At 60.1% G+C, this 57,671-nt stretch carries 43 protein-coding genes, 1 tRNA gene and 1 other RNA gene (1 of these 45 running past the window's edge); 33 read left to right on the plus strand and 12 right to left on the minus strand.

The annotated features are described in order from the left end of the window. Positions 1-515: colicin-like bacteriocin tRNase domain-containing protein (locus ACJ8PE_RS21495; protein ID WP_442536866.1), on the minus strand; the 515-nt coding region annotated here is incomplete at its 3' end. Positions 516-1,289: 774 nt separating this feature from the next. After that, a complete protein-coding gene (locus ACJ8PE_RS21500; protein WP_197760390.1) occupies positions 1,290-1,628 on the minus strand; it encodes a colicin E1 family microcin immunity protein in 339 nt (112 codons plus the stop codon). A 396-nt stretch (positions 1,629-2,024) separates the two neighbouring features. Between ACJ8PE_RS21500 and ACJ8PE_RS21505 the strand changes: the two genes are divergently transcribed. Further along, the gene (locus ACJ8PE_RS21505) at positions 2,025-2,537 is read left to right on the plus strand and encodes an Mpo1 family 2-hydroxy fatty acid dioxygenase (RefSeq protein WP_197792971.1); all 513 of its coding nucleotides are present in this window, start codon (positions 2,025-2,027) and stop codon (positions 2,535-2,537) included. 65 nt (positions 2,538-2,602) lie between these two features. Here the strand turns inward: ACJ8PE_RS21505 and ACJ8PE_RS21510 are convergent, their stop codons facing one another. After that, complete coding sequence (locus ACJ8PE_RS21510; protein ID WP_162837995.1) at positions 2,603-2,773, minus strand: hypothetical protein; 171 nt, start codon at positions 2,771-2,773, stop codon at positions 2,603-2,605. A 384-nt stretch (positions 2,774-3,157) separates the two neighbouring features. Beyond that, positions 3,158-4,258, minus strand: a complete 1,101-nt coding sequence (locus tag ACJ8PE_RS21515) for an alkene reductase (protein ID WP_042783419.1) — start codon at positions 4,256-4,258, stop codon at positions 3,158-3,160. Between the two features lie 385 nt (positions 4,259-4,643). Between ACJ8PE_RS21515 and ACJ8PE_RS21520 the strand changes: the two genes are divergently transcribed. Continuing rightward, a complete protein-coding gene (locus ACJ8PE_RS21520) occupies positions 4,644-5,810 on the plus strand; it encodes an MFS transporter (RefSeq protein ID WP_033645072.1) in 1,167 nt (388 codons plus the stop codon). Between the two features lie 32 nt (positions 5,811-5,842). Here the strand turns inward: ACJ8PE_RS21520 and ACJ8PE_RS21525 are convergent, their stop codons facing one another. After that, positions 5,843-6,592, minus strand: coding sequence for an NAD-dependent epimerase/dehydratase family protein (locus ACJ8PE_RS21525; RefSeq protein ID WP_069100556.1), 750 nt, complete (start codon positions 6,590-6,592; stop codon positions 5,843-5,845). 660 nt (positions 6,593-7,252) lie between these two features. Here ACJ8PE_RS21525 and bglF point away from each other — a divergent pair. From bglF to ACJ8PE_RS21540, 3 genes are all read left to right on the plus strand, one after another. Then, positions 7,253-9,118: a PTS beta-glucoside transporter subunit IIABC gene (bglF, locus tag ACJ8PE_RS21530; protein WP_404769117.1), complete on the plus strand. Its 1,866-nt coding sequence runs from the start codon at positions 7,253-7,255 to the stop codon at positions 9,116-9,118. Positions 9,119-9,132: 14 nt separating this feature from the next. Further along, positions 9,133-10,536 carry a glycoside hydrolase family 1 protein gene (locus ACJ8PE_RS21535; RefSeq protein WP_197792969.1) on the plus strand — a complete coding sequence of 468 codons (1,404 nt, stop codon included), beginning with the start codon at positions 9,133-9,135 and terminating at the stop codon, positions 10,534-10,536. Between the two features lie 150 nt (positions 10,537-10,686). Beyond that, on the plus strand, positions 10,687-12,057 hold the full coding sequence (locus tag ACJ8PE_RS21540; protein WP_373275654.1) for a carbohydrate porin: 1,371 nt from the start codon (positions 10,687-10,689) through the stop codon (positions 12,055-12,057). Here the strand turns inward: ACJ8PE_RS21540 and ACJ8PE_RS21545 are convergent, their stop codons facing one another. Beyond that, positions 12,058-12,657, minus strand: a complete 600-nt coding sequence (locus ACJ8PE_RS21545; protein WP_033652280.1) for an HD domain-containing protein — start codon at positions 12,655-12,657, stop codon at positions 12,058-12,060. 97 nt (positions 12,658-12,754) lie between these two features. Between ACJ8PE_RS21545 and ACJ8PE_RS21550 the strand changes: the two genes are divergently transcribed. From ACJ8PE_RS21550 to dppF, 14 genes are all read left to right on the plus strand, one after another. Then, on the plus strand, positions 12,755-13,219 hold the full coding sequence (locus tag ACJ8PE_RS21550) for a MarR family winged helix-turn-helix transcriptional regulator (protein ID WP_197792968.1): 465 nt from the start codon (positions 12,755-12,757) through the stop codon (positions 13,217-13,219). A 162-nt stretch (positions 13,220-13,381) separates the two neighbouring features. Beyond that, complete coding sequence (locus tag ACJ8PE_RS21555; RefSeq protein ID WP_004934114.1) at positions 13,382-13,807, plus strand: organic hydroperoxide resistance protein; 426 nt, start codon at positions 13,382-13,384, stop codon at positions 13,805-13,807. A gap of 226 nt (positions 13,808-14,033) precedes the next feature. Then, a complete protein-coding gene (gene eptB / locus ACJ8PE_RS21560; protein WP_117188028.1) occupies positions 14,034-15,728 on the plus strand; it encodes a kdo(2)-lipid A phosphoethanolamine 7''-transferase in 1,695 nt (564 codons plus the stop codon). A gap of 119 nt (positions 15,729-15,847) precedes the next feature. Beyond that, positions 15,848-16,438, plus strand: coding sequence for a transcriptional regulator UhpA (gene uhpA, locus ACJ8PE_RS21565; protein WP_033645065.1), 591 nt, complete (start codon positions 15,848-15,850; stop codon positions 16,436-16,438). Continuing rightward, positions 16,435-17,979 (plus strand): signal transduction histidine-protein kinase/phosphatase UhpB, encoded by a 1,545-nt coding sequence (gene uhpB / locus ACJ8PE_RS21570; RefSeq protein WP_197792967.1) that lies wholly within the window; start codon positions 16,435-16,437, stop codon positions 17,977-17,979. Before uhpA ends, uhpB begins: the two co-directional genes overlap by 4 nt. A gap of 95 nt (positions 17,980-18,074) precedes the next feature. Further along, positions 18,075-19,406, plus strand: coding sequence for an MFS transporter (locus ACJ8PE_RS21575; protein ID WP_033645063.1), 1,332 nt, complete (start codon positions 18,075-18,077; stop codon positions 19,404-19,406). Positions 19,407-19,526: 120 nt separating this feature from the next. Then, positions 19,527-19,603: transfer RNA gene (locus tag ACJ8PE_RS21580), tRNA-Pro, on the plus strand. A gap of 35 nt (positions 19,604-19,638) precedes the next feature. Then, positions 19,639-19,767, plus strand: a non-coding RNA gene (locus ACJ8PE_RS21585) — RtT sRNA. Positions 19,768-20,193: 426 nt separating this feature from the next. Then, entirely contained in the window at positions 20,194-21,885 is a 1,692-nt protein-coding gene (locus ACJ8PE_RS21590) for a glycosyl hydrolase family 18 protein (protein ID WP_197792966.1), read from the plus strand. A gap of 601 nt (positions 21,886-22,486) precedes the next feature. Continuing rightward, positions 22,487-24,094, plus strand: coding sequence for a dipeptide ABC transporter periplasmic-binding protein DppA (dppA, locus tag ACJ8PE_RS21595; protein WP_042783430.1), 1,608 nt, complete (start codon positions 22,487-22,489; stop codon positions 24,092-24,094). A 168-nt stretch (positions 24,095-24,262) separates the two neighbouring features. After that, positions 24,263-25,282, plus strand: coding sequence for a dipeptide ABC transporter permease DppB (dppB, locus tag ACJ8PE_RS21600; RefSeq protein WP_033645060.1), 1,020 nt, complete (start codon positions 24,263-24,265; stop codon positions 25,280-25,282). Positions 25,283-25,293: 11 nt separating this feature from the next. Next, positions 25,294-26,196: a dipeptide ABC transporter permease DppC gene (gene dppC / locus ACJ8PE_RS21605; protein WP_033645059.1), complete on the plus strand. Its 903-nt coding sequence runs from the start codon at positions 25,294-25,296 to the stop codon at positions 26,194-26,196. Positions 26,197-26,211: 15 nt separating this feature from the next. Continuing rightward, positions 26,212-27,192 carry a dipeptide ABC transporter ATP-binding protein gene (gene dppD / locus ACJ8PE_RS21610; RefSeq protein WP_033645058.1) on the plus strand — a complete coding sequence of 327 codons (981 nt, stop codon included), beginning with the start codon at positions 26,212-26,214 and terminating at the stop codon, positions 27,190-27,192. After that, the gene (gene dppF, locus ACJ8PE_RS21615; RefSeq protein ID WP_015376237.1) at positions 27,189-28,178 is read left to right on the plus strand and encodes a dipeptide ABC transporter ATP-binding subunit DppF; all 990 of its coding nucleotides are present in this window, start codon (positions 27,189-27,191) and stop codon (positions 28,176-28,178) included. The genes dppD and dppF overlap by 4 nt, the downstream gene beginning before the upstream one ends. A 287-nt stretch (positions 28,179-28,465) precedes the next feature. Here dppF and bcsG read toward each other — a convergent pair whose 3' ends face one another. The 3 genes from bcsG to bcsE are packed head-to-tail and all read right to left on the minus strand — an operon-like array spanning position 28,466 to position 31,879. Then, positions 28,466-30,121 carry a cellulose biosynthesis protein BcsG gene (gene bcsG / locus ACJ8PE_RS21620; protein WP_197792965.1) on the minus strand — a complete coding sequence of 552 codons (1,656 nt, stop codon included), beginning with the start codon at positions 30,119-30,121 and terminating at the stop codon, positions 28,466-28,468. After that, positions 30,118-30,324: a cellulose biosynthesis protein BcsF gene (gene bcsF, locus ACJ8PE_RS21625; protein WP_033645228.1), complete on the minus strand. Its 207-nt coding sequence runs from the start codon at positions 30,322-30,324 to the stop codon at positions 30,118-30,120. The genes bcsG and bcsF overlap by 4 nt, the downstream gene beginning before the upstream one ends. Then, positions 30,311-31,879 (minus strand): cellulose biosynthesis protein BcsE, encoded by a 1,569-nt coding sequence (gene bcsE / locus ACJ8PE_RS21630; RefSeq protein ID WP_197760384.1) that lies wholly within the window; start codon positions 31,877-31,879, stop codon positions 30,311-30,313. Before bcsE ends, bcsF begins: the two co-directional genes overlap by 14 nt. 189 nt (positions 31,880-32,068) lie before the next feature. On the opposite strand from bcsE, the gene bcsR reads away from it, so the two are divergent. From bcsR to ACJ8PE_RS21675, 9 genes are all read left to right on the plus strand, one after another. Then, positions 32,069-32,260, plus strand: coding sequence for a cellulose biosynthesis protein BcsR (gene bcsR, locus ACJ8PE_RS21635; RefSeq protein WP_033645055.1), 192 nt, complete (start codon positions 32,069-32,071; stop codon positions 32,258-32,260). Positions 32,261-32,263: 3 nt separating this feature from the next. Next, positions 32,264-33,004, plus strand: a complete 741-nt coding sequence (gene bcsQ, locus ACJ8PE_RS21640) for a cellulose biosynthesis protein BcsQ (protein ID WP_033645054.1) — start codon at positions 32,264-32,266, stop codon at positions 33,002-33,004. Continuing rightward, the gene (gene bcsA / locus ACJ8PE_RS21645; protein ID WP_033645053.1) at positions 33,001-35,604 is read left to right on the plus strand and encodes a UDP-forming cellulose synthase catalytic subunit; all 2,604 of its coding nucleotides are present in this window, start codon (positions 33,001-33,003) and stop codon (positions 35,602-35,604) included. The genes bcsQ and bcsA overlap by 4 nt, the downstream gene beginning before the upstream one ends. Before the next feature lie 62 nt (positions 35,605-35,666). Continuing rightward, positions 35,667-37,955, plus strand: a complete 2,289-nt coding sequence (gene bcsB, locus ACJ8PE_RS21650) for a cellulose biosynthesis cyclic di-GMP-binding regulatory protein BcsB (RefSeq protein WP_197760383.1) — start codon at positions 35,667-35,669, stop codon at positions 37,953-37,955. 5 nt (positions 37,956-37,960) lie between these two features. After that, positions 37,961-39,073 carry a cellulose synthase complex periplasmic endoglucanase BcsZ gene (bcsZ, locus tag ACJ8PE_RS21655; RefSeq protein ID WP_080273430.1) on the plus strand — a complete coding sequence of 371 codons (1,113 nt, stop codon included), beginning with the start codon at positions 37,961-37,963 and terminating at the stop codon, positions 39,071-39,073. After that, positions 39,055-42,528: a cellulose synthase complex outer membrane protein BcsC gene (bcsC, locus tag ACJ8PE_RS21660; protein ID WP_197792964.1), complete on the plus strand. Its 3,474-nt coding sequence runs from the start codon at positions 39,055-39,057 to the stop codon at positions 42,526-42,528. Before bcsZ ends, bcsC begins: the two co-directional genes overlap by 19 nt. Positions 42,529-42,756: 228 nt before the next feature. Then, positions 42,757-44,763, plus strand: a complete 2,007-nt coding sequence (hmsP, locus tag ACJ8PE_RS21665) for a biofilm formation regulator HmsP (protein ID WP_042783438.1) — start codon at positions 42,757-42,759, stop codon at positions 44,761-44,763. Between the two features lie 273 nt (positions 44,764-45,036). Next, entirely contained in the window at positions 45,037-46,323 is a 1,287-nt protein-coding gene (locus ACJ8PE_RS21670) for a dicarboxylate/amino acid:cation symporter (protein ID WP_033645049.1), read from the plus strand. Positions 46,324-46,583: 260 nt separating this feature from the next. Next, entirely contained in the window at positions 46,584-48,089 is a 1,506-nt protein-coding gene (locus tag ACJ8PE_RS21675; protein WP_033645048.1) for a M16 family metallopeptidase, read from the plus strand. 25 nt (positions 48,090-48,114) lie between these two features. Here the strand turns inward: ACJ8PE_RS21675 and ppiC are convergent, their stop codons facing one another. Further along, a complete protein-coding gene (gene ppiC / locus ACJ8PE_RS21680) occupies positions 48,115-48,396 on the minus strand; it encodes a peptidylprolyl isomerase PpiC (protein ID WP_004934175.1) in 282 nt (93 codons plus the stop codon). A 109-nt stretch (positions 48,397-48,505) separates the two neighbouring features. On the opposite strand from ppiC, the gene rep reads away from it, so the two are divergent. Further along, positions 48,506-50,530 (plus strand): DNA helicase Rep, encoded by a 2,025-nt coding sequence (gene rep / locus ACJ8PE_RS21685; protein ID WP_033645047.1) that lies wholly within the window; start codon positions 48,506-48,508, stop codon positions 50,528-50,530. A gap of 32 nt (positions 50,531-50,562) precedes the next feature. Here the strand turns inward: rep and ppx are convergent, their stop codons facing one another. Both ppx and rhlB read right to left on the minus strand, forming a co-directional pair. Further along, positions 50,563-52,059 carry an exopolyphosphatase gene (gene ppx / locus ACJ8PE_RS21690; RefSeq protein WP_197792963.1) on the minus strand — a complete coding sequence of 499 codons (1,497 nt, stop codon included), beginning with the start codon at positions 52,057-52,059 and terminating at the stop codon, positions 50,563-50,565. Between the two features lie 5 nt (positions 52,060-52,064). Beyond that, entirely contained in the window at positions 52,065-53,351 is a 1,287-nt protein-coding gene (gene rhlB, locus ACJ8PE_RS21695) for an ATP-dependent RNA helicase RhlB (protein WP_197760379.1), read from the minus strand. 131 nt (positions 53,352-53,482) lie between these two features. On the opposite strand from rhlB, the gene trxA reads away from it, so the two are divergent. From trxA to wzzE, 4 genes are all read left to right on the plus strand, one after another. Then, a complete protein-coding gene (gene trxA, locus ACJ8PE_RS21700; protein ID WP_004934187.1) occupies positions 53,483-53,809 on the plus strand; it encodes a thioredoxin TrxA in 327 nt (108 codons plus the stop codon). 400 nt (positions 53,810-54,209) lie between these two features. Continuing rightward, positions 54,210-55,469 carry a transcription termination factor Rho gene (rho, locus tag ACJ8PE_RS21705; protein ID WP_004934188.1) on the plus strand — a complete coding sequence of 420 codons (1,260 nt, stop codon included), beginning with the start codon at positions 54,210-54,212 and terminating at the stop codon, positions 55,467-55,469. 296 nt (positions 55,470-55,765) lie between these two features. Then, complete coding sequence (wecA, locus tag ACJ8PE_RS21710) at positions 55,766-56,863, plus strand: UDP-N-acetylglucosamine--undecaprenyl-phosphate N-acetylglucosaminephosphotransferase (RefSeq protein ID WP_025160399.1); 1,098 nt, start codon at positions 55,766-55,768, stop codon at positions 56,861-56,863. 27 nt (positions 56,864-56,890) lie between these two features. Further along, positions 56,891-57,671: the 5' portion of an ECA polysaccharide chain length modulation protein gene (gene wzzE / locus ACJ8PE_RS21715; protein ID WP_117187655.1), read on the plus strand. Its footprint extends 272 nt past the window's final position; 781 of the gene's 1,053 nt are visible here — the first part of the coding sequence; it begins with the start codon at positions 56,891-56,893; its stop codon lies beyond the right edge, outside the window.

A 57,671-nucleotide genomic window follows, 5' to 3' on the forward strand; every position in this document is an offset into this window, starting at 1 on the left:
GGCGTCTGAGTGACCAAATCCGCAGGGAGTGTCGTCACAATATGTCGCACCATAGACATATCATCAGGAGCGATCTTGGTTGGCGTAATGCCTTCCACGACCAATCCCCACAGACTAGTTCGCCACAATGTGCCTACCGTGGGAATACCGAGCGTTTTCACTTTGGCTATCGATTTTGTGATAACCGATTGTACCTTTTGGGATTTCAGTAGGCTGAATCCCCATGCGCCATCGAACAGTGAAAGATTGAACTGTGCCCCCACCGCGACAGACGCTTGTGCTTCCGGAAACAGGCTTAGGTTAACATTGCCGCCACTGTTGGCGGGATCCCTGTCCCCACCATTGTTGCCACCACCAGTATGCCCGCCAGTGTCCTTATCCTTGCCTCCCCATGGGTTATTTTCTGAACTCCAGCCAGAGTGATCGGATGCATCCACACCCCCACCCAGCCCCGTCGGCCCACCATTCACCCCACCGCCAGGACCGCGGCTGTCTTTACCATCACCACCACTCATAACTCATCTCCTGTTGAAATTGCACACAAATACTGTATGCATATCCAGTTTTTAGCGAGAATTAAAGGAGTTTACAAGTCATTAACCCAGCTGGTTGTTGTGCTGTATATCAAACAAAACAGAGAGGAGGTTTGGGGTGAATGGGGTTTGAGGGCCAATGGAACGAAAACGTACGTCAAGTAGATAATTAATTGTTTAAGTTGAAATTTAATGCTCCCTACTCTCCCTTCAAAATATCCTCCGGGAGTATGACTGGTTGCAGAAGCTGGAGTGGGAACGGACGCGCAGCCGGGATTAACCCACATTTGTCAGTGTGACAGCTGTCGCAGGCGGCTGCTTTTTTGTGTCACGCTTGGTATAGACGAGAATAATTATCATTTGATTGGCGGGCTTGAGAGGATGGTTTAGCATCAAACACTATATAAACACAGTGTTTGTGTGCAAAATGACAGATATCAAAAAGGAGATTTTATGGAGCATAAATGGGAAGTTATCCAAACTGACCCCTTAAACCCTACAAGCAAAATCATTTGGGGGCATAATAGGGGGCATGGTTCAAAATCGAACTTGATAAAACTGAGTAAATTCAAATTGATTGGCTATCAAATGCGACTCCTGTGATCGCCAATCAATGTCTCCCAATCTCCTCTGTGATTGTCGGCTCCGGTAGGGGTAATTTGCTTCTTTCGCTTTGTGATAGCGCCGCTTGTGTGGGTAGAAGAAACGTTCATGAAGAAGGACTACGAGGCAGTAAGCCGTTGACGTAAAAACCGCTTACGCGGCCTTTTTATTTCTGAGGAATAGGGCAAGCAGATACAGGGCGCCCAGCGGCAGGGCCATGACATAACAGAATGCATAATACAGGATCAGCACGCCATTTTTGCCTATGGTATCGGCGAACAGTCCGCGGTGCCAAAATTCTTCACTCGTGAACTGCAGAGCGGCCGTTTCAATGCCTTTTTTAGCACAGGGATACAGTAAAAAGCTCAGGATGGAGAGGATCAACGAAAGTGCGATATTCACCATGTCCTGGAAAGAATGGATGTAATAAAGCGCGGTAAAAAAATACGCCGCTCCCCACACCTGACTTTTCCAATAATACGCTTTGGCCATTTGTGCCTCCCTGGACATGAGTTCCTTTCTGTTTCGTGCTTGGCGAAATGGAATACCGATGCCATTGCCCGCGTCGCGCGGTTTATCCAAGACGTCTGAGTATGCGCAGGGCTTCGGCAAAATGCCATATTACCGACTTATCTGGCAGGCGTATTTGGGTTCTGTCGCGAGCGGCCCCTTTCTCCAACACCGAACCCCCTCACTCCCGCTGGAAAAGAACTGCTTGATGGTCTGCCGCAGCCAACGGTGCACCGGATCGCAGTTCTGACGTGGGGGCGGCCTGCTGGATGAGATTGGCCAACCGGTATTGGTGATCCCGCGCTAAGCTATGGGTAAGGGCTGCCGCATGCGGCGGCGCGTGTTCGGCGACGAAGGCCGTACATACCGGAGGTCAACATGCGAAGTCTGGAAGATCAACTGGCCGCTTATGCCGCCTATCATCGCGATGCGCGCAATATCGCCACGCATTTTATCGGTATCCCCCTGATCGTCGTCAGCCTGCTGGTGTTGCTCTCCCGGCCGGCATGGGGCGGGGGATGGTTGCCGTTTTCGCCGGCCTGCGTGATGGTTATCGTTTCGGCCCTTTATTACCTGCGGTTGAATCTGCGCCTTGGCATTCTGATGCTGGCGTTGCTGCTGCTGTGCCTCGTGTTCGGCGCCTGGATGGCGTCGCTGTCGACGGCGGCGTGGCTGAGCGTCAGCATCGGCGGCTTCGTCATCGGCTGGCTGTTTCAGTTTGTCGGGCATTTCTGGGAGGGGCGAAAACCGGCGTTTATGGACGACGTGACGGGGCTTATCATCGGCCCGCTGTTCGTGCTGGCGGAAGCCTGCTTCCTGGCCGGCGGGCTGCGCGAACTGCAGCAGAACATCGAGATGCGCGCGGGCAAGGTGCGCAGCGGGAAGAGATGAAATAAGGAATGAATACGCTTTCTCTGCGAGGCCCCTTCTTAAAAAAGAGGCCTGAAGATGACGGGTTATGCGTATTGGATCAATTTCCAGGTAACCCCTTTACCGCCATAAGGAGGCATGATATTGCCTTTAGCGATTGGCGCTGTGGTTGAGGGTTTGCCAACCACTTCCCAAACGCCGCTTTCCGGGCATTTTTGCCCTGTAGTTGCTGTAGTACCGATAGGTGATTTAGACATAAGATCTTTCCTTAATCAACGCAGCGCCACAATAGCGCTGTTCGGAAAGATATTTACACGTTCGCATATATATTCAACCCTGCTCGGTAAATACGGGTTATGTGTTTAAATTTTGATTTAATATTGTGTTTTAAGTTTTCATTTTTCCTGGTTTCATTGTTTTTGTTTCAACTTATATTGTTTTTGTATGTTTTGTTTTTTTGTATTCTAATAAAAAATTGCAATGAAAATGTTTAATTTATTATTTTATATCTAAGGTTTTAGATTTATTTTTTATTTATCGTGCGGACACTGAAAATCTGGGTTATGTGCTTATTCAGAAGAGCGTTGTTTACCAAGCCAGCGAAGCCCCCCGCACTTGCAGGCTCGGGGGGCTGAACATATTTACCCGATCGTCGGGTAATCGGTGTAGCCTTCCCGGCTGCCGCCGAAGAATTTCTCTTTGATTGGCGCATTCAGCGCCAGCCCGTGTTGCAGGCGGTGAGGCAGATCCGGGTTGGCGATGAACGGGCGGCCGAAGCCGATCAGATCCGCCCAGCCTTTGGCCAGCGCTTCTTCAGCGCGTTCACGCGTATATTTGCCTGAGTAAATCAGCGTGCCGCGGAAAATCAGGCGCAGCGACTCTTTGAACGCCGCCGGCATCACCGGAGCGTCATCCCAGTCCGCTTCGGCGATGTGAATGTAAGCGGCGCCAATATCGTTCAGCACGCTGGCCGCCGCCAGATAGGTGGCTTCCGGGGTATCGTCCTGCGAGCCCATCAGGGTGGTCAGCGGCGCCAGACGCACGCCCAGTTTCTCTTTGCCGATGGCGTCCGCCACCGCCTGCGCCACTTCCCGTAGGAAACGCAGGCGATTTTGCAGTGAACCGCCGTATTCGTCGTCGCGCTGATTCTCCCGCGAGTCGATAAACTGATTGATCAGATAGCCATTCGCGCCGTGCAGCTCTACGCCGTCGAAACCGGCGGCAATGGCGTTGCGAGCCGCCTGGGCGTAGTCGTTGACGATCGCCGGAATTTCTTCCCGCGTTAAGGCGCGCGGTGCGGAGTGCTGCACCATTTCACCCACGCCATGCTCTGGTCCGCGGCCTTCGACATCCACGAACACCTTGACCCCGTCGGCCTGGATGGCGGAGGAGGAGACCGGCGCGGCGTGGCCAGGCTGTAAAATGGTATGCGACACGCGGCCGACGTGCCAAAGCTGCGCGAAGATCTTGCCGCCGGCCTGATGTACGGCGTCGGTGACTTTTTTCCAACCGGCGATGTGTTCCGGGGTGTAAATGCCGGGCGTCCAGGCATAACCCTGGCCCTGCTGGCTGATCTGCGTGCCTTCGCTGACGATCAGCCCGGCGCTGGCGCGCTGGGCATAATATTCAGCCATCATGTCGGTGGCGACGTCGCCGGCGCCGGCCCGTGAACGGGTCATGGGCGGCATGACGATGCGATTGTTCAGCGATAAACCGTTTAAAGAATACGAGTCAAAAAGCATGACGCTTCCCTCATGTGAATTAGGCCGTAGGGCGATGATGTTTTGCTGAGGCCATTATATTTCGTCGTTTAATTCTAAAAACGCGCACAATAACAAAATACTTTTGCTCTGTGTTCAATAGTCGCAGCCGCCGCCGGTGAGCCGGTGAGCCGGTATGGCGGGTGGGCCAGGTGGCGAGAATGAACCCGATGTGCGCACGGGCGACGGCGGCTATTGCCTGTCGGCGCGTGGCTGAGATAGAGTCGGCTGCTGTTTTCCCCACGATTTTTAACAAAATCGCAAAAGTCTTTTAGCCTTCCGCCTGCTTATCTTTGGTGTGATCAATGTCATACTTTTGGCATCTTAACTTTCCCGCGCTTCGGCAGCGGTTAACCGGAGTTGTTGAATGAAAATTAACTTTCCCTTATTAGCCCTGGCGGTGGGGGCGTTCGGCATCGGCACGACCGAGTTTTCCCCGATGGGGTTGCTGCCGACGATCGCCAAAGGGGTGGACGTCTCCATCCCGATGGCCGGCATGTTGATCAGCGCCTACGCCGTTGGCGTGATGGTCGGCGCACCGCTGATGACGTTGCTGCTTTCTCACCGGGCGCGCAGAAGCGCGCTGATCTTCCTGATGGCGATCTTTACCCTGGGTAACGTGCTATCGGCGGTTGCGCCTGACTACACCACCCTGATGCTGTCGCGCATCATCACCAGCCTGAACCACGGCGCGTTCTTTGGCCTCGGTTCAGTGGTGGCCGCCAGCGTGGTGCCGAAAGAGAAACAGGCCAGCGCCGTGGCGACCATGTTTATGGGCCTGACCATCGCCAATATCGGCGGGGTGCCGGCCGCGACCTGGCTGGGTGAAACCATCGGCTGGCGCATGTCGTTCCTGGCGACGGCCGGGCTGGGCGTGATCGCCATGCTGGGGCTGTGGTTCTCGTTGCCGAAAGGCAGCGCCGGCGCACGCCCTGATGTGAAACGCGAGCTGTCGGTGTTGGTGCGCCCGCAGGTGCTGTCCGCCTTGCTGACGACCGTGCTGGGCGCGGGCGCGATGTTCACGCTCTATACCTATATCTCGCCGGTGTTGCAGCACATCACCGATGCGACGCCGCTGTTCGTGACGGTCATGCTGGTGTTGATCGGCGTCGGTTTCTCCATCGGCAACTACCTGGGCGGTAAATTCGCCGACCGCTCCGAGAGCGCGACGCTGAAGGGTTTCTTGCTGCTGCTGGTGGTCATTATGCTGGTGATCCCGTTCCTGGCGCGCAGTGAAATCGGCGCCGCGGTCAGCATGGTGATTTGGGGTGCGGCGACCTTTGCCGTGGTGCCGCCGCTGCAGATGCGCGTGATGCGTGTCGCCAGCGAAGCGCCGGGCCTGTCGTCCTCGGTCAACATCGGCGCCTTTAACCTGGGCAATGCGCTGGGCGCCGCCGCCGGTGGCGCGGTAGTCTCCGCCGGGCTGGGATACAGCTTCGTGCCGGTGATGGGGGCTATTATTGCCGGATTGGCGCTGTTGCTGGTGCTGTTCACCCACCGTCAGGCCGAAAAAGTGGCCTACGCCAACGGTTAAACGATAACGTGCGGCGGGGTTCCCCGCCGCGCTCACTCAAAGCCGAGCAGGCTGAACGCATCGTCCTGCGGGGCGTAGCCGAGCAGGCGACGGGTCTCTTCCAGCGACAAACGCGTATAGCGGTTATTGGAAACCCCGTGCACCACCGCATATTGCACCCCTTCGACACGAATGCAGCGATCCAGCAGATCGGCGGCGTCGCGATGGCTGAGAAAAGCGCTCATGTCGCGGGCGCTAAGCTGTTCGCCCCGGCTCAGAGTGGTGAAGTTGGCGATGCGCACCGACAGGGCGGAAAGCCCCTCCTGATGGGCGAAATAGGCGGCGATGCCTTCGCCGAACGCCTTGCTGGCGCCGTACAGATTTTTCGGCTTCGGCGCGTCATCCGGGCGGATTTGATAATCGAGCGGGTAGCCTTCCACCGCCTGCGCGCTGCTGGCGAACACTACCCGGCGGCAGCCGGCGTCTTTCGCCGCGCGGAAGATATTGAAGGTGCCGAGAATGTTGTTGTCCATCAGCGAACCGCAAAAATCGGCGTCGGGAGCCGGATCGGCGGCCAGGTGCAACACGGTGTCGATATTGGCGCAGGCCTCACGGCAGGCGTCGAGATCGGCGATGTTGAAGCTGATGACCTCATCGCCGGGCCGGCGATCGCGCAACAGAGCGAGATCTCGTTCCGCCAGCCGCAATGCATAGCGATCGCCCACTGCCTGGCGAAACGCGGTGGCGACTCGGCCGCCGGCGCCGGTAATCAAAATCCGTCCTACATCAGTACGCAACACCATGGTGACTGTCATCCCTACTCTCGATTAAGCGTTGACCAGTAATAATCCCCCGTGTGATTTTTGTCTAGTTGTTTTAATTAGTTATTCTGATGTTTATTCGCCGTATTCAATTGCGCACGGTGATTTTTGCGCGGGTGAATATCGTGGAATGCTAACAATATTCGATGAGGTTTGGCGATGTATTTGCCTTAATAGCTGCGAATATTGCCAGAAAAGCCGATTGGCCGCTGGAAAATGCGTGTTTCGCTTTAGCTTGATAGTGAATTATTAGGTTAGTTAACCTTATGTTTTTTTGACGTGAAGCCGGGCGATACTCTCTCATCCCTCTCTATCGCTCGCGCGATATATCATCGGCGCAGTGATCCCGGTAGAGGGCGGCATGCATTATTTCGTGCATTGAGGCCGTTTTGCCTTTGCGATCACAGTTCGGCAATTTGCCGTCGCAAAGCCTTGCTCCGCTAAAATCTGCGGTGTTAACGTCATAACTCAACCGATTTAGGGTTGTTACTGCTGCGGCAGGCAAAACCTAAACCTCGCGTTTCTGTTCCCCGATGGGGCAGAGGCCGCGAGGTTTAGGTTTTTTTTTGCGCCGAATTTCGCTCCTGCGCCAGGCCAGCGCAAAGGCGGGATCGGCAGAACGCGAAGTCTAAGGATAACCGTATGAAATATGACACATTAGCCAGTGAGATTTTGGCCGGCGTCGGTGGCCGCGACAATGTGAAAAGCCTGGTGCATTGTGCCACCCGCCTACGTTTCAAGCTGCGTGACGACCGCCGCGCCAACGCGGCAGCGCTGAAGAAAAACACGGGCGTCATCATGGTGGTGGAGAGCGGTGGCCAGTTTCAGGTGGTGGTGGGCAACCACGTGGCCGAGGTGTTCGACGCGGTCAACCGGGTCGGCGGGTTGGCCGAAGGCGCGTCGAGCGGTAGCGATGCGGACGGTAAAAAAGACAATCTGCTCAGCCGCTTTATCGACGTGGTTTCCGGCATCTTCACCCCATTGCTCGGGGTGATGGCTGCCTCGGGGGTATTGAAGGGGTTGCTGGCGCTGAGCCTGGCCTGCGGCTGGCTGCTGGAAAGCAGCGGCGCCTTTAAAATGTTGTTCGCCGCCAGCGACGCATTGTTCTATTTCTTCCCGATCATGCTCGGCTACACCGCCGGGAAAAAATTCGGCGGCAACCCGTTCGTCACCATGGCGATCGGTGGCGCGTTGACGCATCCGCTGATGATGGCGGCGTTCGAGGCGGCGCAACAGCCGGGCGCGGTGCGCGAATATTTCTTCGGCATTCCGCTGACTTTTATCAACTACAGCTCGTCGGTGATCCCCATCATCTTTGCGGCCTGGGTGTCCTGCCGTCTGGAGCCGTTGTTTAACCGGGTGATCCACAGCGCGCTGCGCAATTTCATCACGCCGCTGCTGTGTCTGGCGATCACCGTGCCCCTGACCTTCCTGCTGATCGGCCCGGCGGCGACCTGGCTCAGCCATCTGCTGGCCAACGGCTATCAGGCCATTTACGCCTTCAACCCGATCATCGCCGGCGCTTTCATGGGGGCGATGTGGCAGGTGTGCGTGATCTTCGGCCTGCATTGGGGGCTGGTGCCGTTGATGATCAACAACCTGAGCGTGCTGGGGCGCGACACCATGGTGCCGCTGCTGCTGCCGGCGGTGATGGGGCAGGTCGGTGCCACGCTGGGCGTGATGCTGCGCACCCGCGACGCCAAGCTGCGGGCGCTGTCCGGTTCGGCCATCGGCGCCGGGATTTTCGGCATCACCGAACCGGCGGTGTACGGCGTCACCCTGCCGAACAAGCGTCCGTTCATCTTCGGCTGCATCGGCGGCGCGTTGGGCGGGGCGGTGATCGGTTACTTCCATACCTCGGTCTACTCGTTCGGCCTGGTGAACGTGTTCACCTTCGCGCAAATCATTCCCAACGGCGGCATCGACGCCACGGTGTGGGGCGCGATCGGCGGCACCCTGCTGTCGTTTGTGTTCGCCGCGCTGGCCAGCTACCTGTTCGGCGTCGCGCCGGCGGAAGAGACGGCGCAGCCTGAAGCCGCCGCGCCGCTTAACCGCAAACAGGCCATTCTCAGCCCGATCGCCGGCGACATCGTGCCGCTGGAGCAGGTGAACGACGCGACCTTCGCCAGCGGCCTGCTGGGGAAAGGCGTGGCGATCGCGCCGCAGCAGGGGCGAGTGGTGGCGCCGGTGAGCGGCAGCGTGGCGTCGCTGTTCAAAACCAAACACGCCATCGGCATCGAATCGGACGACGGCGCGGAGATTCTCATCCACGTCGGCATCGATACCGTGAAGCTCGACGGGGCGCATTTCACCGCCCACGTGCGGGAAGGCGAGCGGATCGCGCCGGGCGATCTGCTGATCGAGTTCGACCAGGCGGCGATCCATGCCGCCGGCTATGACACCACCACGCCGATCATCATCAGCAACAGCGATGACTACGTGGACGTGTTGACCAGCGGCCTGTCTCCGGTGCAGGAACAGGCGCCGCTGCTGACTTTATTACGTTAATTGAGGAGCAAGCGATGAACGGCAAGTTTCCGCAACATTTTCTGTGGGGCGGCGCGGTAGCGGCGAACCAGGTAGAAGGCGCGTATCAGGCCGACGGCAAGGGGCTGTCGACCTCCGATCTGCAGCCGCAGGGCATCTTCGGCGCCATCACGCCGCGCACGGCGGGCGACAGCGGCATCAAGGACGTGGCGATCGATTTCTATCATCGTTACCCGGAGGATATCGCGCTGTTCGCCGAGATGGGTTTCAAGTGCCTGCGCACCTCGATCGCCTGGACGCGCATTTTCCCGCAGGGCGATGAAGAGACCCCGAACGAAGCCGGGCTGACGTTTTACGATCGGCTGTTCGATGAGATGGCGAAATACGGCATTCAGCCGCTGATCACGCTGTCGCACTATGAGATGCCTTACGGTCTGGTGAAGCGCTACGGCGGCTGGGGCGATCGCCGCACCATCGATTTCTTCGAGCGCTATGCGCGCACCGTGTTCGAACGCTATAAGCACAAGGTTAAACACTGGCTGACCTTCAACGAGATCAACATGTCGCTGCACGCGCCCTTCACCGGGGTTGGCCTGCCGCAAGAGAGCGACAAGAGCGCCGTCTATCAGGCGATCCACCATCAGCTGGTGGCTAGCGCCAGAGCGGTGAAGGCCTGTCACGAGATCGTGCCGGAGGGGCAAATCGGCAACATGCTGCTGGGCGGCATTCTGTATCCGCTGAGCTGCAAGCCGGAAGATCTGCTGGAAACCCAGCGGCAAAACCGCGACTGGCTGTTCTTCGGCGATGTGCAGGCGCGCGGCTATTACCCGGCCTACATGCAGCGCTTCTTCCGTGAAAACGGCATTCAGGTGGCGATCACCGAGGAAGATCGGCAAACGCTGCGCGAAACCATCGACTTCATCTCGTTCAGCTACTACATGAGCGGCTGCGTTACCGCCGACCCGGAGCAGTATGAAACGGCACGCGGCAACATTCTCGATATGGTGCCGAACCCGCACCTGGCCAGTTCGGAGTGGGGGTGGCAAATCGATCCGATCGGGCTGCGCTACCTGCTCAACGTGCTGTACGACCGCTATCAGAAGCCGTTGTTCATCGTTGAGAACGGGCTGGGCGCCAAAGACCGCGTCGAGGCCGACGGCAGCATCAACGACGACTACCGCATCAACTACCTCAATGACCACCTGGTGCAGGTGGCCGAGGCGATCGATGACGGCGTCGAGGTGATGGGCTACACCAGCTGGGGGCCGATCGATCTGGTCAGCGCCTCGAAGGCCGAAATGTCGAAGCGCTACGGCTTCATTCACGTCGACAGAGACGATGCCGGCAACGGTAGCCTCGAGCGCCGCCGCAAGAAGAGTTTCTACTGGTATCGCGATGTGATCCACAGCAACGGCGCCAGCCTGAAAGACCGGAGCTAACCCTTCAGCCCGGCGGCAAACGCCGGGCGTTAACTAACCTTATTCGCTGCTGTTCATGATGGGAAATTCTCTCCCAGGGAATGCTGTTGCCCGCAGTCAGCCGTTATGCGGAGAAATATAATAATGATGAAAAGCTTATTACCTCGTTCCATGATCCTGGCGGCGCTGGCGCTGCTCTGTAGCCAGGCGCAGGCGGAAACGCTGCAAACCGGCAAGGACGTTGAAGCCCCCACCGCCAAATGGGAAGGGGTGGCGCTCGGCTTTGAACCGCCGCAGCCTGGGCTGTTGGGGGATATGCTGGGGATCAGACCGATCCTGGAGGATCACGGTTTCCACTATAATCTCGGCTACCTCAGCCAGCTGTCGTATAACGCCGGCGGCGGTTACAACCACGATAAACAGGCGTCGTACATCGACCAATTTTCGCTGACCTTCAGCCAGGATCTGCAGGCGCTGACCGGCATTCCGGATGCGGCGATCGAAGGCAATATCGTCAACCGCAACCATGACAACAACCTGACCCGCGATCGGCTGCAGGATCCGCGCGTCGGCCTGACCGATCTGTCGCAGGAGAGCTTTGGCGGGCAGTCGATCACCCGGCTGGGCTGGTTGACCTTCAGCCGTTCCTTCCTCGACAGCCGGCTGCAATGGCGTATCGGCATGATGAACAAGGTGCAGGATTTCGATCAGATCATCCCCTGCGATTTTCAGACGCTGACGCTGTGCGGCGGCAAGTCCGCCAACTCGTTGACCTGGTACAACTGGAACGTGCATTACTGGGGCACCACGCTGCAATACAAGCTGACCGACGGCCTGACGCTCAAGGGCGGCGTGATGGAGCAGAACCCGAGCGCCCCCAGCCGCAGTCACGCCTGGAGCGGATCCACCAAGGGCAGCAAAGGCTTCCTGCTGCCGATGGAGGTGGAGCTGAAAACCCACGCCGTCAACCAGCTGCCGGGGGTGTATAACCTGGGCGTGTTGTTTACCAATGCGCGCCAGCGCGATCTTTATGAAGGGGTATCCGGCGAGCCGGGCGCCAGCGATCCGCAGAGCTATCGCAGCCACGATCGCACCTGGTTCCTGTATACCGGTTTCAACCAGCAGGTGACGCGCCATGCGGATGACGTCAACCGTGGCCTGAGCGTGTTCTACAGCCTGGGGCTGGGGGATCAGCGCAGCAACTACCTGCACTGGTCCACTTCGACCGGCATCCGCTATCGCGGGCTGTTCGATGCGCGGCCGGACGACTGGCTGGGGCTGGGCGTTTCGGTGGTGAAACTGAGCGACCGCTATAAAGACAATCAGCGTTACCTCAACGAGATGAGCGGCATCAGCGATTATCACGATCCGAACTATCGGCCGGTGCCGGGCCACTCGGTGACGGCGGAGCTGTACTACCGCGTTAACGTCACGCCGTGGCTGCAGCTGCAGCCGGGCCTGCAATACTGGCATCATCCGGCGGGCGTCAGCGAGACGCAGGACGCCTGGGTGACGGCGTTGAAAACGGTGGTGACCTTCTGATCAGGCCGCGTCGTTCTCGCGGTAGCGCCGGCGGGCGTGCTCAAACCAGCTGGCCGGCACGTTGTGCGGCGGCTGCTGTAATCTGAGCAGCCCCTGTTCGACGATATGGCTGGCCTGGCGCCACAGCGTCGGGTCGCCTTCGGTCAGCACTTCCAGCAGGCGCTGTTTCTCGATCAGATAGGTTTGGGCGAAGTGGCTGTCGTAGTCCAGCAGCGAGCGGGTGTTGTCGATCAGATCCGCCAGTTTGATGGTTTTGGCCTGCGGCGATGCGCCGGCGCTGTGGCGCCGATCGCGGTTTTTACGCTCGAAGCGGTTGCCGTCCTCGGCGTGGCTGACGTTGGTTAACATCCGCACCAGCTCCGCTACCTGTGGCCCAAAGTGGCTTTCGATATCGCCGAGGGTGGTAGGCGTGTCTTCTACCGTGTCATGCAGCCAGGCGGCCGCCAGCATCTCTTCGGTGTGCGGCACGCTGCGTACCAGCTCCATGACCGCCTGCGGGTGGACGATGTACGGATCGTTGGTGTATTTGCGGCGCTGATCGATGGCCGCATGCGCCTTGGTGGCGTAGCGGCGCGCGCGTTCTGCAAGCGTATTCGTCATTTCCTTTCCCTCCAGGCATCCTCTGCATGAAAAAAATGTAGCATACCTCACAAGAAATAGCTTGCGATTACATCGTGCACTATCTATATTCACTCACATGAAAAGCACCGATACCGAACAACCCAACGCGAAGAACCTGCTGCTGCTCGATCAGCAGCTCTGTTTCGCGCTGTACTCCGCCAACCTGGCGCTGCACAAAGTCTACCGCAAGCTGTTGAATCAGCTCGAGCTCACCTACCCGCAGTATCTGGTGATGATGGTGCTGTGGGAACGCGATCGGGTGACGGTATCGGATATCGGCGAGCGGCTGTTCCTCGATTCCGCCACGCTGACGCCGCTGCTGAAACGGCTGGAAACCGCCGGTTTGCTGGTGCGCTATCGCGCCACTACCGACGAGCGCCAGGTGATCATCGCGCTCACCGACGCCGGCCGCTCGCTGCGTGAACGGGCGCAGTCGGTGCCCGAGGCGGTGATGTGCGCCACCGACTGCAGCCTGGACGAGATCGTCTCGCTCAAACAGCAGCTGGAAAAGCTGCGCGGCAGCCTGATCGATCAGATTTGACCCACCGACGCCGGACGCAAGAACGGCAGGGGTGGTCTACACTGATTAATAAGCGTCAAAAATAAGTAGTGTACGATTTAATCGTAAAAGATATATATGTGTGACCGGCTACCCCTCGCGGGGGCTGTTGTCATCTCGCCAACCAGCAAGAAGGAATGAACGATGTCTATTGAGAAAGTGGTTTACCGCGCTCACGCCACCGCAACCGGCGGCCGCGACGGCCGTGCGACCTCCTCCGACGGCGTGTTGGACGTGAAACTGGGCGTACCGAAAGAGATGGGCGGCGCCGGCGGCGAAGTCACCAACCCCGAGCAGCTGTTCGCCGCCGGTTACTCGGCCTGTTTCCTCGGCGCGTTGAAGTTTGTCGCGGCGAAAGAAAAGGTCAAAATCCCGGCCGAAGCGAAGATCGACGGCACCGTCGGCATCGGTGAAATCCCGAACGGCTTCGGCATCGAAGTGCAGCTGGATATTTCGCTGCCGGGCATCGAGCGCAGCGTGGCGGAAGATCTGGTGAAAAAGGCGCACGTGGTGTGCCCGTATTCCAACGCCACCCGCGGCAATATCGACGTCACGCTGAACGTTAAGTAAGTTTTTTGCCCACACCATGGAAAAAATGGAGGGTTTATCCCTCCATTTTCTTTGATATCCCGTCTGAAAAGTGCTCAAAAAAGCGGTAAATTTTGCCCGTTTTGTGAGAATTCTCTTGATTATTACTCGCAAAATAACGCTTATTGCCGGTTGGCTGAACCAGAAGCCGCAATCAGTGTCTGACTGAGTCAGAACCGCTACACCGTCCCCGGAGCCACCGCGTTACATGAACAAAGTTAAATCGCTATCACAGCAGAATTTATCGTTATTGTTAGCGATCTATATCGGCATCTTTCTAAACCTGTCCGTTTTTTATCGCCGTTTTGATTCACTGGCGCACGGCATTCAGGGAATTAAGCTTATTTCGGCGGTGACGGAAGTCATCGCTATCGTCCTGTTCACGTTCTTCATCATGCGGCTGGTGTCGCTCGGCGGCCGGCTGTTTTATCGCATCGTCGCCTCGCTGCTGGTGCTGATTTCGGTTGCCGCCAGCTACTACATGACGTTTTTCAACGTGGTGATCGGCTACGGCATCGTGGTGTCGGTGATGACCACCGATATCGATCTGTCGAAAGAGGTGGTCGGCCTGCATTTCGTGCTGTGGATGGTGGCGCTCAGCGCCTTGCCGCTGCTGCTGATCTGGAAAAACAGCCTGCGCTTCACCCTGATCGAACAGCTGAAAACCCCCGGTCACCGCATCAAACCGCTGCTGGTGTTGTTGGCGGTGGTAGCGTTGGTCTGGCTGCCGCTGCGCATGCTGGACGACGAGCAAAGCGTGCAGGAGAAGCTCGCCAACGTCGATCTGCCGAGCTACGGCGGCGTGGTGGCGCACTCGTACCTGCCGTCTAACTGGCTGTCGGCGCTGGGGCTGTTCGCCTATACCCGCTATGACGAAAGTCAGGATCAGAGCACGCTGTTCGATCCGGGCAAACACTTTACCTATGTGCCGCCGGCGGACATCGACGATACCTACGTGGTGTTCATCATCGGCGAGACCACGCGCTGGGATCACATGGGCATGCTGGGCTACGAGCGCGATACTACGCCGCGCCTGTCGAAAGAGAAGAATCTGGTGGCGTTCCGCGGCGAGTCGTGCGACACCGCCACCAAGCTGTCGCTGCGCTGCATGTTCGTGCGCGAAGGCGGCACCGAGGACAACCCGCAACGCACGCTGAAAGAGCAAAACGTGTTCGCGGTGATGAAGGAACTGGGCTTCTCTTCCGAGCTGTTCGCCATGCAGAGTGAGGTGTGGTTCTACAACAACACCGAGGTGAACAACTATTCGTTCCGCGAGATGATCGCGTCCGAGAAGCGCAACGACGGCAAGGCGGTCGACGATATGCTGCTGGTGGACGAAATGAAGGAGTCGCTGGCGCGTTATCCGAAGGGCAAACACCTGGTGATCCTGCATACCAAAGGCTCGCACTACCTGTACTCGCAGCGTTATCCGCGCAGCTATGCGCGCTATCAGCCGGAGTGCATGGGGGTGGATGACTCCTGCACCAAGGCGCAGCTGATCAACGCCTTCGACAATACGGTGCTGTATACCGACAGCTTTATCAGTAATGTGATCGACCAGGTGCGGGACAAGAAGGCCATCGTGTTCTATGCCGCCGATCACGGCGAGTCGATCGGCGAGAACACGCACCTGCACGGTACGCCGCGCGAAATGGCGCCGCCGGAGCAATTCCGCGTGCCGATGATGGTGTGGGCGTCGGACAAGTTCCTCGAGAACCCGCAGCACCTCAGCGCCTTTGAGCAACTGCAGGCGCAGCAGCGCATCGGCAGAACGCATCGCCACGTCGAGCTGTTCGACACCGTCCTCGGTTGCCTCGGCTACACCTCGCCGAACGGCGGCATCGTGGATAAAAACAACTGGTGCCATCTCCCGCAGAATAAAACGGCGCCTGCCAGCCTGTAATCCCTCCCGCCGGGTGCCTTGCGCACCCGGTAATTTCCGCCAATACATTCTCTTCATCAATTATTCCGGTGTGTGCATACGGTATACTTGCGCACTTCCCCTTCTAACCGGAGATTTCCATGACCCTGCGCGTGGCGTTTATCGACGATCATGACATTGTGCGTTCGGGCTTTGTGCAGCTGCTGTCGCTGGAGGCCGATATTCAGGTGGTGGGCGAGTTCAGCAGCGCGGCGCAGGCGCGTGCCGGCCTGCCGGGGCTGGAGGCGGAAATCTGCATTTGCGACATTTCGATGCCCGACGGCAGCGGGTTGGATCTGCTGGCGGACATTCCCTCCGGCATCCGCGTGGTGATGCTGTCGATGCACGATAATCCGGCGCTGGTGGAAATGGCGCTGGAACGCGGCGCCAGCGGCTTTCTCTCCAAGCGCTGCAAGCCGGAAGATCTGATCACCGCCGTGCGCACCGTCGCCGGCGGCGGCGTCTATCTGATGCCGGAAATCGCCCAGCAGCTGGCGCGGGTGAAGGTGGATCCATTGACCCGCCGCGAGCGCGAGATCGCGCTATTGCTGGCGCAGGGCCAGGAGGTGCGCGAGATCGCCGCCGCGCTGGGGCTGTCGCCGAAGACGGTGCATGTGCATCGTGCCAACCTGTTCGCCAAGCTGGGCATCACCAATAACGTTGAGCTGGCCAGACGGATGCTGAACCTGTGACGCAGCGTCTGATCACCCAGCTGGCGCTGTTCTTCATTTATGCCGCCAGCGCATTTTGCCTGTGGGGCATCGGCACCGCGCTGATCGACCCGCCCTGGCAGGCGCTGTTGCTGTTCCCGTTCGGCCTGCGCATGGGCATTTTGCTGCAGAGCCCGTACCGTTTCTGGCCGGGGATCCTGCTGGCCGACCTGCTGCTGATGGCGCTGCTGGCGGACCAGTACGGCTACGGCCCGGCGCTGTGGGCGTCGGTGGCGGTGCTGGTGCTGACGGTGCTGCTCAGCCTGCTGGCCTCGCCGTGGCTGTTGCGCCATCAGCAGAGCGACAGCGAATGGCGGTGGCCGCTGTTGCAGGGCGCGGTGGTGGCCGCCGCCGCTTTGCTGCAGGCGCTTGTGTGGCAGCTGGTGAGCGGCGAAGGCGCCCGCGCGCTGCTGCTCGGCCTGACCGGCGGTTTCACCATCGCGCCGACCTGCCTGCTGTTGTGGCACTATCTGGCGCGCCAAATCTGGGTGCCGCTGGAGCCGGGGCTGATCCACAAGCCGGTGGAGCTGCGCCTGGGCCATCTGGCCAGCTATCTGCTGCTGTTTGCATTCAGCATCTGGCTGCAGCAGCAGGTTAACGCCGCCGAGCTGCGCCGCTTTGCGCCTTTCTGCCTGGCGATCCCGATCGTGTTCATGTCTTACCGTTATGGCTGGCAGGGCGCGCTGTTGGCGACGCTGCTCAACGGCGTGGCGTTGATGGTCAACGAGCCGCCGCAGCCCGAGTCGCACCGCGACTTGCTGTTGTCGCTGCTGGCCCAAAGCCTGACCGGGCTGCTGCTGGGCGCCGGTATTCAGCGCCAGCGCGAACTGAATCAGCAGCTGCGGCTGCGGCTGGCGGAGAACCGGCAGCTGGCCCGGGCGCTGGTGACGGCGGAGGAACAAACCCGGCGCGAGGTGGCGCGCGAGCTGCACGATGAAGTGGGGCAGACTATCACCGTGATCCGCACCCAGGCCAGCATCGTCAAACGCCTGGCGCCGGAGCCGGCGGTGATCGGCTGCGCCGACACCATCGATGCGTTAGCGCTGCGGGTCTACGATGGGGTGCACGATGTGCTGACCCAGCTGTGGCCGGCGGCGCTGAACAACCTGCCGCTGTCGGCGGCGGTGGCGGCGATGCTGCGGGAGTCGCTGCCGCAGGACGCCTCGCTGGTGAGCAGCATGCAGTGGCAGGTGCCGGACGAGCTGCTGGATGAAACGCTGAAAATCACGCTGTACCGGGTGTGTCAGGAAGGGGTGACCAATGTGTGCCGCCACGCCGGCGCCAGCCGCCTGGAATTGGATGCGCGTCTGCAGCCGCGCAAAGGCGCCGCGCCGAAGATTGCCCTGACCATCCGCGATAACGGCGTGGGCTTCGATGCGGACCACCATCAGCCGGGGTACGGCCTGCGCGGCATGCAGGAGCGCATCAGCGCCCTCGGCGGCAGCCTGCGGCTCACCTCTGAGCGGGGCGCCTGTTTGAGTGTGATCTTGCCCACAGTTTCACCGGCGCAAGCGCAAAACTAGGAAAAACTCCTAACCGCGTCGGGAATCTGGCGTAAGCCTCCCGCGCGCGCGGGGAGCATCATAGCGGCACTTTATTCAATCCTCTGAGGTTCCACATGTGGTCTTTCCTTAAAAGCCGCCCGGATGCGCCGCAGGTCACCGATCAACGGCAGATCGACGCCAGCTATAAATACTGGCGCATCCAGCTGATGTGCACCATGTACATCGGCTACGCCGCGTTTTACTTCACGCGCAAAAGCTTCAACTTCATCATGCCGGCGATGCTGAGCGATCTGGGCCTGACGATGTCTGACGTCGGCATCCTCGGCACGCTGTTCTACATCACCTACGGCTGCTCGAAATTCATTTCCGGCATGATCAGCGATCGTTCCAACCCGCGTTACTTTATGGGGCTGGGCCTGATCATGACCGGGGTGCTGAATATCTTCTTCGGCCTCAGTTCGTCGCTGCTGATGCTCGGCACGCTGTGGATCCTCAATGCCTTCTTCCAGGGTTGGGGCTGGCCGCCGTGCTCCAAAATCCTCACCAGTTGGTATTCGCGCTCCGAGCGCGGCAGCTGGTGGGCGATTTGGAACACTTCGCACAACGTCGGCGGCGCGCTGATCCCGCTGCTGGTGGGCTTTATCTCGCTGCACTTCAGCTGGCGTTACGGCATGATCATTCCCGGCATCATCGGCGTGGTGCTCGGCCTGCTGATGTGCTGGCGCCTGCGCGACAAGCCCTCCACCCTGGGGCTGCCGAGCGTCGGCAAATGGCGCAACGACGCCATGGAACTGGTGCAGGAATCGGAAGGCCAGGGGCTGAGCAACCGCGAGATCATCAAGCGCTACGTGTTGACCAACAAGTACATCTGGCTGCTGGCGGTCTCTTACGTGCTGGTGTACATCGTGCGCACCGCGATCAACGACTGGGGCAACCTCTACCTGACGCAGGAAAAGGGCTATTCGCTGATGACTGCCAACTCGGCCATTTCGCTGTTTGAAGTGGGCGGCTTTATCGGTTCGCTGGTGGCCGGTTGGGGTTCCGACAAGCTGTTCCGCGGCAACCGCGGCCCGATGAACCTGATCTTCGCCATCGGCATCTTCCTGTCGGTGGCGGCGCTGTGGCTGATGCCGGGCGTCACCTACCTGCTGCAGGCCTGCTGCTTCTTCGCCATCGGCTTCTTCATCTTCGGCCCGCAGATGCTGATCGGCATGGCGGCGGCGGAGTGCTCGCATAAAGATGCGGCGGGCGCGGCGACCGGTTTCGTCGGCCTGTTCGCCTACCTGGGCGCGGCGCTGTCCGGCTACCCGATCGCGCGGGTGATGGAAATCTGGCACTGGAACGGTTTCTTTGTGGTGATTTCCATCGCCGCCTGCCTGTCGGCGCTGTTCCTGCTGCCGTTCCTGCGTGCGCAGACGCCGGTGCTGAAAACCGCCAAAGCCTGAGTAAAATGCGCTGCGCAACCCCCGGCGCAGCGCATTATGGCGCTTTTATCACCACTTGAAATGCAGGGGGAAAAAAGTGATTGACGCCTATAACCGCCAGCAGTAAGATGCGCCCCGCATCGGCGAGTAGCGCAGCTTGGTAGCGCAACTGGTTTGGGACCAGTGGGTCGGAGGTTCGAATCCTCTCTCGCCGACCACCATTCGAAAAACCTGCTTTTAAAGCAGGTTTTTTTTCGCCTGCAGTTTATGAGGATGAGCACCTCCGCAGGAGGTTCGAGCCTCGCGAAGCGAGACAACGTTGCTTTAGCAACGGCCCGCAGGGCGCGCATCAACGATGCGCGTAATCCTCTCTCGCCGACCACCATTCGAAAAACCTGCTTTTAAAGCAGGTTTTTTTTCGCCTGCAGTTTATGAGGATGAGTACCTCCTGCGATACGACCGGCTTCGCTTTATGGCACGTGTCAATCCGCCGGCCTCGTGAAATATATTTATCCTTTACGCTTAATTAATTCAAAATCCTTATTCCAGTTAGGTTCTTTTTCTCATATTTAAATAAATTCACGCTTGCTGAATAAAACCCAGTTGATAGCGCTCTTGTTTTCACGCCTTTTTTATTTATAGTCTGAATGTACGCGGCGGGAATGATTTTTTTCCGTTACGTGTAAAAACGCTGTTTTTATTTGTTGACTTTAATCTTCGTGGATTATTGCGGAATTTTTTCGCTTCGGCAATGCGTAGCGACGATTAACTCTTTTATGTTTATCCTCTCGGAATAAAGGAATCAGTTATGCGCAAATTTAATAAACCGCTGTTGGCGCTGTTGATCGGCAGCACGCTGTGTTCCACGGCGCAGGCCGCCGCGCCGGGCAAGCCGACTATCGCCTGGGGCAACACCAAGTTCGCTATCGTCGAAGTCGATCAGGCGGCCACCGCTTATAATAATTTGGTGAAGGTAAAAAATGCCGCCGATGTTTCCGTCTCTTGGAATTTATGGAATGGCGACACGGGCACGACGGCCAAGATTTTATTAAATGGCAAAGAGGCGTGGAGCGGCCCTTCAACCGGATCTTCCGGTACGGCGAATTTTAAAGTCAATAAAGGCGGCCGTTATCAAATGCAGGTGGCATTGTGCAATGCCGACGGCTGCACCGCCAGCGACGCCACTGAAATTGTGGTGGCCGACACCGACGGCAGCCATTTGGCGCCGTTGAAAGAGCCGCTGCTGGAAAAGAACAAACCGTATAAACAGAATTCCGGCAAAGTCGTCGGTTCTTATTTCGTCGAGTGGGGCGTTTACGGGCGCAATTTCACCGTCGATAAGATCCCGGCGCAGAACCTGACTCACCTGCTGTACGGCTTTATCCCGATCTGCGGCGGCAACGGCATCAACGACAGCCTGAAAGAGATCGAAGGCAGCTTCCAGGCGCTGCAGCGCTCCTGCCAGGGCCGCGAGGATTTCAAAGTCTCCATCCACGATCCGTTCGCCGCGCTGCAAAAAGCGCAGAAGGGCGTCACCGCCTGGGATGACCCCTACAAGGGCAACTTTGGCCAGCTGATGGCGCTGAAGCAGGCGCGTCCCGATCTGAAAATCCTGCCGTCGATCGGCGGCTGGACGCTGTCCGACCCGTTCTTCTTCATGGGCGACAAGGTGAAGCGCGATCGCTTCGTCGGCTCGGTGAAAGAGTTCCTGCAGACCTGGAAGTTCTTCGACGGCGTGGATATCGACTGGGAATTCCCGGGCGGCAAAGGCGCCAACCCGAATCTGGGCAGCCCTCAGGACGGGGAAACTTATGTGCTGCTGATGAAAGAACTGCGGGCGATGCTGGATCAGCTGTCGGCGGAAACCGGCCGCAAGTATGAGCTGACCTCCGCCATCAGCGCCGGCAAGGACAAGATCGACAAGGTGGCATACAACGTCGCGCAGAACTCGATGGATCACATCTTCCTGATGAGCTACGACTTCTACGGCGCCTTCGATCTGAAAAACCTGGGGCATCAGACCGCGCTGAATGCGCCGGCCTGGAAACCGGACACCGCCTACACCACGGTAAACGGCGTGAATGCGCTGCTGGCGCAGGGCGTCAAGCCGGGCAAGATCGTGGTCGGCACCGCCATGTATGGCCGTGGTTGGACCGGGGTGAACGGCTACCAGAACAACATTCCGTTCACCGGCACCGCCACCGGGCCGGTCAAAGGCACCTGGGAGAACGGCATCGTGGACTACCGCCAGATCGCCAGCCAGTTCATGAGCGGCGAGTGGCAGTACACCTACGACGCCACGGCGGAAGCGCCTTATGTGTTCAAACCTTCCACCGGCGATCTGATCACCTTTGACGATGCCCGCTCGGTGCAGGCCAAAGGCAAGTACGTGTTGGATAAGCAGCTGGGCGGCCTGTTCTCCTGGGAGATCGACGCGGACAACGGCGATATTCTCAACAGCATGAACGCCAGCCTGGGCAACAGCGCCGGCGTTCAATAATCGGTTGCAGTGCGTTGCCGGGGGATATCCTTTCGCCCCCGGCTTTTTCGCCGCCGAAAGTTTTTTTACGCCGCACAGATTGTGGGCCTGCCCGGCGAAAAATACGCTCATCGGACTCACCCTTTTGGGTAATCCTTCAGCATTTCCTTCTGTCTTTAACGGCGATCACAAAAATAACCGTTCAGATATTCATCGTTCAGCAACAAAGTTTTGGGGTTTTTTAGCGGAGTTTAAAACCAGTAAATTTATCAGGGTCAGACCAATGCGCTAAAAATGACCGCTTAGCATAAATTTTCATGCTGGAACTGTTAACAAAAGGTTTTTTTTATGTTTGTTTGCTGTTTCTCACAGTCTGCGTAAATCCCCACTGGTTATATTGACGACACCTCAAACAGTTGGCAACTTGATAGCCTCAGGGGTAAGAGCGAGAGTTGTTTGAGTGAATTCCACGCGCTCAGACGTCCCCGTCGCGATGCGTTCCATCCGGCATCCTCTCATCGTACGCCTTCTGCCTTCGGGCGCTGACCGCACAGGCCACGCAATAAAAAATACAGGTCTGGCGGCAATTACACACATCACATCACACAATGGAGCACTAACGATGACACGTTCCTTGGGTAAATCGGGGGTTCTGAAATTCGGCATTGGGCTGATCGCGCTGACCGTGGCGGCCAGCGTACAGGCCAAGACGTTGGTTTACTGTTCTGAAGGTTCCCCGGAAGGGTTCAACCCGCAGCTGTTCACCTCCGGCACCACCTACGACGCCAGTTCGGTACCGATCTACAACCGCCTGGTCGAATTCAAAGTCGGCACCACCGAACTGCAGCCGGGCCTGGCTGAGAAGTGGGACGTCAGCGAAGACGGCAAAACCTATACCTTCCACCTGCGCAAAGGCGTGAAGTGGCAGAGCAGCAAAGATTTCAAACCGACGCGCGACTTCAACGCCGACGACGTGGTGTTCTCCTTCGAACGCCAGTTGGATGCCAATAACGCCTACCACAAAGTGTCCGGCGGCAGTTACGAATACTTTGAAGGCATGGACATGCCGAAGCTGATCGCCAAGATCGAAAAAGTAGACGACAACACCGTGCGTTTCGTGCTGAACCGCCCGGAGGCGCCGTTCCTGGCTGACCTGGGCATGGACTTCGCGTCCATCCTGTCCGCCGAATACGCTGACGTCATGATGAAAGCCGGTACGCCGGAAAAAGTCGACCTGAACCCGATCGGCACCGGCCCGTTCCAGCTGCTGCAGTACCAGAAAGACTCCAAAATCCTGTACAAGGCGTTCGACGGTTTCTGGGGCACCAAGCCGAAGATCGATCGCCTGGTGTTCTCCATCACGCCTGACGCTTCCGTCCGTTACGCCAAGCTGCAGAAAAACGAATGCCAGGTGATGCCGTTCCCGAACCCGGCCGATATCGCCCGCATGAAGCAGGACAAATCCATCAACCTGATGGAGCAGCCGGGGCTGAACGTGGGTTACCTGTCGTTCAACACCGAGAAAAAACCGCTGGATAACGTGAAGGTGCGTCAGGCGTTGACCATGGCGGTCAACAAGCAGGCGATCATCGACGCGGTTTATCAGGGCGCGGGCCAGGCGGCCAAGAACCTGATCCCGCCGACCATGTGGGGCTATAACGACGCGGTGCAGGATTACGCTTACGATCCGGCCAAGGCGAAAGAACTGCTGAAAGAAGCGGGCATGGCCGATGGTTTCAGCATCGACCTGTGGGCGATGCCGGTACAGCGTCCTTACAACCCGAACGCGCGCCGCATGGCGGAAATGATCCAGGCCGACTGGGCCAAGATCGGCGTGAAAGCCAAAATCGTGACCTATGAGTGGGGTGAATACCTCAAGCGCGCCAAAGCGGGCGAGCACCAGACGGTGATGATGGGCTGGACCGGCGACAACGGGGATCCGGACAACTTCTTCGCCACGCTGTTCAGCTGCGCGGCGGCGAAAGACGGCTCCAACTACTCCCGCTGGTGCTACAAGCCGTTTGAAGATCTGATTCAACCGGCGCGCGCCGAGTCCAACCACGACAAACGCATCGAACTGTACAAGCAGGCGCAGGTGGTGATGCACGATCAGGCTCCGGCGCTGATCGTCGCGCACTCCACCGTGTATGAGCCTGTGCGTAAGGAAGTGAAGGGCTACGTCGTGGATCCGCTCGGCAAGCATCACTTCGAGAATGTCTCTGTAGACTGATTCCGACCTAAACCGGAGATGCACGAATGGACTTGCAGGGGCGCAACAGGTTTGCGCCTCTGCTGACCAGTCTCCGGCGTATGGCCGTTGGATCGTTCAAAGGCATGTGAGCGTTAATAAGCCTGGCGGACGATGAGCTGCCGGGCATTGATACAGAGAGTTCGGGATATGTTGCAGTTCATACTCCGACGTTTGGGGTTAGTTATCCCAACGTTTATCGGCATTACATTGCTGACTTTTGCATTCGTCCATATGATCCCCGGCGACCCGGTGACCATCATGGCCGGGGAACGCGGTATCTCCGCCGAGCGCCACGCGCAGCTGATGGCGGAAATGGGGCTGGACAAGCCGCTCTATCAACAATATTTCTCCTATGTGTCCAACGTGCTGCACGGCGATCTGGGCACCTCACTCAAAAGCCGCATCTCCGTCTGGAGCGAGTTCGTTCCGCGTTTTCAGGCCACGCTGGAGCTGGGCCTGTGCGCGATGATCTTCGCGGTGCTGGTGGGCATCCCGGTCGGGGTGCTGGCGGCGGTCAAACGCGGCTCGGTCTTCGACCATACCGCGGTGGGCATCTCGCTGACCGGCTATTCGATGCCGATTTTCTGGTGGGGCATGATGCTGATCATGCTGGTGTCGGTGCAGCTTAACCTGACGCCGGTGTCGGGGCGCATCAGCGACACGGTATTCCTCGACGACAGCCACCCGCTGACCGGCTTCATGCTGATAGACACCCTGATCTGGGGCGAACCGGGCGACTTTATCGATGCGGTGATGCACATGATCCTGCCGGCCATCGTGCTGGGCACCATCCCGCTGGCGGTGATCGTGCGCATGACCCGCTCCTCGATGCTGGAGGTGTTGGGCGAAGATTATATCCGCACCGCGCGCGCCAAGGGCGTGAGCCGCATGCGGGTGATCGTCGTTCACGCGCTGCGCAACGCGCTGCTACCGGTGGTGACGGTGATCGGGCTGCAGGTCGGCACTATGCTGGCCGGCGCCATTCTGACCGAAACCATCTTCTCCTGGCCGGGTCTGGGCCGCTGGCTGATCGACGCGCTGCAGCGCCGTGATTACCCGGTAGTGCAGGGCGGGGTGTTGCTGGTCGCCTGTATGATCATTCTGGTTAACCTGCTGGTAGACGTGCTCTACGGCGTGGTCAACCCGCGTATTCGCCACAAGAAATAAGGGGCGCTCTCATGTCTCAAATCACTGAGTCTGCAGTTAAAGGTGCGCCGAAGCCTATGACCCCGTTTCAGGAGTTCTGGCACTATTTCAAGCGCAATAAAGGGGCCGTGGTCGGCCTGGTGTATATCGTTTTGATGCTGGTGATCGCGCTCGGCGCCGGGGTGCTGGCGCCGCATGCGCCGGCGGACCAGTTCCGCGACGCGCTGCTTAAGCCGCCGGTGTGGCAGGAGGGCGGCAGTTGGCAATACATCCTGGGCACCGACGACGTGGGCCGCGACGTGCTGTCGCGCCTGATGTACGGCGCGCGCCTGTCGCTGCTGGTCGGTTGTCTGGTGGTGGTGCTGTCGCTGGTCATGGGCGTGGTGTTCGGCCTGCTGGCCGGCTACTTCGGCGGCGCGGTGGACGCGGTGATCATGCGCGTCGTCGACATCATGCTGGCCCTGCCGAGCCTGCTGCTGGCGCTGGTGCTGGTGGCGGTATTCGGACCGTCGATCGTCAACGCCTCGCTGGCGCTCACCTTCGTCGCCTTGCCGCACTATGTGCGTCTGACGCGCGCGGCGGTGCTGGCGGAGGTGAACCGCGATTACGTCACCGCTTCGCGGGTGGCGGGCGCCGGCGCGCTGCGTCAGATGTTCGTCAATATTCTGCCTAACTGCCTGGCGCCCTTGATCGTTCAGGCTTCTCTCGGTTTCTCGAACGCCATTCTCGACATGGCCGCTCTCGGCTTTCTGGGCATGGGCGCGCAACCGCCGACGCCGGAGTGGGGCACCATGCTCTCCGACGTGTTGCAGTTCGCGCAAAGCGCCTGGTGGGTAGTGACCTTCCCCGGCCTGGCGATCCTGCTGACGGTGCTGGCATTCAACCTGATGGGGGACGGTTTGCGTGACGCTCTCGACCCCAAACTCAAGCAGTAACAGAGGACGAGAGAGATGGCGTTATTGAATGTAGACAAGCTTTCGGTGCACTTCGGTGACGAAGGCACCCCGTTCCGCGCGGTAGACCGCATCAGTTACAGCGTGGATCAAGGTCAGGTGGTCGGCATCGTCGGTGAATCCGGCTCCGGCAAATCCGTCAGTTCGCTGGCGATCATGGGCCTGATCGATTTTCCCGGCAAAGTGATGGCCGACAAGCTGGAGTTCAATGGCCAGGACTTGCGCAAGATCTCCGAAAAAGAGCGCCGCCAGCTGGTGGGCTCCGAAGTGGCGATGATCTTCCAGGATCCGATGACCAGCCTGAACCCGTGCTACACCGTCGGTTATCAGATTATGGAGGCGCTGAAGGTGCATCAGGGCGGCAACCGCCGCACCCGCCGCCAGCGCGCTATCGACCTGCTGACGCAGGTGGGGATTCCCGATCCGGCCTCGCGGCTGGACGTGTACCCGCACCAGCTTTCCGGCGGCATGAGCCAGCGCGTGATGATCGCCATGGCTATCGCCTGTCGGCCGAAGCTGCTGATCGCCGATGAGCCGACGACCGCGCTCGACGTGACCATCCAGGCGCAGATCATCGAACTGCTGCTGGATCTGCAGCAGCGCGAGAACATGGCGCTGTTGCTGATCACCCACGATCTGGCGCTGGTGGCGGAAGCGGCGCATCACATTATCGTGATGTACGCCGGCCAGGTGGTGGAATCCGGCAAAGCGGCGGAGATTTTCCGCGCGCCGCGCCACCCGTACACCCAGGCGCTGCTGCGCGCGCTGCCGGAGTTCGCCGCCGACAAGGCGCGGCTGGCTTCGCTGCCGGGCGTGGTGCCGGGCAAATACGATCGCCCGACCGGCTGCCTGCTCAATCCGCGTTGTCCGTACGCCAACGAGCGCTGCCGTAACGAGGAGCCGGAACTGCGCAGCATTCCCGGCCGTCAGGTTAAATGTCACACACCGCTGGATGATGCGGGGAGGCCGACCGTATGAGCCAGAATCAACCTTTACTGCAGGCGATCGACCTGAAAAAGCATTACCCGGTGAAAAAGGGCCTGTTCGCGCCGGAGCGGCTGGTCAAGGCGCTGGACGGCGTGTCGTTCACTCTGGAGCGCGGTAAAACGCTGGCGGTGGTCGGTGAGTCGGGCTGCGGCAAATCCACGCTCGGCCGCCTGCTGACGATGATCGAAGTGCCGACCGGCGGCGAGCTGTACTACCAGGGACAGGATCTGCTGAAGCCGGACGTTTCCGCCGAGAAATTGCGGCGCCAGAAGATCCAAATCGTGTTCCAGAATCCTTACGGATCGCTCAACCCGCGCAAGAAGGTCGGGCAGATCCTCGAGGAGCCGCTGTTGATCAACACCTCGCTCAGCGCCGCCGAACGGCGGGAAAAAGCGCTGGAGATGATGGCGAAGGTCGGCCTGAAGACCGAGCATTACGATCGCTATCCGCACATGTTCTCCGGCGGCCAGCGTCAGCGTATCGCCATCGCTCGCGGGCTGATGCTGAATCCGGACGTGGTGATCGCCGATGAGCCGGTGTCGGCGTTGGACGTGTCGGTGCGCGCGCAGGTGCTGAACCTGATGATGGATCTACAGCAGGAGCTGGGGCTGTCCTACGTGTTCATCTCGCACGATCTGTCGGTGGTGGAACACATCGCCGATGAAGTGATGGTGATGTACCTGGGCCGCTGCGTGGAAAAGGGCAGCAAAGAGGCGATCTTCAACAACCCGCGCCATCCGTACACCCAGGCGCTGCTCTCGGCGACGCCGCGGTTGAACCCGGATATGCGCCGCGAGCGCATCAAGCTGACCGGCGAACTGCCCAGCCCTATGAACCCGCCGCCGGGCTGCGCATTCAATGCCCGCTGCCGCCGCGCCTTCGGCACCTGCGTACAGCTGCAGCCGCAGCTGAAGCAGTACGGTGAGCAGATGGTGGCCTGTTTTGCGGTCGATCAGGACGAACATCCGGGGGCGTAAAGCGTCGGATTTCACCGCATAAACCCACGCCGGCTTAACGCCGGCGTTTTTTATTATTTAATCAATCTGTTAATCGAATCGCTTTTCAGGGCGTTACTGAATGCTTAACGAAAATCTGACGAATGCTTATTTTTATAGGAATTTTCGCAATGAATTAATAAGCGAATAAAAAATTTAACGGGTGGTGAGTAATAATATTTTTGCCAGACGTTTAACTTCGCCTTTTGTCGGACTTGCTCAATAAAAAAAGCACGCCGTCGGCGTGCTTTGGGTCGATAAGGCCGCGCTTATTGCGGATAAGGCACCCAATCGCCGCCGTTCAGGCGAATGTATGGTTTCCCCTGATATTGCATCACGATGGCGTTGTCGTTTTCGGAGATGACCGGCGTCTGCGGCAGCCCTTGCGTCAGCGCCTGCCAGTCGACGCTGGACTCGCTGAAGACTTTGCCGTCCACCAGACGTGATACCAGCTCCGACAGCGCCAGATAGCTGCTCGGCGTTTTGACCTGCAGCGGGCTGCCCTGATGCGGCGCCTTCATGCCGATCAGTTTGATGCCGACCGGCGTATGGGTGATGTTCGGGCTGGGGATATCGCGCAGGCCGGACATTTGCATCTTGTCACCCACCAACGCCGCGCCGTGCTCCGGCACGATCACCACCACCACTTTGCGGCCGGATTTTTCCAGCTGATCGAGGAAGGTGTTCAGCTGATCGAACAGCTTCTGCGCGCGCGGCTGATAGTCGGCGCTCTTGTTAGAGCCGACGAAGCGGTTGCCGTCGTGCAGCGGAATGACGTTGAAGAAGGTGGCGGTGCGGGTGTCTCCGGCTTTTTGCTGCTGATCCAGCCAGCGGGTCAGCAATTCCAGATCGTTATAAATCGGCTCGCCGTCGAACGACGTCAGCTCGTTGCCGACGCCGGCCTGCGACATCAGCGGCGCCTGCATGTCGCCCTGTTCACGCAGCTCTTTCAGGTAGTTGCCGAACACTCCGGAGTGATCGAGCATCAGCTGTTCCTTGAAGCCGAGCTTCGCCAGGTTGTCGAACAGGTAACACTGCTGGTTCACCGGCTGGTACAAATCATGGTGCGAAAGCTGGCCGCAGCTGGCGCGCAGCAACCGTATCGAGGCCGGGCCGCTGTAGGCGGTGGCCGAATTGAAGCTGTCGAACATGATATCCATCTTCGACCACAGCGGATGATTCTGCAGGTTGACCGCCTCCATATCAGCCCAGGCCAGCGAGCAGATGTTGATCACCAACAGATCGAACGGTTGGGCGTCGGCGGGCAAAGTGGCCGGGAACGCGGTGGCGCGGCCTTTTTCCCGCTCGTAGAACTGGTTCAGATAGGCCGTCAGGTTGGCGCTGGTCGGCGGCAGGCTGTCTGCGGGCGCATTATCTCCTGCCGTCGGCGCGGCCGTGGCCGGCGTGCCGGCGCCGCCGGCGGCAGCCGTGGAACTGGCGGGCAGCAGTGAGACCGCCGGCCCGGCGATGTTGACGATATTGAGCCACACCAGCGCGGCCACGGTGAACACCGTAACGCGCACCCACTGGGCGACGAACAGGTAGGCGATAAGCAACACGAAGGCGGCGCCGACCATCTGCCAGTTGATAAAGCGGCTGACCAGCTCCAGCAGGTACTGGGCGCTGAAGCCGGCCAGCTGAGAGCCCTGGCTGAGAATGCTGTTGATGCCCGGCAGCCAGGTATCGTGGTAGAACAACGCGATGCCGATCGGGATGGCGAGGTAATGGCGCCAGCGGTGCAGCCGCGGCGAGGGGATCGGCATCAGCAGATAGGCCATGAACACCAGGTTCGGTAGCGCGTGGAAATTCAGGTAGCCGAACCACAGCAGGGCGAATTTCGCCAGAAAGTAGAGGTTCCAGCCACCCAGCCCGCGCCAGTAGCGCCACAGAGCGTTATCGGATTGCGTATTTGTGTTTGGATTCATGGCTGCTTCTTATGACGTTTAATCTGGGAGGATGAGCCTGTGCGCACCCATAAACCGGCGGATTTCAAATAGCGCGGCGATAACAACAGGTTTTGCCAGTATTGACGCAAATGCGGAAAACGCCGGTGAAAGGCGTAGCCCAGCGGAATGAAGACCAGCGCGCACAGCAAGATCAGTTGCAGGATGTCGTTAAGGTTCAGCATGCTTTTCCTCCTGCGGGCCAAGCGGCAGCGTGAAAGCGATCGGCTGGCGGCGTTCTGCGGGCTCTGCGGCCGTCACCACGGGGGGCGGCGGCGCGACGCCCGCGGCGCCGGTGGCGGTAAGCTGCCAGCGCCCCTGAGCCATGCGTTTGATTTCCGAAATGATATCGACATCCTGGTGCCACACCACCCGGTTGCTGAAGGCTTCATCCACCGGCAGGCGGAAGATGAACTTCAGCGCGGTGTTCAGATCGTTGATGCGGCAGGTGGAGAGGAACAGCACCAGGCGCCCCTGCACCACGGTCATCACGTCGCCGAAACGCCGCAGGTGGCACAGGGTCATCGCCTGTTCGGCGCGCAGGCCGGTGGCCGGGCGCAACGCCAGCATCACGCCTTTGCCGTCCTCGGGCAGCAAGGTGTTGGCCATCAGCGAAAGCACCGCCTGGCTAAACGGTTCCGGCCGCATGTAGCCTTTCAGCTGCAGCGGACGCAGCCCGGCCAGCAGCGCATCGATGTCGGCGGGCACGTGACGTGAGAAACGCTGCCCCTGGATGCCTTCAAGCATGGTCAGAAAACGCGACAGCGGCGCGACGTGCGGCACGATCAGGTTGGCGCCGCAGGCCAGCAGCAGCCGTTCGTCGCTGTAGCGCAGGCTGGCGCTCATCTCGCGCACCGCGATTTTCAGGCCGTTGCCGCGGCTGCGGCGCAGGGTGTGGATTTGGTGCGCCAGATGATCGATTTGGTCGCTTTGATACAACGCGAAAATCAACGTCGCCGAGAGTCTCAGCATGCCGTGCTGCGCCAGTTCGTCGTTGCTCTCCAACAGCTGCCAGTTGGCGGACAGCGGCGGCGCGCCTTCCAGGATGCTACGCTCGGCCAGATACTGGCCTTCGTCGCTGCGCAAGGCGGTGGGGGAGGGCTGGCTATTTTCCTCCTCGCCCTGCCAACCGCCTTCCGCCGCATACAGCGTCAGCAGCTGATTGGCGTTGATGCCGTTTTCGGTGCTCCACCAGTTCACCAGGTATTGCGCGCTGTCCTGCTGCCATTGCAGGCTGGACAGGCCGTTCAGGATGCGGTGCTGTGTGCTGAGCTGCCCTTTGAGCTTATTGATGCCGCCGCCGTGGCTGAGGATCAACAGCGTACACCCCTGCCGCCGCAGCCAGGCGGCGAGGGTGCGCGTCCATTCGCGCAGTTCTTCGGTGGTGAAGGTTTGCCACAGGCTGGCGTGGGCCAGCAGGATAAGTAAGCGATTTTGCGGCCGCAGGGCGCGCATCAGATCGTCGCTCAACTGCGCCAGCGCGGCTTTTTTCTCCGGTAGTTGATACAGCGGCAGCTTCTGCAAAGCGGGCGCAGCCAGCTCGGCCAGCAGGCGATCGGGTTTGTCTCCGCTGCAGATCAGGGCGAGCTTGCGGGTGGCCGGCTGGGCGGCGATGGCCTGGCGACACAACAGCGCGGCGTCGCTTTGCCTGTCGATATTGATCCAATACAGCCCGGGGGCCTGCATCACCGACAGCTCTTCCCAAATCTGCCGAATGCCTAGAGAAAAAGAGTGCGCCATAGGATGTGTTCTACTTTCGTTGAAAGCCGACTAAAGGCGTTTATATTTAAAGATAGCCATTTTTACGCTGGCAATAACAAATCTCCGATGCTCTTCAATAATATTTGTTGAGAATCATCTTATTGCCTGTCTCTTTTTGTATCGTTGCTATAGTTAATTAACATAGCCTATTTTCGCCAAGGCGGAAGAATGAATAACGCACCCAGCCATTTTCGTGCAGCGGCGCCGGAGGAGAGCCAGGATGACCTGCAGGCGCTCAGCCAGGCTTTTTCATTACCAAAATTAAGCTATGTCGATATTTCGCGGCAGGAGCGGTTAACGCAAATGATGACGCGCTGGCCGCTGCTGGCCGAATTGGCGCAAAACGCGGGGAGCCACTGATCTATGCCGGCGATCGCGCTGCAAGGGTTGCGGGGTGGAATGGGGACGACGTCAGTCACGGCGGCGCTCGCCTGGGCGTTGCGCCAGCTTGGCGAGTCGGTGCTGGCGATAGACTTTACGCCGGACAATCTGCTGCGCCTGCATTTCAACACGCCGTTCGAACTGGCGCGCGGCTGGGCACGCGCGGAACAGGACGGCGGCGGTTGGCGGGAAGGCGCGCTGCGTTATTGCGAAAACCTCGACTTTTTACCGTTTGGCCGCCTGAATGCGGCGGAACGGCTGGAAGTGCAACATCGGTGTCAGGCGCATCCCGATCGCTGGCGCGATAATTTGCGTCAGCTGATGGCCGGCGATCCGCAGCGCTGGATCCTGCTGGACGTCCCGGTCGGGGACGGCGTTTTGGCGCAGCAGGCATTGCAACTGGCCGACAGCGTGTTCGTGCTGTTGAACCCCGACGCCAACTGCCAGGTGCGGCTCCATCAGCAGGCGCTGCCGCACGCAAGTCATTTCCTGATTAACCATTACTCTTCGGCCAGCCGGCTGCAGCAGGATTTGCATCAGCTGTGGCTGCAAACGCTGAGCGGCCTGTTGCCGGTGGTTATCCACCGCGATGAAGCGTTGGCGGAAGCGCTGGCGGCCAAACAGCCGCTGGGCGAGTACCGCCCCGAGAGCCTGGCGGCGGATGAAGTGCTGACGCTGGCCAACTGGTGCCTGATCAACCTCAAACGGGGCATTGCGCCATGAGTCGGGTGCTGAGCCTGCTGCTGGTGCCGCCGGTGCGCCAGGCGGTGCAGGCGCGCTACCGCGCCTATCGCCGCAGCGGGGCGTCGGCGCTGACCGCCTTTTTCACTACGCTGTTGGTGGCGCTGGGGTGGATGCTGCTGCGTTTGGAGTCACCGGCCTGGCGGCGCGTGCGCGCCGGCCGCGCTTACTGGTTCCCGCATCTGTCCGCCGAACGCCCCCGCCCGGCGGATGCGCTGCGCTATTTGCTGCAGGGGGCGTGGCTGCTGCTGTTCCGCAGCGGCCGCGCGCCGGTGCAGCGCGATTATTTCGCCGGTTGGCGGCGGCTGCAGCAGCGCTATGCCGACTGGCTGCAGGGCTTGCCGCAGCGGCTGAAAAACGCCGGCGTGGAACAGCGCTCGGTAGAGCGACTCGGCCGCATGAACCGCGGATTGCGGCGCGCGCTGTTCATTCTGGTCGGCGTGCTGGCGGCGATCCTCGCCATGCTGTGCATCTCGCAACCGTTCGATCTGTCGGCGCAGTTCGTGTTCGTTCTGCTGCTGTGGGGGATCGCGATGGTGGTGCGCCGGGTGCCGGGGCGCTTGCCTGCGTTGATGCTGATCGTGCTGTCGTTGACCGTCTCCTGCCGTTACCTGTGGTGGCGCTATACCGCCACGCTGAACTGGGACGATCCGCTCAGCCTGGTATGCGGCCTGCTGTTGCTGGTGGCGGAAACCTACGCCTGGGTGGTGTTGGTGCTGGGCTATTTCCAGACTATCTGGCCGCTTAACCGCCAGCCGGTGCCGTTGCCCGAAGACAGCGCCACCTGGCCGACCATCGATCTGATGGTGCCGACCTACAACGAAGACCTCGGGGTGGTGAAGCCCACCATCTATGCGGCGCTGGGCATCGACTGGCCGAAAGAGAAAGTGAACATCTATATCCTTGATGACGGCAATCGCCCCGAGTTCCGGGCGTTCGCCGCCGAGGTGGGAGTGAAGTACATCGCCAGGCCGACTCACGAACACGCCAAGGCCGGCAACATCAACAACGCGCTGAAGCAGGCCACCGGCGAGTTCGTGGCGATTTTCGACTGCGACCATGTCCCGACGCGCTCCTTCCTGCAGCTGACCATGGGGTGGTTCTTCAAAGACAAAAAGCTGGCGATGCTGCAGACCCCGCACCACTTCTTCTCGCCGGATCCCTTCGAGCGCAACCTTGGCCGCTTCCGTCAGACGCCCAACGAGGGCACTTTGTTCTACGGGCTGGTGCAGGACGGCAACGACATGTGGGACGCCACCTTCTTCTGCGGCTCTTGCGCCATCCTGCGCCGCAGCGCGCTGGACGAAATCGGCGGCATCGCGGTGGAAACCGTCACCGAAGACGCCCATACCTCGCTGCGTTTGCACCGACGTGGGCATACCTCGGCCTATATCCGCATTCCGCAGGCCGCCGGGCTGGCGACCGAAAGCCTGTCGGCGCACATCGGCCAGCGCATTCGCTGGGCGCGCGGCATGGTGCAGATCTTCCGGCTCGACAACCCGTTGCTGGGCAAGGGGCTGAAACTGGCGCAGCGCCTGTGCTACGCCAACGCCATGCTGCACTTCCTGTCGGGCATCCCGCGGCTGATCTTCCTCACCGCGCCGCTGGCGTTTTTGCTGTTGCATGCCTACATCATCTTCGCGCCGGCGCTGGCGATCGCGCTTTACGTGCTGCCGCACATGATCCACGCCAGCCTGACCAACTCGCGCATCCAGGGGAAATACCGCCATTCGTTCTGGAGCGAAATCTATGAAACGGTGTTGGCCTGGTATATCGCGCGGCCGACGACGGTGGCGCTGTTCAATCCGCACAAGGGCAAATTCAACGTGACCGCCAAGGGCGGGCTGGTGGAGGAGGAGCACGTCGACTGGGTGATCACCCGGCCTTACATGTTCCTGGTGGTTCTTAACCTCGCCGGGCTGGCGTTCGGCGCCTGGCGGCTGGCCTATGGCCCGACGGACGAGGTGATGACGGTGATCATCAGCCTGGTGTGGGTGCTGTACAACATGACCATTCTCGGCGGCGCGGTGGCGGTGGCGGTGGAAGCCAAACAGGTGCGTCAGGCGCACCGCGTGGAGATCGCCATGCCGGCGGCGATCGCGCGTGCCGACGGCCACCTCTACCCCTGCACGCTGCGCGATTACTCCGATGGCGGCGTGGGCATCGAGATGCGGGTGGCGGACACGTTGAAAGAGGGCGACAAGGCCTCGCTGCTGCTCAAACGCGGCCAGCAGGAGTACAGCTTCCCCTGCGTGGTGACGCGCGCCTTCGGCAACAAGGTGGGGGTGCGTCTGGTCAGTCTTTCCACCCGCGAACACATCGATTTTATTCAGTGCACCTTCGCCCGCGCCGATACCTGGGCGCTGTGGCAGGACGGGTTCCCTGAAGACCGGCCGATCGAAAGCCTGCGCGACGTGCTGGCGCTGGGCTTCCGCGGCTATGTGCGCATGGCGGACTACGCGCCGCCGCTGGTACGCGGTCTGCTGGTCGGGGTCACGTCGCTGACCGCCTGGGTAGTGTCGTTTATTCCGCGCGGCGTCGGCAGGGATCCGACCTTGGGTCAACAAGAAACCGTGGGTTAGCTGCGAGTTCAACCGCCCGCTCACTCGCCCGGTGAACAGGCTCCAACATTGATGATGATACGATGACGAGAAAAATAACCTGGTTAACAGCTCTGGCCTTAGGCATCAGCACCCTGTCGCAGGCCGAAACCGCCACCGCGCCGACCGTGGCGGCCCAGCCGCCGATCGCTGCGGCGGCCGATACGGCGACCGCGCCGCAGGATCCGAATGCGCCGGTGCGCGACGTGTCGCTGCCGTTCGCGCAGATAGCGCCGCCGCCGGGCACCTTTGTTCTGCGCGGCACCCGGCCGGACGGGCAGATCGAATTCGGCGTGCGCAGCGATGAGGTCGTCTCGCAGGCGATGCTCGACCTGGAATTTACGCCGTCGCCGGCGCTGATCCCGGTCGAGTCGCACGTCAAGGTCTACCTGAACGACGAGCTGATGGGCGTGACCACGATCGCCAAGGAGCAGTTGGGCAAGCCCAATCGCATCCAGATGGCGATCGATCCGCGCTATATCACCGATTTTAACCGCGTCCGGCTGGTGTTCGTCGGCCATTATCAGAACATCTGCGAAAACCCGGCCAGCACCTCGCTGTGGCTCGACGTCAGCAAATCCAGCGCGCTGAAGCTGCGCTTCCAGACGCTGCCGGTGAAAAACGAGCTGTCGCACTTCCCTGAGCCGTTCTTCGACAGCCGCGATAATCGGCCGCTGACGCTGCCGATGGTGTTCGCCGGCCAGCCGGATCTGGCCCAGCAGCGCGCGGCGGGCATTCTGGCTTCCTGGTTCGGCAGCAAGGCGCAGTGGCGCGGGCAATCCTTCCCAACGCTGTATAACGCGCTGCCGACGCAGCACGCGGTGGTGTTCGCCACCAATAAGCAGCGCCCGGATTTCCTGCGCGATTACCCGGCGGTCAACGGCCCGACGGTGGAGATGATCAGCCACCCGGACAATCCGTACGTCAAACTGCTGCTGATTCAGGGGCGTGACGACAACGATTTGATCACCGCGGTGAAAGGCATCGCGCAGGGCGACATTCTGTTCCGCGGCCAGAACGTGACGGTGGACAAGGTGGAACAGCTGGCGCCGCGTCAGCCTTACGACGCGCCGAACTGGGTGCGCACCGATCGGCCGATGACCTTCGCCGAACTGCAGCAATACGCCGAACAGCTGCAAACCAGCGGTATCGAGCCCGGCCCGATTTCATTGACCATGAACCTGCCGCCGGATCTGTTCCTGATCCGCAGCACCGGCATCGACATGCACCTCAAGTACCGTTATACCGCGCCGCGCATTCAGGACGGTTCGCGGCTGAGCGTCAGCCTGAACAACCAGTTCGTGCAGGCCTACTCGCTGGTGCCGGAACACGAACAGGGGGCGCAGCTGCTGCGCCTGCCGTTGACGCAGGGGCTGCTCGACTCCGACAAGAACGTCAGCATTCCGGCGCTGCGGCTCGGGGCCACCAACCAGCTGCGCTTTGACTTTGACTACACCACGCTGCTGGCCAGCGGCGCGGAAGGGCGCTGCGAAACCTACTCCTTCACGCCAAACCACGCGGTGATCGACGGCGCGTCTACCATCGATTTCTCCGGCTACCGTCATTTTATGGCGATGCCGGACCTGCGCGCCTTCGCCAACGCCGGCTTCCCGTTCAGCCGCCTGGCAGATCTGTCGCAAACGCTGGTGTTGGTGAACCAGAAACCGCAGCCGGCACAGGTCAGTGCGCTGCTGAACGCGCTCGGCGTGATCGGCGCGCAAACCGGCTATCCGGCGCTGGCCTTCACGCTGAGCGACGACTGGTCGCAGGCCAAGGATCGTGACGACGATATCCTGATGGTCGGCACCATTCCGCCGGAGCTGCGCGACGACAAGAAAATCAGCCTGCTGGTGGACGCGACCCAAAGCTGGGTGAAACAGCCGACGCGCCAACCGCCGCTGCCCAGCTCGGAAGTGCTGGCGGAGGACGCCAAGCCGGACAGCAAGACCACCGTCAGTTCCGAGGGGGCGATGTCGGCGATCATTGGCGTGCAGTCGCCGTTCAACGACCAGCGCAGCATCGTGGCGCTGTTGGCGGACAGCCCGCGCGGCTATGAGCTGCTGAACAATGCCCTGCTGGACAGCGGCAAGCGCGCCGCGGTGTTCGGCTCGGTGGCGGTGATCCGCGAATCGGGGGTCAACAGCCTGCGCGTCGGCGATGTTTACTATGTCGGTCACCTGCCTTGGTGGGAGCGGCTTTGGTATGCCCTCTCCACCCATCCGGTCCTACTGGCGGTGCTCGCGGTGGTGCTGGTAGTGATCCTGGGGTTGATGCTGTGGCGCGGCCTGAAGGCCTTCAGCCGGCGGCGTCTGGCGCCTGAAGATCGGGATTGACGGCGGTGAACGCGATGCTGCAACGCCTGTCGCTCGGCATGCTGCTGCTGTGCGCTTTCAGCGCGGCGGCGGCCTGCGAATGGCCGGGCTGGCAACAGTACAAGCAGTTCTACATCAGCCCGCAGGGGCGGGTGATCGATCCGAGCAGCCCGAACAAAATCACCACGTCGGAGGGGCAGAGTTACGGCCTGTTCTTCGCCCTGGTGGCCAATGACCGGCCGACCTTCGACCAGCTGTTGACCTGGACGGAGAACAACCTGGCGGCGGGCGATCTCAGCGCCCGTTTACCCGCCTGGCTGTGGGGCGAGGGCGACGACAAGCAGTGGAAGGTGCTGGACGCCAACTCGGCGTCGGACGCCGATCTGTGGATCGCTTATAACCTGCTCGAAGCCGGCCGCCTGTGGAAAAGCCGGCGTTATCAAACCCTGGGGACGCTGCTGTTGCAGCGCATCGGCCGCGAGGAAGTGGCCGACATCCCCGGCCTGGGGCTGATGCTGCTGCCGGGCAAAGTCGGGTTCGTGGCGGAAGATCGCTGGCGGCTGAACCCCAGCTACCTGCCGCCGCAGCTGTTGACGCGTTTTGCGGCGCTGAACGGCCCGTGGCGCGCGATGCGCGAGATCAATCAGCGGCTGTGGTTGGAGACCGCGCCGCACGGCTTCTCGCCGGACTGGGTGGTATGGCGGGTCGGCGCCGGCTGGCAGCCGGACACCGTCAAGCCGAACGTCGGCAGCTACGATGCCATTCGGGTCTATCTGTGGGCCGGCATGCTGGCGGACGACGATGAACACAAGGCGGCGCTGCTCAAACGCTTCCAGCCGATGGCGCAGCTCACCGCCAGCCAGGGCGTGCCGCCGGAGAAAACCGATACCGCCAGCGGCAAAACCACCGGCGACGGCCCGGTCGGCTTTTCCGCCGCGATGTTGCCGATGTTGGCGGCGCAGGCCGACGCGCTGGCGGCCCAGCGGCAACGGATCGGCGAACACCCGCCGGGTGACGACGCCTATTTCAGCGCCTCGCTGACGCTGTTCGGCCAGGGGTGGGATCAACAACGTTATCGCTTTAATCGTCAGGGTGAATTGCAACCCTCGTGGGACGGCCAATGCACAACTTCAAAATAAACTGGCTGAATTTGATTCCGCTGAGTCTGGCGATGCTGCCGCAGGCGCGCGCTGCGGAGGCCGTGGCGCCGGAGCAGTGGCTGCTGGAGCAGGTGCGCATTGGCGAGGCCGGCAACAAGGACGATCTGGTACGCCAATCGCTGTACCGGCTCGAACTGATGGATCCGAACAACCCGGACGTGATCGCCGCGCGCATGCGTTTGGCGCTGCGGCAGGGCAACATGGCGCTGGCGCAGCAGCAGTTGGACAAGCTGAAAACGCTCGCGCCGCAGTCCAGCGCTTATCGCCAGGCGCAAATGAACATGCTGCTGACCCAGCCGGAAACCCGGCAAAAGCTGCAGCAGGCGCGCCTGATGGCGACCGCCGGCCGGTTGCCGGAGGCCAAGGCGCAGTACGATGCGCTGTTCCACGGCGAGCCGCCGACGCTCGATCTGGCGGTGGAATACTGGCGGCTGGTGGCGCGCTTGCCGGGACAGGAGGCGAAGGCGTTAAAGCAGCTGCAGGCGCTGGATCAGCAATATTCCGGCAACGCGGCGCTGCGCATGTCGCTGGCGCGCATGCTGTTCAGCCAGAACCAGGACGCGCAGGCCTATGAACTGCTGCAGAAGATCGCCGCCGATCCGGCCGGGCGCGGCGATGCCGCCGATCTGTGGCTGGACAAGGTCAAAGCGATGCCGGTCAGCGCGCAGAGCGTAGCGGCGCTCAACCGTTTCCTCGGCGTGTTCGACACCGGCGATCAGGCGACCAGCGCCCGTGAAGAGCTGGCCAGACAGCAGAAACTGTTGGCCGATCCGGCTTATCAGGCGCGGGTGCGCGGCCTGGCGCAGGTGGATAAAGGCGGCAGCCGGGCGGCCATTCCTGAGTTGCAAAAGGCGTTGGCGGCGACGCCGAACGACGCCGAGGTGCTGGGCGCGCTCGGCCAGGCCTACTCGCGCGCAGGCAACCGCCCGCAGGCGCTGAAGCTGTTTCGCCAGGCGCTGGCTGCCGACAAGAATGGCTACGGCAGCGGCAAATGGCAGAGCCTGATCAAGAGCACCGGCTACTGGCTGGCGATCGACGAGGGCGACAAAGCGCTCAAGGCCGGCAATCTCGCGCTGGCACGGCAGAAATATCAGCAGGCGCGCCAGCTCGACGACAGCAACGGCGACGCGTTTATCGGCCTGGGCGATGTGGCGGTGGCGAGCAAGGATGACGCCGCGGCGGAAGGGTTTTATCAGCAGGCGCTGCGGCGCGATCCCGGCAACGGCAGCGCGCTGCGCGGCCTGGTGAATATCTATCAGCGCCAGTCGCCGGAAAAAGCGCTGGCCTACCTTGACGGCCTGCCGCGCAGCCAGCAGGCCAAGCTGCGCAGCACTCTTGATGGGCTGCGGCTCGACAGGCTGAAACAGCAGGCGGAGACGCTGGCGCAGCAGCAACAGTGGCAGCAGGCGGCGGAAATCTATCGGCGCGCCCAGCCGTTGGCGCCCGACGATGTCTGGCTGACCTATCGCTATGCCCAGGCGCTGCGTCAGGCCGGGCAGCCGCAACAGGCGGACGCCTTATTCCGGCAGCTGGCGCAGCGCCAGCACGCCAATCCGCAGTTGGCCTACGCCTATGCGCTCTATCTTTCCGGCAGCGATCGCGACCGTCAGGCGCTGGCGCAGCTCAATACGCTGCCGGCGGCGCAGTGGAACGACAACATGCGCGAACTGGCGCAGCGGCTGAAAATGCAGGCGACGATCGCACATGCCGAAGGGCTGCGGGCGGCCGGTGACGAACCGGCGGCGGAAGCCTATCTGCGCCGGCAGCCGGCGGACACGCGCATCGATTTGCTGCTCGCCGACTGGGCGCTGGCGCGCGGGGAGTATGCGGCGGCACTGGACAACTATCAGCGGGTGAAACGCCGTGAACCGAACAATCCGGATGCGCAGCTGGGCGAGATCGAAGCCTATGTGGCGCAGGGGGATCTGGACGCGGCGCGCCAGCGGCTGAAAACCGAACCGCAGCCGCAAGACGCTTCGCTCAACAGCCAACGGCGGGTCGCCAATGCCTGGGGCGCAGTCGGCGATGCGCAGCAGGCCGACGCGCTCTTCAGTCGGCTGAAAACGGCGGCGGCCTCAGAACCCGTCGGGCAGACCAAAGCGCTGATCTACCGCGACGCCGCCCGTCTGGAACGGGCGCAGCGGCAGCCGGTGCGGGCGCAGCAGGACTACCGCCAGGCGATGGTGGCCGGCGGCATCACGCCGACGCTGCCGCAGGACAATGACCGCTACACCTATTTGACGCGCAATAACCCGAGCGACGACTGGCTGAAACGCGGCATCCGTTCCGACGCCGCGGATCTGTATCGGCAGCAAGACGTGAACGTCACGCTCGATCACGATTACTGGCGCTCGAGCGGCACCGGCGGCATTTCCGACTTCAACGCGCACGACACCATGCTGCAGGTGGATATGCCGCTGTATGACGGGCGCGCCTTCTTGCGCACCGACACCGTGCAGCTGGATGCCGGCCGCTTCTCGACCGACGGTAGCGGCAAATACTACGAAACCTTCGGCACCTGCCACACGCAAGGGTGCCGCGGCGATGAACACCAGAAAACCACCGGCACCAGCGTGGCGGCCGGTTGGAAAAACGATCGCTGGGCCGCCGATATCGGCACGACGCCGATGGGCTTCGAGGTGGTCGACTGGAGCGGCGGCCTGGCCTACAGCGGCGACTGGAACCACATCGGCTGGACGCTGGCGGCCTCGCGGCGGCCGATCTCCAGCTCGTTGCTGGCGTTTGGCGGCGCCAAGGATCCGAATACCGGCACTACCTGGGGCGGCGTGCGCGCCACCGGCGTCAGTCTGAGCGCCAGCTACGATCGCGGCGAGGCGAACGGCGTGTGGGCCGATCTCAGCGCGCACCAGCTCACCGGCAAGAACGTGGCGGACAACCAGCGGCAGCGGTTGATGGCCGGCTATTACTACAAGGTGATCAACGAAGACAATCGCCGCCTGAGCGTTGGGCTCAATACCATGCTGTGGCACTACCAGAAAGACTTGAGCGGCTATTCGCTGGGACAGGGCGGCTATTACAGCCCGCAGCAATATCTGTCGCTGTCGCTGCCGGTCAACTATCGTCAGCGCACCGAGAACTGGTCGTGGGAGCTGGGCGGTTCGGTTTCGCTGTCGCATTCGAAAACCGACAGCCAGCGCCGTTATCCGCTGCAAGGCCTGATCCCGGATTCACTGCCCGATAAGTTCGCCGTCGAGGACGGCAGCGCCTCGAGCGGCGTCGGTTATACCCTGCGGGCGATCGTCGAACGCCGTCTCAGTTCGCACTGGACGCTCGGCGCGGGCATCGATATTCAGCAGGCGAAGAACTATACGCCGAGCCACGCGTTGATTTATCTGCGTTATTCCCTGGCCGGCTGGCAGGGGGACCTCGATTTACCGCCGCAGCCGCTGACGCCGTATGCCGACTTCAAGTAACCGGGAGGAGAGAGATTCGGAGTGTCGGACACCGGGGAGTTTTGTTACCCTGTGTCCGGGTCGTGTTTGTTCGCTCTAGGAAAAGACTGAAACCCGCGATTTTCTTGGTTATGCCTGCGGCATAGCCAGATAAAAACAGCCGATGATCGAGTATACTCAGCCCGGTTCGAGGGGGCGGGTGAGAGTCAGCCCCCTTTTTGTTTCAGCCCGATTTTACGGAGAGCAGGTTTGCGGGTCAGGCGTTCGTTAACGATTAAGCAGATGGCGACAGTGTCCGGCGTGGCGCTGGTCACGATCTGTATCTTTATCGTGATTCAGTTGTTCCATTTTGTGCAGCAGCGCAGGGATGACTACGCCCAGCAACTGGAGAATATCGCTCACTCCGTACGCCAGCCGCTGGCGGAAGCGGTGCTGCGCATGGACGTGCCGGAAGCCAAAAAGGTGCTGAATACGCTGTTGCCGGTCGGCATTCTGAGCCGGGCGGATATCGTCTTGCCGAACGAGTTTCAGGCGCTGCACGCCAATTTCCCGCCAGAGCGGCCGGTGCCGACGCTGATCGCCCGGCTGTTTGAGCTGCCTATCCAAATATCCGTGCCGCTCTATTCGCTGGAACGGGTGCCGGCCAACCAGCAGCCGCTGGCCTACCTGGTGCTGCAGGCCGATTCGTTCCGCATGTACCAGTTTATCCTCAGCATTTTGTCGACCATGCTGTCGACCTACCTGCTGCTGGCGCTGATCCTGTCGGTGTCCATCACCTGGTGCATGAACCGGCTGATGGTGCATCCGCTGCGCGCGATGGCCAAAGAGCTGGAAAACATCTCGCAGGACGAAGCGCCTTATCACCAGCTGATGCTGCCGGCGCTGCACCAGGACGACGAGCTCGGCCTGCTGGTGCGCAACTACAACCGCAATCAACAGACGCTGGCCAAGGCGCATGCCGACATGAGCCGCCTGAGCACCCGCCACCCGGTGACCGAACTGCCGAATCCGGCCTTGCTGAACGCGTTGCTGGAACAGCATATCGCCTCCAGCCTGCGCCCCGAGCGTTTTAACCTGCTGGTGATCGGCATCGAGACGCTGCATGAAGCGTCGGGCGTGATGAGCCCGGCGATGCGCGAGGCATTGCTGTTGGCGCTGGCGAAGAAGCTGCGCGGCTGCATCGACGAAAACGGCGTGCTGGCACAGCTGAGCAATACCGAATTCGCCATCCTGGCCAAGGGCATCGAGCGGCCGTTCCACGCCATGCAGCTGGCGCGGCGCATCATGGCGGAGATCAACGCGCCGTTGACGCTGGAAGGCCTGGCGCTGCGGCCCAACGCCAGCATCGGCATCGCCCACTACCTCAATCAGGGGGAGAGCGCGGAACAGCTGCTGCGCAGCGCCACCTCGGCGATGATGTCCGCGCATCGCGAAGGGAAAAATCAGATCCTGTTCTTCGAACCCAGCCTGACGGAGCGCACGCAGAAGCGATTGACGCAGGAGAGCGAGATCCTGCACGGCATTGAGCAGCGGCATTTCACGCTGTTCCTGCAGCCGCAGATCGACATGCAGTCCAACGAGGTGATCGGCGCAGAAGCGCTGCTGCGCTGGCAGCAGTACGACGGCAGCTATACCCTGCCGGCCGACGTCATTCCGCTCGCGGAAGAGCTGGGCGTGATTGTGCCGCTCGGCAACTGGGTGCTGGAAGAGTCCTGCCGTATCCTGGCGGACTGGCAGCAGCGCGGCATTGCGCTGCCGCTGGCGGTCAACGTTTCCGGCATTCAGATGCAGGACGAGGCGTTTGTTCCGCATCTGAAAAATCTGCTGGCGCAGTATCGAATCGATCCGCGCAAGCTGCTGCTGGAGATCACCGAGACGGTACGCATCGACGATCTCGACCGCGCGCTGGCGCTGCTGCGCGAGCTGCACGATCTGGGGCTGTCGATCGCGTTGGACGACTTCGGCATGGGCTACTCCAGCCTGGAGTACCTGAACCGGTTGAAATCCCTGCCGATCGATTTGATTAAAATCGACCGCAGTTTCATTCAGGGGCTGCCGGCCGACGATGCGATGGTGCGCATCGTCAGTTCAATCTCTGAAGTGCTGGCGTTGCCGGTGATGGCCGAAGGCGTGGAAAACGCCGAGCAGCGCGACTGGCTGCTGAAGCACGGCATTCGCAGCGGGCAAGGGTTCCTGTTCGCTCGGCCGCTGCCGCGTGAAGCGTTCGAAACCGAGTTTTGCCGCGCGGCGCCGTGAGCGCCGCGTTACCTTTCCGGTACTTTTCCCCGTCCGAAAATCGCTATTCCACTCATACCTCTTTTGCGTTAGTGCAAACAAAGGCTTACGCAATTTTCAGCTTTGCACCCGGACTGACGCGTTTCAGCTCTTAAATTCACATCAACCCTGAGGGGTGGGTGCAACAAATTATTTCCATGTTGTTAAGTGGGTGTTATTTTCCGCGCAAGCAATGAACAGGCTGGATTTTTAGACTGCCGCCTGGTGCGTGTCTTCCCCCCATAGGATGTTCATATGAAAACAACAATTTTTAAGAGCCTCTATTTTCAGGTGCTGACGGCGATCACGCTGGGTATCCTGCTTGGCCACTTCTACCCTGACCTCGGCGCCCAGATGAAACCCTTGGGCGATGGCTTCGTCAAACTGATCAAGATGATTATCGCCCCGGTGATTTTCTGCACCGTGGTGACCGGCATCGCCGGCATGGAAAGCATGAAGGCGGTGGGGCGCACCGGCGCCATCGCGCTGCTGTATTTTGAAATCGTCAGCACCCTCGCGCTGATTATCGGCCTGGTGATCGTCAACCTGGTGCAACCGGGCGCCGGCATGAACGTCGATCCCGGTACGCTGGACGCCAAAGCGGTGGCGATCTACGCCGAGCAGGCGCAGCAGCAGGGCATCATTCCGTTCCTGCTGGACATCATCCCCGGCAGCGTGATCGGCGCGTTCGCCAGCGGCAACATTCTTCAGGTGCTGCTGTTCGCGGTGCTGTTCGGCTTCGCCCTGCATCGTCTGGGCGACAAAGGGCAGCTGATCTACAACGTAATCGACAGCTTCTCGCGGGTGATTTTCGGCATCATCAACATGATCATGCGCCTGGCACCGCTGGGGGCCTTCGGCGCCATGGCGTTTACCATCGGTAAATACGGCGTCGGCACGCTGGTGCAACTCGGCCAGCTGATCGTGTGTTTCTATATCACCTGCATCCTGTTCGTGGTGGTGGTGTTGGGCAGCATCGCCCGCGCCAACGGCTTCAGCATCTTCAAATTCGTCAACTACATCAAAGAAGAGCTGCTGATCGTGCTGGGGACCTCGTCGTCTGAATCCGCGCTGCCGCGCATGCTGGATAAAATGGAGAAGTTGGGCTGCAAGAAATCGGTGGTGGGTCTGGTGATACCGACCGGATACTCCTTCAACCTGGACGGCACCTCTATCTACCTGACCATGGCCGCGGTGTTTATCGCGCAGGCGACCAACACCCACATGGATATCATGCATCAGATTACCCTGCTGGTGGTGTTGCTGCTCTCCTCCAAAGGGGCGGCGGGCGTGACCGGCAGCGGCTTTATCGTGTTGGCCGCCACCATCTCCGCCGTAGGCCACCTGCCGCTGGCCGGCCTGGCGCTGATCCTCGGCATCGACCGCTTTATGTCGGAAGCCCGCGCGCTGACCAACCTGGTGGGCAATGGCGTGGCGACCGTGGTCGTGGCCAAATGGTGTAATCAGCTGGATGAGAAGCAGCTGAAAGACACCCTGAACAACAAAAACACCGGCGCGGACAAAACGCTGCCTTCCGCCTGATTTCGGCGGTAAATCACCGGCCGCATCCGCGGCCGGTGAGCTTCTTCCCCTGCCTCGTAACGATTTTTTGCATTAAAAACCCCGCAATCTATTATTTTTCACTCTAATGAGTGACATCCGCAAAGGCGCGCGGTCTAACACGATGGTACACTTTCTGCTTTCCGCCCCACCGTGAAACTCAGGGCGTATTTTTATGATTCCATTGAATGGAATACACGCATTTGCATAAGAAATTGGATAGTCATTAAGTAGGGGTTCACATGCAGGGCACCAGAATTCATCTTATAGTTGGTGGGCTGCTACTGGCGGCAGCCAGTGGCAGCGTGCAGGCTGAAGCACTACAACCCGATCCTGCCTGGCAGCAGGGGGCGCTGGCCAACGGGTTTTCATGGCAGATTCTCGATACGCCGCAGCGGCCGAGCGACCGCGTGGAACTGCGGCTGATCGTCAATACCGGCTCTTTGGTGGAGTCTTCGCAGCAGACCGGCTTTGCCCACCTGCTGCCGCGGCTGGCGTTGACGCGCAGCGAAAGCTTCACGGCGCCGCAGCTGCGGGCGCTGTGGCAGCAGAGCGTAGATAACGAGCGGCCGCTGCCGCCGGCTATCATCTCGTACGATTTCACCATGTATAACCTCAGCTTGCCGAACAACCGGCCCGATCTGCTGAAAGAAGCGCTGGCCTGGCTGGCGGACACGACCGGCAAACTGGCGATCGACGAGCACACGGTGCACGCGGTGATGAATTCCAGCATCAATCCGGTCGGCACTTTCCCACCCAATACCAAAGACGCCTGGTGGCGTTACCGCCTGAAAGGCTCGACGCTGCTGGCGCACGATCCGGCGCAGCCGGCGAAACGGCCGGTCAACCTTGAGCAGTTGAAGAAATTCTATCAGCAGTGGTACACACCGGACGCCATGACGCTGTTCGTGGTCGGCAAGGTTGACAGCCGCAGCCTGGGCGAGCAGATCAACAAGGCTTTCTCGCCGCTGCAGGGCAAACGTGAAACCCCGGCTCCGATGCCGACCCTGACGCCGCTGCCGCAGCAGCCGGTGAGCCTGATCAGCGAGCAGGTGAAGCAGGATACGCTGTCGATCATGTGGGATTCGCCGTGGCACCCGATTCGCGATTCGCAAAGCCTGCTGCGCTACTGGCGTGGCGATCTCGCCCGCGAGGCGTTGTTCTGGCACCTCCAGCAGACGCTGGAAAAAAGCGACCAGAAAAACCTGCATTTGGGCTTTGACTGCCGCGTGCAGTACCAGCGCGGGCAGTGCGCCATCCACCTGGATACGCCGAACAACAATCTGAACGGCAGCCTGGGCTTCATTGCCCGCGAACTGGCCAACGTGCGTGACAACGGCCTGTCGAAAGAGGAATTCGATGCGCTGCTGGCGCAGAAAAACGATCAGCTGAGCAAGCTGTTCGCGACCTACGCCCGTACCGACACCGACGTGCTGATGAGCCAGCGTCTGCGGTCGCAGCAGAGCGGGGTGGTGGATATCGCGCCGGAGCTGTACCAGAAGCTGCGCCAGGAGTTCCTGTCCAGCCTGACGCTGGAGACACTGAATCAGGCGCTGAAGCTGCAGTTGTCTCAGGACGCGACGTTGGTGCTGATGCAGCCGAAGGGCGAGCCGGAAATGAGCATGAAGCAGCTGCAGGATACCTATAACGGCATCATGATGCCGCCGCCGGCGGTGGTGACGGAAGAAGCCAAACCGGCGGACACCGCAGTCGCTTCGCCGGCGACGGACGCCGCTGGCGCGCAGTAATTCGTGGCAGGGGGCTCAGGCCCCCTCAGTTGCGGTACAGCACCTTGATGATATGGTAACCGAACTGGGTTTTGACCGGGCCGTAAGGTTTGAGCAGCGGGATGCTGAACACCGCTTTATCGAACGCAGGCACCATTGCGCCTTTGTTGAATTCGCCCAGCGAGCCGCCGTTGCGTTTTGACGGGCAGCTCGAGTATTTGCGCGCCAGCGTGTCGAAGCTGACGCCGCGCTTAAGCTTGGCCAGCAGCTCGTTGGCCAGCTTTTCATTGTCTACCAGAATGTGCAGGGCGCACGCCGTTTTTGCCATGGTATTGCCTTTGTCGATGCGAAAATTGCGCTGATTATACCCGCTAAATCTCATCGGCGCTTTCTGCTACAATTCCCTTCCACGTTTTACAGTCGAGCAAGTCAGCGCCATGCGATTAAACCCCAGCCAACAACAAGCCGTCGAATTCGTTACCGGGCCCTGCCTGGTGTTGGCCGGTGCCGGTTCCGGCAAGACGCGCGTTATCACCAACAAGATAGCCCACCTGATCCACCACTGCGGCTATCAGGCGCGGCACATCGCCGCCGTGACTTTTACCAACAAAGCCGCGCGCGAGATGAAAGAGCGCGTGTCGCAAACCCTGGGACGCAAAGAGGCGCGTGGGCTGATGATTTCCACCTTCCACACCCTGGGGCTGGAGATCATCAAGCGGGAATATGTGGCGCTGGGCATGAAGTCCAACTTCTCGCTGTTCGACGACCAGGATCAGCTGGCATTGCTGAAAGAGCTGACCGAAAAGTGGTTGGAAAGCGATAAGACGCTGGTGGCGCAGCTGATTTCGACCATCTCCAACTGGAAAAACGACCTGATCGATCCCCAGCGGGCGGCAGAGTTGGCGCGCTCGGAGCGCGACAAGCTGTTCGCCCATTGCTACGGTCTTTACCACGCCCATATGCGGGCGTGCAACGTACTGGACTTCGACGATTTGATCCTGTTGCCGACGCTGCTGCTGCAACGCAACGAAGAGGTGCGTGAACGCTGGCAGCAGCGCATCCGCTATCTGCTGGTGGATGAGTATCAGGATACCAACACCAGCCAATACGAGCTGGTGAAGCTGTTGGTGGGCCATCGCGCGCGCTTTACCGTGGTGGGCGACGACGACCAGTCGATTTACTCCTGGCGCGGCGCGCGGCCGCAGAACCTGGTGCTGCTGAAGGAAGATTTCCCGGCGCTGCAGGTGATCAAGCTGGAGCAAAACTACCGTTCCAGCGAGCGCATTTTAAAGGCGGCCAATATCCTGATCGCCAATAACCCGCACGTGTTTGAAAAACGGCTGTTTTCCGAGCTGGGGTATGGCGAAGAGCTGAAGGTGGTGACCGCCAACAACGAGGATCACGAAGCCGAGCGCGTGGTGGGGGAACTGATCGCCCACCACTTCGTGAAAAAAACCAACTACGGCGACTATGCGATTCTCTACCGTGGCAACCACCAGTCGCGGGTGTTTGAAAAGATGCTGATGCAGAACCGCATCCCGTACAAGATTTCCGGCGGCACGTCGTTCTTCTCTCGCCCCGAGATCAAGGATCTGCTGGCCTACCTGCGGGTGCTGACCAACCCGGACGACGACAGCGCCTTCCTGCGCATCGTCAATACCCCCAAGCGCGAGATCGGTCCGGCGACGCTGCAGAAGCTCGGCGAATGGGCCAACCAGCGCAACAAGAGTTTATTCCACGCCAGTTTCGATCTGGGGCTGAGCCAGCACTTGACCGGGCGCGGGCTGGAATCGCTCCAACGCTTCACCCACTGGCTGGGCGGCATCGCCCAACAGGCGGAGCGTGAGCCTGTGGCGGCGGTGCGCGATCTGATCCGCGGCGTGGATTATGAAAGCTGGCTGTTTGAAACCTCGACCAGCCCGAAGGCCGCCGAAATGCGGATGAAGAACGTCAATACGCTGTTCGGTTGGATGACGGAGATGCTGGAAGGCAACGATTTGGACGAGCCGATGACGCTGACCCAGGTCGTGACGCGTTTCACCCTGCGCGACATGATGGAGCGCGGTGAAAGCGAAGAGGAGCTGGATCAGGTGCAGCTGATGACGCTGCACGCTTCCAAAGGGTTGGAGTTCCCCTACGTGTTCCTGGTGGGCATGGAAGAGGGGCTGCTGCCGCACCAGAGCAGCATCGACGAAGACAATGTCGATGAAGAGCGGCGTCTGGCCTATGTGGGGATCACCCGCGCGCAAAAAGAGCTGATCTTCACCCTGTGCCGCGAACGCCGTCAGTACGGTGAGTTGGTGCGGCCGGAGCCGAGCCGATTCCTGCTGGAGCTGCCGCAGGACGATTTGGCGTGGGAAACCGAGCGCAAAGTGGTGAGCCCGCAGGAGCGGATGCAGAAGGGGCAGAGCCATCTGGCCAATATCCGCGCCCAGCTGGCCAAGGCCAAAGGCGGGAATTAAAAAGCAAGGGCGCTCATCGCGCCCTTGTCATTTCAACGTTGTTCTTCCAACCGCAGCGTCCAGTGGACGTAGCTCTGCCAGTGGCTTTCCTGCTCCAGCGCCTCGGCGCGCAGCGGATGCTGCTCCAGCCAACCCGGCGGCAAGATCACCGTCAGGTCATCGTCCTGATTGGCGCGTAAACGCACCGCCGGTAGCGTGTCGTCGCGGCGGCGGCTGGCGAAGATGATCGCCAGGCGCAAAATGCGGCACAGACGCTGCGCGGTGCGCGGCGGCAGGGCGTTTTGCTGGTTCAACAGCGACAGGTCGAGGGTGTTGCTCTGGTTTTGCAGCAGGGTGGCCAGCAGTTTTTTCTGCGCGGGGGTAAAGCCGGGTAAGTCCAGGTGGCGGATCAGGTAGGCGGCGTGTTGCGGCGCCTGCTTGAAATCGACGCTGAGGCCGAGTTCGTGGATCAGGCTGGCGCTGTGCAACAGCTCGCGACATCGCGCATCCAACTGCCACTCGTTGGCGACCTGCTGCGAGAAGTTGGCGGCGAGCTGGCTGACGCGCTCGGCCTGCTCGGTGTCGATCAGGTAGCGACGCTGCAGGTTGCGGATGGTGCGGATGCGAATATCCTGCTCCACCGGCAGATGCAGCATGCCGTAAACCAGGCCTTCACGCAGCGCCCCGCCGGCCAGCATCATGCTTTCGATGCCCAGCTCCTGGAAGATGGCCAGCAGAATGGACAGGCCGCTCGGGAAGACCAGCGCGCGTTCCAGCGTCAACCCTTCGATCTCCAGCTCTTCCAGCTTGCCGCACTGAATGGCCCGCTGTTTCAACTGGCGCAGCTTGGGCAGGGTGATGCGTTCATCCATGCCTTGCGCCACCATGATTTCCTGCAGCGCTTGGACGGTGCCGGAAGCGCCGACGCAGATTTGCCAACCGTGCTGGCGCAGCTGCGGCGCGATCGGCCGCACCATTTCGCGCGCGGCCTGTTCGGCGCGCTCGAAGTTTTCTTGCCCGAGGTTGCGATCGCTGAAGTAGCGCTCCAGCCAGGTGACGCAGCCCATCGACAGGCTGTACAGCTGCGATGCCTGTGCGCCGGTGCCGGTGACCAGTTCGGTGCTGCCGCCGCCGATATCGACGACCAGCCGCCGATCCGGCCCGCCGGTGGTGTGCGCGACGCCATGATAAATCAGCCGCGCTTCTTCTTCGCCGCTGATGACCTGCACCGGGCAGCCGAGGATTTGCTCGGCGGCCTGCAGGAACTCATCGGCGTTGGACGCCAGACGCAAGGTGGCGGTGGCGACGACGCGGATCTGCTCGCGCGGGATGTCCTGCAGGCGTTCGGAGAACAGCCGCAGGCACTGCCAGCCGCGTTGCATGGCCTCATGCGACAGGTGATTGTGCTGATCCAGCCCGGCCGCCAGGCGCACCTTGCGCTTTATCCGCGCCAGAGTCTGAATGCTGCCGGCCACCTCGCGCACCACCAACATATGGAAGCTGTTGGAGCCGAGATCGATGGCAGCATAAAGCGTGCTGGAGCTGAGCATGGCGATCAGCTCGAGCGTTTACGGTTGCTGCGCGGCGCGCCGCCGCGACGTGGCGCGGAGTTGCGGCGTGGGCCGTTGCCGCCGCGCGGACGCGACAGGCGCTTCGGTGCCGGCAGATCGGTCAGCAGCGCATCGCTGTTGTACTTGCTCACCGGAATGCTGTGATCGATATAGGTCTCGATCGCCGGCAGGTTGAGCGCGTACTCTTCACAAGCCAGGCTGATGGAGTGGCCGCTGGCGCCTGCTCGGCCGGTACGGCCGATGCGGTGTACGTAGTCTTCGCAGTCGTCAGGCAGATCGTAGTTGAAGACGTGCGTGACGGCGGGAATGTGCAGACCGCGCGCGGCGACGTCGGTGGCGACCAGGATATCCAGATTGCCCTTGGTGAAGTCGTCGAGGATGCGCAGGCGTTTTTTCTGCGCCACGTCGCCGGTCAGCAGGCCGACGCGGTGACCGTCGGCGGCCAGGTGGCCCCAGATGTCTTCGCAGCGGTGCTTGGTGTTGGCGAAGATGATGGCGCGATCCGGCCACTCTTCTTCGATCAGCGTCTGCAGCAGACGCATTTTTTCTTCGTTGGACGGGTAGAACAGCTCTTCTTTAATGCGGTGGCCGGTTTTCTGTTCCGGTTCCACTTCAACATATTCGGCGTTGTTCATCTGCTCGAAGGCCAGTTCGCGTACGCGATAGGACAGCGTGGCGGAGAACAGCATGTTCAGGCGTTGATTGGCCGCAGGCATGCGGCGGAACAGCCAGCGGATGTCTTTGATAAAGCCGAGATCGTACATGCGATCGGCCTCATCCAGCACGACGACCTGCATCGCGCCGAGATCGACATAGTTCTGCTTGGTGTAATCGATTAAACGGCCGGTGGTGCCAATCAGAATGTCCACGCCGCTTTCCAGCACTTTCAGCTGTTTGTCGTAGCCGTCGCCGCCGTAGGCCAGGCCCAGCTTCAGGCCGGTGCTCTGGGAGAGGGCTTCCGCATCGGAGTGGATTTGCACCGCCAGTTCACGCGTAGGCGCCATGATCAAGGCGCGCGGCTGATTGGTCTGGCGATCCTGTTTCGCCGGGTGGGTCAGCAAATAGTGAAAAGTAGACGCCAAAAACGCCAGCGTCTTTCCGGTACCGGTTTGCGCCTGACCTGCAACGTCACGCCCGGAGAGCGTGAGCGGCAATGCTAACGCCTGGATGGGCGTGCAATTGTGAAACCCTTTTTTCTCAAGGGCTTCAAGGACTAACGGGTGCAGGGCGAAGTCGGAAAACTTCTGTTCGGTCAAGTGTGTTTTGCTCATAGTGTGGTAGAATATCAGCTAACTATTGCTTTACGAAAGCACATCCGTTGAAATAAACGCGGTGCAATAAAATCACCTTGAGTTGGTTAATGCTACACCAACAAGGTAGACATAATCCTGTGGAGTAGAACATGAGCGATAAAATTATTCACCTGACTGACAGCAGCTTCGAAGCTGACGTGCTGAAAGCTGAAGGGCCGATCCTGGTCGATTTCTGGGCTGAATGGTGTGGGCCGTGCAAGATGATTGCTCCGATTCTGGATGAGATTGCCGAAGAGTTCGAAGGCAAACTGACCATCACCAAGCTGAATATCGATCAGAACCCGGCTACCGCGCCTAAGTACGGTATCCGTGGCATCCCTACGCTGTTGCTGTTCAAGAACGGTGAAGTGGCCGCGACCAAGGTTGGCGCGTTGTCCAAAGGTCAGCTCAAAGATTTCCTGAACGCGAATCTGTAATCGGGCGGGAAGCCCAGTATCAGGCGCCTGGCGGTGATGTTCAATTCACCGCTAGACGCCTGCCAAGAAGCGTGTTAAGTTTAACCACACTGCATATAGAACTTGCCCGAAGTTTTAAATCTAAAGAGTTTGAATCTAAAGCTATACTCTGTGTCGAACCACCGGCGTTGAAAGTAAACTGAGCTCAACCCGTGTTTTGGCAATCAAACGGTTTTGCAAAAATCATTTTTAAGGTACCTTCGATCTTCAACCGTCAATGCGTGCGCCCGATGTAAGCCATTTCTTACCGCGACGGCTCTGCGCCCGGTGATCGAACGTCCAGTAAACAGGCACGCATCTCGCTGCCATACCATTCACGATACAAGTTCGAGACATACCCCGAGTTTAAGAACCCACCACTATGAATCTTACCGAATTAAAGAATACGCCGGTTTCTGAGCTGATTACTCTCGGCGAAAATATGGGGCTGGAAAACCTTGCCCGCATGCGCAAGCAGGACATCATCTTCTCCATTCTGAAGCAACATGCGAAAAGCGGAGAAGATATCTTCGGCGACGGCGTGCTCGAGATATTGCAGGATGGATTCGGTTTCCTCCGCTCTGGAGACAGTTCCTACCTCGCCGGTCCCGACGACATCTACGTATCCCCTAGCCAAATCCGCCGCTTCAACCTCCGCACAGGTGACACCATTTCCGGTAAGATTCGTCCGCCAAAAGAAGGCGAGCGCTATTTTGCCCTGCTGAAAGTCAACGAAGTCAACTACGACAAGCCGGAAAACGCCCGCAGCAAGATCCTGTTCGAGAACTTGACGCCGCTGCACGCCAATTCCCGTCTGCGGATGGAGCGCGGCAACGGCTCGACCGAAGACTTGACGGCGCGCGTACTGGATCTGGCGGCGCCAATTGGCCGCGGCCAGCGTGGCCTGATCGTGGCACCGCCGAAAGCCGGTAAAACCATGCTGCTGCAGAACATCGCGCAGAGCATCGCCTACAACCACCCAGACTGCGTGCTGATGGTGCTGCTGATCGACGAACGTCCGGAAGAAGTGACCGAGATGCAGCGCCTGGTGAAAGGCGAAGTGATCGCATCGACCTTCGACGAGCCGGCTTCGCGTCACGTGCAAGTGGCCGAAATGGTGATCGAGAAGGCCAAGCGCCTGGTTGAGCACAAGAAAGACGTGATCATTCTGCTCGACTCCATCACCCGTCTGGCGCGCGCCTACAACACCGTGGTGCCGGCCTCGGGCAAGGTGCTGACCGGTGGTGTGGACGCCAACGCCCTGCATCGTCCGAAGCGCTTCTTCGGTGCGGCGCGTAACGTGGAAGAGGGCGGCAGCCTGACCATCATCGCGACCGCGCTGGTTGATACCGGTTCGAAGATGGACGAAGTGATCTACGAAGAATTTAAAGGTACCGGCAACATGGAATTGCATCTGGCGCGTAAAATCGCCGAGAAACGCGTATTCCCGGCTATCGATTACAACCGCTCCGGTACCCGTAAAGAAGAGCTGCTCACCACCTCTGAAGAGCTGCAAAAAATGTGGATCCTGCGCAAAATCATTCATCCGATGGGTGAAATCGACGCGATGGAGTTCCTCATTAATAAGTTGGCGATGACTAAAACCAACGATGAATTCTTCGATATGATGAAACGCTCATAATTCGTTAAAAATTTCGCTGAACGCCACGCCTAGTCGTGGCGTTTTTCGCTTTTGGCGGATACGATAAGTAGCAGTAATGGAAAAGTAAGTTGTTTCCTCGACTTATTGAGAATTCATCTTGTTTGTCGGTCGGTTTCGCGCCGGTCGGCTTTGCTGCTGTCATTTTGTCAGTCGATGCGAAGAAAATAGGCATGAATCACCGTTGTCATAGGAAATGACCGAAAGGTAGCGGGGGCCGATGGCACAAGCCTTAGCCCGTGGTAAGCTGCCTTATCTTCTACAGAGATCTGTTAACTGTGAACTTACTCACTATGAGTACTGAAATTCTATTTGTTTTCCTGTTTTCTTTGGCTTTTCTCTTTGTTGCCCGCAAGGCGGCAAAACGTATTGGTCTGGTAGATAAACCCAATTATCGCAAACGCCATCAGGGGCTGATTCCTCTGGTCGGCGGTATTTCCGTTTATGCCGGGTTGTGCTTCGCGTTTTGGATCTCTGAACAACCCATCGCACACGCCAAGCTTTATCTCACCTGCGCCGGTATTCTGGTGTTTGTGGGGGCGCTCGACGATCGTTTCGATATCAGCGTTAAAATTCGCGCCCTGGTGCAGGCGCTGGTCGGCATCGCCATGATGGTGTTCGCCGGTCTGTATCTGCGCAGCTTCGGCCATGTGCTGGGTGATTGGGAGATGCTGCTGGGGCCGTTCGGCTATCTGGTGACGCTGTTCGCGGTATGGGCGGCGATCAACGCTTTCAATATGGTCGACGGCATCGATGGTCTGCTGGGCGGTTTGTCGTGCGTCTCCTTCGGGGCGCTGGGCCTGCTGCTGTACCTGAGCGGCCATCATGAGCTGGCGTTCTGGTGCTTTGCGATGATCGCCACTATCGTTCCCTATATTTTGCTCAATCTCGGCATCCTCGGCCGCCGTTATAAGGTGTTTATGGGGGATGCCGGCAGCACCCTGATCGGCTTTACCGCCATTTGGCTGCTGCTGCAAAGTTCACAGGGAAAGGCGCACTCGATCAACCCGGTGACCGCGCTGTGGATCATCGCTATTCCGCTGATGGACATGATAGCAATCATGTATCGTCGTTTACGCAAGGGGATGAGCCCCTTCTCTCCCGATCGTCAACATATTCACCACCTGATCATGCGCGCCGGCTTTACGCCGCGGCAGGCTTTCGTGCTGATCACCCTGGCGGCCGCGTTACTGGCTGCGGTGGGCGTGATCGGCGAACGCCTGACTTTTATCCCTGAGTGGGTTATGTTGGCATTATTTTTGCTTGCCTTCTTCCTGTACGGTTACTGCATCAAGCGCGCCTGGCGGGTTGCGCGGTACATTAAGCGTATCAAGCGCCGGCTGCGGCGTTCGGGCGATAACAAGCAAGTACCTTAACCAGAGACCAGAGGCTTTTTGGCTGTGATGAATCCAGAAACAACGTCTGACAAGCATACCCCGGCGGTGGATAACGAACTCGACATCCGCGGCCTGTGCTGCACCCTGTGGCGCGGCAAACCGTGGATTATCGGCATTGCGGTGCTGTTCGCGGCGGTCGCGCTGATCGTTTCTTACCTGGTTAAGCAAGAGTGGAGCGCCACCGCGATCACCGACAGGCCGACGGTGAATGCGCTGGGCGGTTATTACTCCCAGCAGCAGTTCCTGCGCAATCTGGATGTGCGCACGCTGCCGGCGGCGGCCGGCGATCAGCCGAGCATCGCGGATGAAGCGTACAATGAGTTCATCATGCAGCTGGCGGCTTACGACACGCGTCGCGATTTCTGGCTGCAGAGCGATTACTACAAACAGCGTCAGGAAGGGGATGCCCGTGCCGATGCGGCATTGCTCGACGAGCTGATCAATAACATCCTGTTCACGCCGCGCGACGACAAAAAAGTCCCGAACGACGGCGTGAAGCTGACGGCGGAAACCGCCGCGGACGCCAACCGCCTGCTGCGCCAATACGTGGCCTTCGCCAGCCACCGCGCAGCCCTGCACCTGAACGAAGAGATCCAGGGCGCGTGGGCCGCTCGCACCACCTCGATGAAAGCACAGGTCAAGCGTCAGGAAGCGGTCGCGGAGTCGGTTTACAAGCGCGAGCTGAACACCACGCAACAGGCGTTGAAAATTGCCGAGAGCCAGGGGATCAGCCGTACGCAAACCGACACTCCGGCCGAACAGTTGCCGGATTCGGATCTGTTCTTGC

It is taken from the genome of Serratia sp. CY74737, assembly GCF_052166775.1.
Taxonomy (GTDB): Bacteria; Pseudomonadota; Gammaproteobacteria; order Enterobacterales; family Enterobacteriaceae; genus Serratia; species Serratia ureilytica.

Bases quoted from the DNA above. Each gene is read 5' to 3' on its own strand.
- uhpA (WP_033645065.1), top strand. From the start codon at position 15,848: ATGACCCTGCGCGTGGCGTTTATCGACGATCATGACATTGTGCGTTCG.
- ppiC (WP_004934175.1), bottom strand. From the start codon at position 48,396: ATGGCAAAAACGGCGTGCGCCCTGCACATTCTGGTAGACAATGAAAAG.
- ACJ8PE_RS21540 (WP_373275654.1), top strand. From the start codon at position 10,687: ATGATCCTGGCGGCGCTGGCGCTGCTCTGTAGCCAGGCGCAGGCGGAA.
- rep (WP_033645047.1), top strand. From the start codon at position 48,506: ATGCGATTAAACCCCAGCCAACAACAAGCCGTCGAATTCGTTACCGGG.
- dppC (WP_033645059.1), top strand. From the start codon at position 25,294: ATGTCTCAAATCACTGAGTCTGCAGTTAAAGGTGCGCCGAAGCCTATG.
- bcsR (WP_033645055.1), top strand. From the start codon at position 32,069: ATGAATAACGCACCCAGCCATTTTCGTGCAGCGGCGCCGGAGGAGAGC.
- bcsC (WP_197792964.1), top strand. From the start codon at position 39,055: ATGCACAACTTCAAAATAAACTGGCTGAATTTGATTCCGCTGAGTCTG.
- ACJ8PE_RS21525 (WP_069100556.1), bottom strand. From the start codon at position 6,592: ATGGTGTTGCGTACTGATGTAGGACGGATTTTGATTACCGGCGCCGGC.
- ACJ8PE_RS21590 (WP_197792966.1), top strand. From the start codon at position 20,194: ATGCGCAAATTTAATAAACCGCTGTTGGCGCTGTTGATCGGCAGCACG.
- ppx (WP_197792963.1), bottom strand. From the start codon at position 52,059: ATGCTCAGCTCCAGCACGCTTTATGCTGCCATCGATCTCGGCTCCAAC.
- ACJ8PE_RS21520 (WP_033645072.1), top strand. From the start codon at position 4,644: ATGAAAATTAACTTTCCCTTATTAGCCCTGGCGGTGGGGGCGTTCGGC.
- eptB (WP_117188028.1), top strand. From the start codon at position 14,034: ATGAACAAAGTTAAATCGCTATCACAGCAGAATTTATCGTTATTGTTA.
- bcsG (WP_197792965.1), bottom strand. From the start codon at position 30,121: ATGAATCCAAACACAAATACGCAATCCGATAACGCTCTGTGGCGCTAC.
- bcsA (WP_033645053.1), top strand. From the start codon at position 33,001: ATGAGTCGGGTGCTGAGCCTGCTGCTGGTGCCGCCGGTGCGCCAGGCG.
- ACJ8PE_RS21550 (WP_197792968.1), top strand. From the start codon at position 12,755: ATGAAAAGCACCGATACCGAACAACCCAACGCGAAGAACCTGCTGCTG.
- ACJ8PE_RS21545 (WP_033652280.1), bottom strand. From the start codon at position 12,657: ATGACGAATACGCTTGCAGAACGCGCGCGCCGCTACGCCACCAAGGCG.
- bcsE (WP_197760384.1), bottom strand. From the start codon at position 31,879: ATGGCGCACTCTTTTTCTCTAGGCATTCGGCAGATTTGGGAAGAGCTG.
- ACJ8PE_RS21575 (WP_033645063.1), top strand. From the start codon at position 18,075: ATGTGGTCTTTCCTTAAAAGCCGCCCGGATGCGCCGCAGGTCACCGAT.
- ACJ8PE_RS21535 (WP_197792969.1), top strand. From the start codon at position 9,133: ATGAACGGCAAGTTTCCGCAACATTTTCTGTGGGGCGGCGCGGTAGCG.
- ACJ8PE_RS21555 (WP_004934114.1), top strand. From the start codon at position 13,382: ATGTCTATTGAGAAAGTGGTTTACCGCGCTCACGCCACCGCAACCGGC.
- bcsQ (WP_033645054.1), top strand. From the start codon at position 32,264: ATGCCGGCGATCGCGCTGCAAGGGTTGCGGGGTGGAATGGGGACGACG.
- ACJ8PE_RS21510 (WP_162837995.1), bottom strand. From the start codon at position 2,773: ATGTCTAAATCACCTATCGGTACTACAGCAACTACAGGGCAAAAATGC.
- dppF (WP_015376237.1), top strand. From the start codon at position 27,189: ATGAGCCAGAATCAACCTTTACTGCAGGCGATCGACCTGAAAAAGCAT.
- ACJ8PE_RS21505 (WP_197792971.1), top strand. From the start codon at position 2,025: ATGCGAAGTCTGGAAGATCAACTGGCCGCTTATGCCGCCTATCATCGC.
- ACJ8PE_RS21670 (WP_033645049.1), top strand. From the start codon at position 45,037: ATGAAAACAACAATTTTTAAGAGCCTCTATTTTCAGGTGCTGACGGCG.
- trxA (WP_004934187.1), top strand. From the start codon at position 53,483: ATGAGCGATAAAATTATTCACCTGACTGACAGCAGCTTCGAAGCTGAC.
- bcsB (WP_197760383.1), top strand. From the start codon at position 35,667: ATGACGAGAAAAATAACCTGGTTAACAGCTCTGGCCTTAGGCATCAGC.
- ACJ8PE_RS21515 (WP_042783419.1), bottom strand. From the start codon at position 4,258: ATGCTTTTTGACTCGTATTCTTTAAACGGTTTATCGCTGAACAATCGC.
- ACJ8PE_RS21675 (WP_033645048.1), top strand. From the start codon at position 46,584: ATGCAGGGCACCAGAATTCATCTTATAGTTGGTGGGCTGCTACTGGCG.
- ACJ8PE_RS21500 (WP_197760390.1), bottom strand. From the start codon at position 1,628: ATGGCCAAAGCGTATTATTGGAAAAGTCAGGTGTGGGGAGCGGCGTAT.
- bglF (WP_404769117.1), top strand. From the start codon at position 7,253: ATGAAATATGACACATTAGCCAGTGAGATTTTGGCCGGCGTCGGTGGC.
- rhlB (WP_197760379.1), bottom strand. From the start codon at position 53,351: ATGAGCAAAACACACTTGACCGAACAGAAGTTTTCCGACTTCGCCCTG.
- bcsF (WP_033645228.1), bottom strand. From the start codon at position 30,324: ATGCTGAACCTTAACGACATCCTGCAACTGATCTTGCTGTGCGCGCTG.
- dppA (WP_042783430.1), top strand. From the start codon at position 22,487: ATGACACGTTCCTTGGGTAAATCGGGGGTTCTGAAATTCGGCATTGGG.
- dppD (WP_033645058.1), top strand. From the start codon at position 26,212: ATGGCGTTATTGAATGTAGACAAGCTTTCGGTGCACTTCGGTGACGAA.
- rho (WP_004934188.1), top strand. From the start codon at position 54,210: ATGAATCTTACCGAATTAAAGAATACGCCGGTTTCTGAGCTGATTACT.
- dppB (WP_033645060.1), top strand. From the start codon at position 24,263: ATGTTGCAGTTCATACTCCGACGTTTGGGGTTAGTTATCCCAACGTTT.